Origin of the sequence: Glutamicibacter sp., from assembly GCF_035257265.1 — a bacterium.
GTDB lineage: Bacteria > Actinomycetota > Actinomycetes > Actinomycetales > Micrococcaceae > Glutamicibacter.
This window is the reverse complement of sequence record NZ_DATEXC010000020.1, coordinates 1-41,592: the sequence shown is the minus strand read 5'-3', so window position 1 is coordinate 41,592 and position 41,592 is coordinate 1. Positions and strand designations below refer to the sequence as shown.

The window sequence follows — 41,592 nt, the reverse complement described above, 5'->3', positions numbered from 1 at the left end:
AACGCTGATGCGAACACGGACGCGAATACCGATGCGAATACCGATGTGAACACGACGGATAACGCTGATGCGAACACGGACGCGAATACCGGCGATAATGCTGATGCGAACACGGACGCGAATACCGATGCGAACACCGATGTGAACACCGGAGATAATGCTGATGCGAACACGGATGCGAATACCGATGTGAACACCGGCGATAATGCTGATGCGAACACGGACGCGAACACGGACGCGAATACCGATGTGAACACCGGCGATAACGCTGATGCGAACACGGATGCAAATACCGATGCGAACACCGGCGATAACGCTGATGCGAACACGGATGCAAATACCGATGCGAACACCGGCGATAATGCTGATGCGAACACGGATGCAAATACCGATGCGAATACTTCGGATAATGCTGACGCGAACACTGATGCGAACACCACCGATAATCAGGGCGACAACACCGCGGACAACACTTCGGACAACACCGAGCACCCAGTGCTCAGCGTTGTTCCAGATAGCGTTGAAGAAGGCGACGACGTTACTGTCATCGGCGAGAAATTCACTCCGGATGGAACTGTCGAGTTTGTAGTCCGTAACGTCAACGGTGAAGGCGATCCAGTCCAGGATGTCGAGCTCATTGTTGATAAAGACGGACGATTCACCCACGAATTCAGTACCGATGGACTGCCAGAAGGTATTTACATCGTTGAAGTAACCGATCCAGAAACTGGCAAGGTTTACAACGAGTACTTCCAGGTCAAGCCTTCGGATGACGCAACGCTGATCGTTGATATCGATATCACCCCGAACCGTCTGATCAAGGGTGAATCTGGTGAAGTGACCGGTAAGGAATTCACGCCAGGTGGCGTAGTTGAAATCAAGCAGAGTGCGCTTGGCGAAGCAAACACGGGTATGGCCGATGCTGTAGCTGCCGCACTACCGGCGGATGTCACGGCAAATGAGGCTGGCGATATCAGCTTCATGGTGGACACTTCTGACATTGAACTCGGAAACTACATCTTGCTGCTTACCGATGTGGAATCTGGTTCGTACGGCTTCACTACTTTTACAGTTGTAGCCGCTGAATCAACCGCAGACAACAGCGCTGATAACACCGAAGCAAATACCGATGCGAATACTTCGGATAATGCTGACGCGAACGCTGACGCAAATTCCGGTGCTAACTCCGGCGACAACGACGGAAAGCAGAAGGATAACAACTCCAACAAGGACCGTCTTGCAGATACCGGTTCTAACGGGGCACTGCTAATTGGCGCAGGAGCATTCTTGTTGCTGTTGCTTGGTGTTGGAGCTACTGTGATAGCTCGAAAGCGCAAAGCATAAAGCAGTAATTATGTAGTCCAGAAATAGGAAGGGGCATCAAACGATGCCCCTTCCATTTCGCATTAAGAATTTCATGGAACTGAAATTTATGGGAAGGTCCGAATGGAAGAGAATACCCGGATAAGGCAGCAGAGAACAAAGCCGAAGGTAGCTACACTCGTAGTTCTCCTATTGGCCGGGATTGCTGCCTTGGGCCATATCGGAGCAACCCTGGCCTTTACCGGCCCCTCAACCCCGATTAAGACATCCTTGCAGCCTGAACTAAATCGCTACTTTCTCGGTCCCTTGGATCAGGGGTGGAGCCTATTTGCACCTGGACCCTACTCGCAAGATGAGTACTTCACGATGCGGGCTTGCCTATCTAGTGTGGATATTTGCGCCGGCGGGCAGGAAGCTGGGGCAGAATTTACCGAATGGCGTGACGTGACTTCCGAAGAAATGGTCAAACGCGCAGGAAACATGTTTTCAGATCGTGAAACGAAGCAATCCAAGGTGATTCACGGCCGGTTGTGGGGCGCTGTATCGGACTTGAGCAGCGACGCACGTTCTGAAATTGAGAAGCCTTTCATTCAAGGCACCCCGGTATTTGGATTTGATCTTGGTTCTTCCGCAGCATCCGAGAAATACTCCTCATCGGAACTTTCGAACCTTCGGGCATACAAACGGCTAGAGGACACTGCCGTTGGATTCGCTTCCTTGTATGCGATTGAGCAATGGGGTGGGGCATCGATGGTTGAAATTAAGTTGCGACGTGAGCCTGTGACAACCTTTGCTCAACGACACAGCGAAACTGCTAAAAGTAAACCCATTGAAACCTATATTGGCTGGCGGGATACCAAAGAATTTAGTGAAGCGGCGGTAGCGGTATGGAAATGAAATTAGAACAGCGTCAAACACCGTCCATCCGTAACTGGATCTCGAAGAACAAGGAAGTTCCCGCAGATTTTCTCTCGTGGATCTATCGCTGGTTTGTTAACGAACGTCATGCTTCTTACGGACTGGCGGTCATGCGTATCGCCTCGGGTATTTTCATTTTGGGATGGTTGCTAATTAACGCACCTATCGCATCAAAAATTTGGGGTCCTGGCTCGGAATATCTGGAACCATATCGTTCAGTACTTGGATATAAATGGCCTTTGGATATCCTCCGCGACTCAGGTCTAGGGTTCTTTATCGCCTGGTATATCGTCTCCATTCTCTTAGCGGTAGCCTTCATCGTTGGGTGGAAGACACGGATCGTCACGCCGTTGTTCTTCATTTTCTATACGGCTATTAACGCGCAGAATACCCCGATCTCGGACGGGGGAAATTACTTTATCCGCATCATGCTGATCTATCTGATTTTTGCAGACCTTTCAAAAATGTGGTCACTTGATGCATGGCTAAATAAGCGCAAGGGCAAAACCAAGCGTGAGTTCGAGATTGTGACCGTACTTCACAATCTCTCCTTATGCCTCGTTGTTGCGCAGCTATGTATTGTGTATTTCGAAGCTGGACTGTACAAAGTGCAAGGAAAGCTTTGGCAGAATGGCACCGCTATGTACTACCCGATTAATTCGGAAGCATATGGTGTTTTCCCTTGGCTAAGCGAGCTGCTGTCGTCGAACTCGTGGATAGTCGCTTTGATTACTTACATTACTGTGATTGCACAGATCGCTTTCCCGTTTATGCTTTTCCATAAAATCAGCCGACGCATTGCGCTGATCTCCATTCTCGGCATGCATATCGGTATCGCTGTGGTCATGGGTTTGCCATTTTTCTCGGGGATTATGGCCTCCGCAGATGCTGTTCTGGTTTCAAGCGCAACTTGGCTTACGATTCAATCCTGGCTGGCAGGGTGGTGGCGAAAGATCTTTACTCGTTCTAAGCCCACGCCTTCAGCCGATAAGCCGATAGATTCACCTGTCGATTCGACGGAGCGAATTTCCACCTCAGTGTAGTTAGAAAACCAAAAATTAATGGTGGGCCTCCATTTTGGAGGCCCACCATTTTTCGAGACTATCCGTAGAAGACGGTATCTATTACTCGCCGATGTAGAACAGGCGCTTATTCACGAATTCTTCCATGCCCAGCGGACCAAGCTCGCGTCCGAAGCCCGAGCGTTTCACACCACCGAATGGCATTTCGGCGCCCTCGGCGGCTGGAGAGTTAACATTCGCCATACCCGACTGCAGGCCCATAGCAACCTTGGCCGCACGAGCTTCATCGGTGGAGTGCACCGAACCGCCCAAGCCGTAGATGGTGTCATTGGCTAGTTCCAGTGCCTGCTCGTCGCTGGTGACCTTGTAGACCACGGCGACTGGGCCGAACAGCTCTTCGTAATAAGCGCGCATGTCCTTGGTGACACCGCTGAGCACGGCAGGGGAGTAGTAGGCCGCAGGACCATCTTGCAGTACGCCACCGGCATGGAGCGTGGCGCCCTTAGACACCGCATCCTGTACCTGTGCGTGCAGATCTTCGGCGGCTTTGCGCGAGGACATTGGTGCGAACGTGCCGTCGGCTTCCGCCATTGGATCACCAGGGGTTAGCCCGTCGGCATGCTTAGTTAGCTCTGTAACAAAGTCATCAAAAATATCTTCCATGATGATCATGCGCTTATTGGAGTTGCACGCCTGGCCGGTGTTGTCGATACGGAAGCCCCAAGCCGTTTCGGCAATGCCAGCGATGTCATTTGAATCAAGAACAACAAATGGATCCGAACCGCCAAGTTCGAGTACTGCTTTCTTCAAATTGCGTCCGGCCTGCTCGCCAATGATCGCGCCAGCGCGTTCGGAACCGGTCAGCGAAACACCCTGGATCCGCGGATCGGCAATGATGGTGGAAATTTGATCATGGGTGGCGAAAACATTGTTGTACACGCCGGCAGGAACGCCTGCCTCATCCATGATTTCTTGGATTGCCAGAGCCGAGCGTGGGCAGGACTCAGCATGCTTGAGCACAATGGTGTTGCCCAGCATCAGGTTTGGTGCGGCAAAGCGAGCGACCTGATACAGCGGGAAATTCCACGGCATGATGCCCAGCAGCGGACCGACGGGGCGACGCTGGACGACTGCTTTGCCGCCGGAGAATGACTTGATTTCCTGGTCTGCCGCCAGGGTTGGGCCTTCGGTAGCGAAATATTCAAAGATGTCTTTGCAGTATTCCGCTTCGCCTACTGCCTCGGAAAGTGGCTTGCCCATTTCCAAGGTCATGATTTTGCCTAGTTCATCGGCTTTGTCGGCGAAGAGCTGGGCGATCTTGCTGACGATCTTTGCACGTTCGTTGATGTCAACGTTCTGCCACGTCTCATAAGCGGACTGTGCGGAGGCGAGTGCCTGCTCGACCTGTGCGTCGGTGGCTGCCGGGAATTCTTCAACGATCTGGCCGGTTGCCGGGTTTAGTACCTTGTAGGTCGGGGCGCTCATGATGCTCCTATCTAGTCTGTGCTGAGGTCTGTGTGGGCTTGTGGATTCCACGATACCCATCCTGTCCGTAAAATGAATGTGAATCACTTCACGGCGCGTCTAATTCGAGCATATCCGCAGTTCAGCAAATCGGCCACACTCAGATCCGTTGAATCGTCTGGGATTCAAGACGGATTCCCCACGAATGTCTCTCATCTGCGCTCGAAAGCAAAAAACCCGTGCGGCGCTTGAGAATACGCCACACGGGTGTCTAAAAACTAGGAAGAACCTAGCTGATTGCTGAGGTCTTCCACCAATCAATTCCTGCATCGCCTTGAGCGATCGAAGCAATTTCGTTGAGCTCGGCCTCGGTGAATTCAACGTTCTTCAGCGCGCCGAGGTTTTCGTCCAGCTGCTTGGTTGAGGAAGCGCCGATGAGCACCGAGGTGGCCGCACCATCGCGGAGCAGCCAAGCCAAGGACATTTGTGCCAAAGACTGGCCGCGACGTAGCGCAATGTCGTTGAGCTTGTGGATCTTGTCCAAATTCTCTTCGGTCAGCTGTGCATCCAAGGAACGTCGTCCGCCCTGACGCTGAACATCGGTGCCGTTGAGGTACTTGTCGGTCAGCAGGCCTTGAGCCAAAGGAGTAAAGGCAATAGCTCCCATGTCCTCCTTCTGCAAGGTGGCCAGTAGTCCGTGCTCTACCCATGGGTTCAAGATGTTGTAGGAAGGCTGGTGGATGACCAGTGGGGTTCCTAGCTCGTCTGCGATGGCCTTGGCCTGAGCGGTGCGTTCAGCCGAGTAGGAGGAAATGCCAACATAAATGGCCTTGCCCTGACGGACCAAGGTATCCAAAGCGCCAATGGTTTCTTCCAGGGGAGTCTTCGGGTCATAACGGTGCGAATAGAAGATATCCACGTAGTCCAGGTTCATTGCCTGCAAGGATGCTTCAGCGGAGGCTAGTAAGTATTTGCGTGACCCGAAGCTACCAAATGGTCCGGCCCACATGTCGTAGCCGGCCTTCGAAGAGATCACCAGCTCATTACGGTAAGGCAGGAAGTCTTTGCGCATCATTCGTCCGAAGTTCTCTTCAGCTGAGCCAGCTGGCGGACCATAGTTATTAGCCAGGTCGAAGTGGTTGATGCCGTGGTCAAAAGCGTGACGTAAGACTTCGCGTTGGGTATCAAATGCGCGGTTGTCACCGAAGTTCCACCACAGTCCCAGCGAGAGCGGAGGCAAGACTAAGCCCGAATCTCCGACTCGACGGTAGCCGAATTTCTCGTAACGGTTTTCTGCCGCGACGTACGGACGGTTACTGTCGGGACGCGGGCTGACAAGTTCGTACTCCATGTGGTGCCTCTCCATAGAATGAGTCATTGTTGCTTAAAACAACTGTATGGCAGAACTTACGCAAGAGCATTGAACTATTGAATAAAACTAGTGCTTCGTCTTCGCGGAACCAGACTCGCGATAAATCATGTCAACAGAGAATCTCTAGGCTCGCGATAGAGTGAAGTTTGGACAGCATGCAAATAACTGTGAGGACCGAAGTGATTTCCAAAGCGACAAAATCCCTTGCCGCGCTCTTGATCTGCGGACTGTTGGCCGCCTGCTCCTCGGGCCCAACGACGCAAGAGCCACAGGCCTCAAATTCCGCGACGACGGCGCCGGCAACACCGACCCCCGAACCGCTGCCGGACTTTGTCCAAGATTTTAATAACAAACCCGCAGGCAAGGCAGCTACCTTGAATGTCGGATCCTCAAACCTTGGTACTAGCCTGAGCGATGACAACATCGGAGTGTCCTTTGAAGCTACCGAGCTCAGCGATCCGCGTTGGGACCCAGAAGCCGGCAACCTCGACGAGATGCTCGGTGCGTTGGGGCATCCTGGTCTACGTTTTGGCGGAAACGTCTTGGACCGCGAAACCTTCTGGACTTCAACGGGAGAAGAAGCGCCAAAGGGCAAAACCTTGGTCACGCCCCAAGACCTCGAACGCGTGATGAAAACGGTCAAGAAGATTGATTCTAAGGTCACCATCGGTATTCCGCTGGGCCATTACGATCCGAAGCGCGGAGCCGATATGGCCAAATATGCCGTGAAGACTTTCGGGGATCACCTGATTGGAATCTCTATCGGCAATGAACCCAACGGGTATACCAATGATGCGCGTCCCGGGCTGCAGGTCCGCAAACCTTCGCAATGGAATGAAAAGAAGTATGTCACCCAGGTGCGGGCGTACGTCAAAGCCATCGATGAGGCCACCGGTAAGAAGGTTCCAATTGTAGGACCGGGAGTCTTTGACGGCTCGTGGATGAGCGCGTTTTTGAATGCGCAACTACCTAACACTACGGCTTTGACCCAGCATTACTATGCGACCTATGAATGCTCCTCGGATAAGGTGCCAGGGCGAGGACCTGAATGGCAGAACTTACTAGATCCTGTGGTGAGCAAGAGTGCTGCGAAAATGTTGGGAATTGGATTAGCCAAGGCCAACAAAAAGAAGGTTCCGCTGTGGGTCGAAGAAACCGGGTCAACGAGCTGCCCGGGGACGAATAACACCTCGCGTACTCACGCCACCGCGTTGTGGACCATTGACCATATTTTTGCGTCAGCGCATCTTGGGGTGGAGCGGATGAACATGCATTCCATGCTTGGTGCCTGCCGTGGTGGGGCACCGATGTCGGTGGTCTGTTCCGCGGACGGAACCGGTAGCAACGGTGAAGGCCAAGTGCTGGCCCAACCCAATTACCTGGCTATGCGCCTAGCCAGCTTGAGCATTGGTAGCCAGTTCATGTCTACGAAAATTTCTGGGGACAAAAATATTGCGGCCTATGCTGTTAAGGTTAAAAATGGCAATGTTCTGGTGACCGTGATCAACAAAAACGATGCAGCCAAACAGTCGAAAAACCCGCTGACAGTTAACGTACCTAAGGGATATCGAGCCACCGGGGCAGCACAGATTTATGCACCTGGAAACGGAGCCGTCGAGAAGACCCAGTTGCGTGCCGAGGCCCCGTTTGCTGCCGAGGGCAGCGGCGTGACAAAGAATGCGACCGGCAAACTCCAATTGGATGTGGCCGCGAGCAGCGCTACGACGATCGAATTCACGAAGAAGAAGTAACGAAGAAGCTTAAAGAAAGAATCGATCTGCGGGGGTCAAGGAGGTAACGCCCGCGCAGATCGATTCCTATAAATCACTCGCACCTTGAGAAGGTAATCACCAGTCTAGGACGGGATTCTTATCAATAGCTGAAGATGAGGTCAACGAATCCTCAGTATGTTTGGATTAGTAATTCGAGGGTGGATCAGAGGCTGGGAATGATTCGTCTTCCCATTCCTCCACTAACTCTTCTTCATGATCGTGCTTCACGTGTGCCGTGGCCTGCTCCTGAGTTTCGACTCCAAGTTCGTCCTCTTGACCGTTGCGCATGATGCTCCTTCCCTCGCATGTCTTAGTGTCGCGGCAAAAAGCCATCGACCTCATACTTTTAGTGTCATCCTTTTTCTGACCAAAGTCGATAGAAGCGGGCAATGCTCACCGGGCCGGAGCCCGGCGAATTGCTCGCTGAGACACAAGAGGATTTAATCGGAGGTATGCCGATGATTAATAACCCCGCAGATGGTGCCGAAATCTTCTTTGATGACGACCGAGCTGCCGGTGAGCCAATTCTTTTCCTTCACGGATCGGCACTTTCACGTTCTATCTGGCGTGGGCTGGGATATACCAAAGCCTTAGGCACCAACCATCGCACCATTCGCATGGACCTGCGCGGGCATGGCAAATCGATGAAGTCGCATCAAAGCTCCGATTACACGATGGACAAAATTGCCAGCGATATTTATGCGGTACTAGATCATCTCGGCCTTCCGGCAGCACACGTCATTGGGTACTCTTTCGGCGCACGCAGTGGATTGCATGTGGCCATGGACCGACCTGAACGGGTCCTGAGCCTCACGATGCTCGGGGGAACCTACGAGATTACCGACGGGGAGATTGGCAAACTGTTCTTCCCCGGTTACCTAGAAGTTTTGCGTCAAGGAGATATCGAAGGGTTTGTCACCGGGCAAGAAACCCGCGGCAGGCTAGACCCAGCCACTCGATTAGCTTTCCTCAGCAATGACCCATTGGCCTTAGCCGCCTACTATGACGCAGCCGAAACCGTGCAGAACCTAGAGCTGAGCCAGCTTTCGAGGATCACCACCCCCACACTGTTATTGATTGGTACCCGTGATCAGCCCCGCTTTGATCAAAACAAGATTATGGCCCGCGCCTTGCCGCACGCCCGGTTGGTTGCGCTGCCGGGGCGAACCCACGGCAGTACGCTGTTCCCGATTGAACCAGTGGTCAGTGCGATCCAAGCTTTTTGGGCGGTATAGCACCGATGGATGCCCAAGTCTTTGACCTTGAACGCATCGCCTCAGGTTTGGCCTTCGGACCAAGCCGAAAAGAACTACAAGTTGCGTTGCAAACTCAACCGAGCCGGCCACTAGTCATTCAGGCGCCACCGGGTTCGGGTAAAACCACCATTGTGCCACCCACAGTGGCTGTGGCGCTGGCTGCGCAGGGGCTTACCGGCAAGATCATCGTCACTCAGCCACGCCGTGTAGCGGCCCGCGCCGCAGCGCGACGATTAGCGCAATTAGATGGTTCAAGGCTGGGGGACAAGGTAGGTTTTGCGGTTCGTGGGGAACGTCAAAGCTCGGCAAATACGCAGGTTGAATTTGTGACCGCCGGACTGATGCTGCGCAGGTTATTGGCCGATCCGGATCTAGCCGGAGTCAGCGCGGTGATCATTGATGAGGTCCACGAACGATCTATCGATACTGATCTATTGCTGGCCATGGTGAATCAGGTCAGCGAGCTGCGAGATGATCTCAGCCTGATCGTGATGAGTGCGACCCTGCATTCTCAAGAACTTTCCGAGCTCCTGGCACGTGATGAACCTGCTCGGGTATTGACGGCTAACACCGCACAATTTGAGGTGACCGAACTCTTTGACAGTTTCGCTAAGCAACGGATCACCGAACGTGGAATCAGCCCAGACTATCTATCCCACGTCGCCCAGGTTGCGGTGAAACATTCAAAACTACTGAATCAAAGCTCCACAACCGTGATCGATACCTTGGTTTTCGTTCCAGGAGCCCGCGAAGTAGACCGTGTGTGCGCCCAGATTGCAGCCTCTGGGATGACCGCCTTTGCATTGCACTCTCAAGTCCCCGCAAAGGTTCAAGATCAGATTCTTGCCGAACCGGCGGCTACCGAAGGACCACGAATTATCGTGTCCACCTCGATTGCTGAATCCTCATTGACCGTGCCTCGGGTACGTCTAGTAGTTGACGCTGGTTATGCGCGCGAACCGCGCCGAGACGCCGGACGCGGTATCGCTGGGCTAGTCACGGTGGTGGCAAGCCGTGCGTCAGCTACGCAGCGCGCCGGGCGTGCTGGACGCCTAGGCCCGGGAACGGTGGTGCGCACATTGGATGCGAAAGCCTTTGCGGCGGCGCCAGCCAGTTCTGCCCCAGAAATACGTACCGGAGACCTAGTTCAGGCCGCGCTTTCATTGGCTGCGTGGGGTGCACCGCGCGGAGCGGGGCTCCGGCTCTGGGAAGAGCCACCGGCTAACACGTTGCACACCGACGAGGAGGTGCTGCGTGCGCTGGAGGCGGTAGATGGTGAAGGGAAGATCACCGCGTTGGGTGAGCGCATGGTGAAAATTCCGGCAGATCCCAGGACGGCACGTGCACTGCTGGAAGGCTCCGAACATTTCGGTTCACATCCCACCGCGGAAGCGGTAGCCCTGCTAGCCAGCTCGGAACGAATCGCCAACGCTGATCTGTATGAATTGCTACAGGCAATTCGGCGCCCCACGCATCCTGGTCACCGAGCCTGGGAGCAAGAGACCAAAAGACTTGAAAAACTTACCGGGAATGCGCGGAGCCAAGATGCGTCCAGGGCGCTCGCCGGTGTCTGCGCCTTGGCCTATCCGCAGTGGGTGGCGCATAAGGTCCAAGATCACGACTACCTGCTGGCGTCAGGGACGCGCGCTTCCTTGCCGCGAGGGAGCCACCTGGCGCATTATGAGTTTTTGGCGATTACCGAGGTTACCCGCGCTTCAACAAGTACCGGTGCAATGATTCGCCGCGCGGTGGGTATTGAACTAGAGCAGGTGCTTAGTTTGCTCAGCCAGCTTCATCAAGTCAGCGAAAGCGCAGCGATGGTGGATGGGAAGATTTCGGCTCGCAAGGTTGAGTCGTTGGGCGCCATTGAGCTTGCGTCGCATCCGATTAAGGCCACGAAAGAACTGGGACGCAAGGCGGCCGCAACGGCGCTTCGCGAGCAATCACTAGCGCTTTTTGGTGAACAACAAGCCTTTGAGAATCTACGCCGCCGAATGGGTGTGGCACACCGGCTTTTGGGGGCGCCCTTTGTCCCGGTCGATGAGGCGAGCTTAATTGACGGCGCGTCAGACTGGCTGTCGGCAGGCTTAGAGCATCTGGCTTCAGGGAAACCTGCGTCAAAGATAGACCTGGCAGGATCGTTGCGAACATTGCTGCCGTGGGAGCATGCTCATGAATTTGATTCTTTAGTTCCCGAACGACTACAAGTGCCCTCGGGGTCACGGATCCGTATCGAGTACCCACCGGTGGATTCAACCGGTCCGGCAGTGGTAGCGGTGAAATTGCAGGAATGCTTTGGACTGAAAGATTCTCCACGGTTAGTGCGGGAGAAACTGCCGGTACAGTTCCACCTGCTTTCGCCCAAAGGCAGCCCGCTGGCGGTCACCGAGGACTTACTGAGTTTCTTTAACGGGCCTTACGCACAGGTGCGCTCGGAAATGCGCGGGAAGTACCCGAGACATCCTTGGCCAGAAGATCCGTGGGATCATCAAGCCACCGCATACACGAACAATAGGCTACGCCGGGAAGGCAAAGGCTAAGAAAGTAATACCGTGGCCGAGGCACCAATAAAATGGTGTCTCGACCACGGCATTATTTGTCTTAAATTGTTGGGTTAAGCGAAGGCTGAGATGCCGGTGATGTTGCGGCCCATCAGTAGGGCCTGAACGGTTTCGGTACCTTCATAGGTGTGGATGGCTTCAATATCGGCGAAGTGCCGGGCTACTCGATTGCTGGTCAGGATACCGTTTCCGCCGAGGAGATCACGGGCATTCGCAGCGATCTGGCGTGCGGTGCGTGTTGCGGTGTATTTAGCTAGGGAAGCCTGCGGACCGGTGAGTTCTCCGCGTGCCTCACGCTTGGTGGACTGCACCGCAAGCAGCTGAATGGTCGCCAGTTCGGACTGCATCCGGGCCAGACGTTCCTGCACTATCTGACTTGCTGCCAGCGGCCGGCCAAACTGTGTGCGAGCCTTTGCGTAAAGCACCGCCGATTCGTAGCATGCGGTGGCGTGGCCAACTGCAGACCAAGCGACACCCAAACGGGTGGCAAAAAGAACGCGTGCGGTGTCTTTGAAGCTATGGGAATCCGGGAGCACATCTTCGTCTGGAACAAAGACGTTCTCCATGCGGATATGAGCCTGCCAGATGGCACGCAAGGAAAGCTTATTCTTGATGGTGGTGGCGGTGTAGCCTGCGGATTCCTGATCAACCAAGAAACCACGCACCTTACCGTCCTCATCACGTGCCCAGGTGACGGTGATGCCGCCGATGGAGCCGTTGCCGATCCACTTCTTCTCTCCGTTGACGACGTAGCCACCGTCGACCTTGTGGGCTCGGGTTTCGAGACCTACTGAGTCCGAACCGTGAGTCGGCTCGGTTAGCGCGAAGGAGCCGGCAAGCTCGCCTGCAAGCATCGGGACACCATATTTGGTCTTCTGCTGCGCACTGCCGCAGAACATGACCGAGCGCAGAGCCAAGCCTCCCTGAACGCCAACGATGGTAGCCACCGACCCGTCGCCGCGGGCCAACTCCATGTTGACCAAGCCAGCGGCCATCGGGCTCATTGGTTCATGTCCCTCAAAATCCAACCCGTCACGGAATAATCCGGCATCACCGAGTTTTTTAATCAGGTGAAGTGGGTAGTCTGCCTTGTCCCAGTATTCGTGGATGTCGTCTTTGACTTCGTCCAGGATGAAAGTGCGCGCCTTGTTACGCCACGCGGCATCTAACGGATCGACTTCGGCGAGCACCCCGGTGGGGTCAATGTCTACCCCGTCGGCCCATAGATCGTATTCGGGTTCCACCACGCCGGTGGGAAACTCAAATTCAGTGTGCTGCTGGGTCATTTCGGGTGCTCCTAGGCAGAGAAAGAAAACTGTTCTATATCCAGCCTAATGGAACTCAATGCCATGTCAAGAAACTAAGTGTCAGCCGCGGTGTTCGCGTAGCGCCTTAGATACGGCATCAAGTACCGCTTGTTCATCATCTGCTGCGTCAAGAACGGAAACCACCACGCGCGGCGCCTGAGATGGCTTTGTTTTGTGAGCATGATTGGGATCCAGCAAGTCTGCGAAACGGTCCAAAAATAACGACACGTCTGCAGCCAAATGCTCCCGATCCGTGGCGGATGGGTCACGCAACCACAGGCGCAGGTGGTCATTGTGGATGGCAACCAACCCTGCGCTGATTCCTAGGCTCAGGGCACGGTGTGGTGCCGTGTTGGTTAGTTCCCTGGCGGAGAGGAAATCATAAAAAGCTCGTTCATAACGGTGAGTGGAAACCAGCTCACGTTCGCGCAGCGAAGGCACCGAGGAAAGTAAGCGGTGACGCAACTGGGCGGCCTCAGGGTTCATCGTGTACTGGTCAAAGACCACGTGTGCCGCGTCGATAAGCGTTTGTGTGGCGCTGACGGAGGACGCAGCAAGTGTCGTTTTCACATGAGTGATGATCATTTCCTGATCGGCAAACACCATGTTTTCTTTGGAACCAAAACGGCGGAAGAACGTGGACCGTGACATCCCGGCGGTGGCCGCCAGCTCATCGACGCTGGTGGTGTCGAACCCCTGGGTAATTAAAAGGTCCAGAGCGGCTGAAGGTACGGCGGAGGAAGAGATCATGATTCTTGAATTTAGCATGTTTCGGCTAATTGACTCCGGCTCACGGGACTAAATGATTGTGATCATTCCCCGGGATGACTACGCTGAGGTTCAAGGCAACTCATAATTGCGAGTGCCGCAGTAAAACTACTTAGAAGAGAAGTGAGGGCCCATGGGAATCTCTATCGCAAACGCCGCACTACGTTTGGTCAGTGGCGCATTCATTCTCAACAGCGGAATCAACAAGCTTCGCATTGACGAAGCTAGCGCAGCAGGACTGCAGCAGCTGGCCTCCAACGGCGTGCCGCAGTTGGGGCAGTTGGAACCAGCAGCCTTCGGTAAGGCGGTTTCGGTCTCCGAAATTGCACTGGGTAGCGCTTTGCTCCTGCCTATCATTCCTTCGCGACTTGCAGGTCTCGGCCTCGGAGCATTTTCAGGGGTACTGCTTGCTTCCTACTTGCGCACCCCGGGAATGACCGAATCTGATGGAATCCGCCCTACAAGTGACGGCACCGCTCTAGCCAAGGATGCTTGGCTTGCCGGTATCGCAGTAGCGCTGATCTTTGGTCGTCGCTCGGCGAAGCTGGCGAAGAAAAAGAAATAATTTAGCCTCCACGGTGAGCAAATTTCCAACTGACGCAAGTTTCAGCTGGGACTGCAAGCCTTCAGTAGTCACTTTCAGGTTTCGAACCAAAAGGAGAACCCATGGGTTTCTTGGATAATGCAAAGAAGAAGCTGGGCGAAGCAGTCGAGAACGTCAAGGAATTTGCCGGCGACGCTTCGGAGAACGTTAAAGAGTTCGCTGCTGACGCGTCTGAAAACGTGAAGGAATTCGCGGCCGACGCTTCGGAGAACGTGAAAGAATTTGCCGCCGATGCGCAGGAAAAGATCGGTGAAACCGTAGAGAAGGTCAAGGGCGAAGACAAGCCAGACCAATCTGCATAGTCGATTTTGACTGAGCAAAAACGGGGTAGGTTCCATGTGGAACCTACCCCGTTTTTGCGCTTTTTGAAGCTAAGAGACTTTCTTCTTTTCCGGGACGTTGAGGAAGACCACCACAAGTACCGCGGCAATAGCCACAAACCCAGGTAGCAGCAATGCCTGGCCCAGCCCCACGGCTGTCGCTTCAGGGATAGCCCCAGGACCCTGAGCCTGAACCTTGAGAATCTCAGCGGAAACGCGTGCTTCCATCATGACCGCAATGAGCGCAGAGCCTAGGACCGAACCGATCTGCCTGGTGGTGTTGTAAATACCTGAACCGGCCCCGGCATCCCTTGGAGTGAGATTTTTGGTTGCAGCGAGCGAAAGTGAAGGCCAGATCATTGCCGAACCGATACCTTGCACCGCCGAGGGGATCAGCAAGGTCCACAGGGCAATGTCCGCATGCATCATCAATGCGTAAGCTACGGTCGCGGTGCCGATCAGGAAGAACCCTGGTACCGCGAGGGTCCGAGGATTAAACCTGTTGACCGTTTTTCCCAGCACCGGTGCAATGAATATTGCCACGATGGCCATGGGGGAGATCATCAATGCAGATTGGGTCGGAGTCAGGCCCCGCACATTCTGCAGGAAGAACACCATCGGTAGAGCCATGGTAGAAATGGTCAGGCCCATGCAGGTGATGGCGATATTTGCCAGCGAAAAGTTACGAACCTTAAACAGCCGCAATGGAACCAGCGGTTCCTTGGCTGTCTTGGATTGCCACCAAATAAATACCGCGAAGAGCACCACACCTAGAGCGATTAGGTGCCACGAGCTCAGCGGGCCGATGAATGGCTCCCAATTAGTTGAGTCGCCCTCTTGGATGCCAAAGACCAATGCAAACATTGCCAGGGCGGAAAGCACTACGCCAACCCAGTCGAAGGAATGAGCTTGCGGTGCCAGGCGGGGAACAAATTTCAACAACATGATGAAGCTCAATACGGCGATTGGCAGGTTGATGAAGAAGATCCATTCCCAACCGACCGAGTCGACTAATAGTCCACCGGCAATTGGGCCTAGCAACGCGGCAATACCAGCGACGGCTCCCCAAAGCCCCATCGCGGCACCGCGGTGTTGGTAGGGAAATAGTCTGGTTATCAGCGTCATTGCCTGCGGCGAAATCATTGCCGCGCCGAGCCCTTGGACAGCACGGGCAATGGTGAGCGAAGCCAGCGAGTCCGACAGCCCGCACCACAGCGAAGCCAAAGCAAAGATCAGCAACCCGATGAGGTAAATATTGCGCGGACCAAAACGGTCACCGAGACGCCCGGTGATGAGCAGAGGCACCGCGAAGGTGAGCAGATAAGCACTGTTGATCCAAAGGATCCCAGAGATATCGGCATCCAGGGACTTCATGATGGCGGGCATCGCCGTCGATACAATGGTGGTGTCGAGCAGGATCATGAAGAAACCAATGACCAATGCCCAGAGGGCACGCCAAGCGGTTTTTCGGTCAAAGTCTGGCGGAGAGTTTACGATTTCAGGCACTGACCCAGAGTAATGCTTGCACAGTGAAACTAAAATGCATTATCCGACTTAGTCAGAGATTCAGTCGAAAGTCACAGTTCCTTCAATGCGGGTAGTGACATCCCCACTGACCCAAAGACCACTTTCGCTCGCTTCAATATGCAAGATTGCCTCGCGTCCCACGCGAGTGCCCTGGCGGACGGTGTAACGCTGCGGTGCCAACCCTGCCTTAGTCATCCACACGCCAAAACCGGCGTTGAGTGAACCCGTTGCGGGGTCCTCCTGGATGGCCTCACCAGAGACAAAAGCACGCACCTCAAAGTCTGCCGGTGGCTGAAGTACCACGGCGCCAAAGCGCTCCTCGGAACGAGTTTGATCCGAATAATCTAAGGGACGCAGTTCCTCGCGTGTCCCCGAAATACGCGGTAAGACGCTAGCCTGTGGCTGCCAGACACCTTGGGCCACGCTTGAGGCGGTGTAGGGGCCAATGACTCCGAGTTCCAACCCGTCAAGGGCCGCATAATCAGGCTCAATTCCCAGCACGAGGTCGGCGTCGCGAAGCAACAATCCGGCGTGGTGTGGTCCATTGACCAACCACTGATGGGCAATGACATCTTCTGAGTTAATCCCCAGCCCGGCAATTGCCCACTGCAAAACATCTTGCTCCAGGGGGCCGCTGCGGGTTAACGGTGGGGCAAGGAAGGCGAGGCGGCGCTCATGCTTTTCGCTGGCCTCGCGTTCAATCCGTACCTGAATCAAACCGGCATCACATTGCTGGAGTAGGTGGCCACTGGCTCCAGCCTGGCCTCCAGACTCAAGCCACGCATGCGCAGCACCTAGCGTAGGGTGCCCGGCAAAGGGCAGTTCGGTGGTCGGAGTAAAAATACGAATTGCGTAGTCGGCTTCGGGCTCTGTGGGCGTCACGAAGAAGACAGTCTCCGATAGATTCAGCCACTGGGCGAAGCGTTGCATTTGCATGGAATCGAGATGATCTGCCTCAAAGACAACGCCGAGCCCATTGCCGTTGAAGGCTGTGGGGGCAAAAACGTCAACCTGCTGATAGGCAAATGTGCGATACATATAAGCATCGTGGCACATTCTTCAGCAGGTTGACACGGTGTTACGCGGTGCGTCCGGTCATGACGGCAAGCTCATGGCTTAGGCACAGCTGGTTACCATTTGTGAGCAACATCGATCACCAAACGCGATCCTTGGTCCGGACCAGAAAGGACAAAGGCACGCATTGGCAGTCGTGCCCGAGTGGAGATGCCGATCTTGGTCTGACCTTCAAAACTTCCCAGCCAGAGCTGTTGGCGGAAGGTAGTGTAATTCAGTGTTTTGATGGTGGATCCGGGACGATAGCTGGTGCTGGTTCCGGACTTCAGCAGGATTTCCAGTTTGGCACCACCCGTGGTGGGTACCTCTTTCCCTGACCCGATTCCGGTCAGTGCGCTGACATACTTCACCGAATATCCATCGGGGTTACCGCTGAGATCTATCACCATCCGGTCAAAACAGGTATGGCGTCCGGTACGAATATTAGTCATCGTGGAAGAACTTGAGATGTTGGAGGTCTTGGATAAAGAACCCCAATAAACGGTTGGGCATCCGGCCGCGGCGGTAGCCACCGGAGCGGCCGAGGCTGCAGGGGCTACCGAGAGCATGCTCGCTGCTGCGAGAGCTGCGAGAAGTCCAAGTTTGGTGCGGCGCATATGAACCACCGGCTTTCTATCTGAGTGCGCCCTAGGGTCCGGCACGGACCCGTAAGACTACTAAAACCCGGTTTGCCAGTCGAAACAAGACGCCGGATCCAACTGGAATTGATCTGCTGCGTATCCGTGACGCGGTAGCCGGTGTTCGGGTATATCCAAGGTGTCGCTCAGCGTTCGGCTAGTCTCGTGTGACATGCTTTAACGATGTTGCCAAGCCCGTCTGCACCTATCGATACCACCGTCGACGAATTCGTTGAAGCCTCCGGGTTCCTGCCTCAATCGTTGCAATTTCTGGTTGTTGTCGCTGTTGGATTAATTTTTTCATCCATTCTTGCCTTCCTGATTACTGGCCTGACACATCGTATTTTTCAGCGCACCGGACTCGGTGACGTCAATGTGAAAAACGCGAGAATCCCGATTTTCGGTACCTTCGCATCGATTGTTCTCAAAATTTCGCTGTTGGCCTTCCACCGCGACATCAGCTCGTACAAGTTCTGGCAGTTTGTGCTGCTCATCTGTTTGGTGTTCTTCTTGACCTGGCTCATTATTGTGCTGGTCAAGGTTGTTGAGGAAGTTCTGCTGGCGCGCATCAGAGGCCGCTTTGGTCCGGGCCGCCGATTAGCAAAGGTCCAAACGCAGGTTGGTTTACTGCGCAGGGTACTTATTGCGGTGCTCTGCATCATCGCGGTAGCTGCCGTGCTGTTGACGATTGAACAGGTCAGAGCGCTAGGCGCAGGTCTTCTGGCCTCAGCTGGTCTTGCTTCGGTGGTTGTTGGTTTGGCGGTTCAGTCCTCGTTGGCCAACGTGTTTGCCGGCTTGCAGATTGCCTTTACCGACTCGGTGCGCGTGGATGACATTGTGGTGGTCGAAGCCGAACGCGGCACCGTTGAAGAGATAACTTTGACCTATGTGGTGGTGTTGCTCCTCGACGGACGGCGGATGATTCTGCCTTCCACACACTTCACCACCACGCCATTTGAAAACTGGTCGCGGCGCAGCACCGAGATTAGCGGCAACATCACCTTGCAATTGAAACTCAATGCGCCGATTGAATTCCTGCGTACGCGTACTACCGAATTGCTTGAATCTTCTGACTGGTGGGATGGACGCGATAATAGCCTGCTCGTGACAGACACCTTGGGCGGCTTGCAAACGGTAACCATTTATTTATCTGCCAGAAATCCTGGGGACCTGTGGAACCTGCGCAATATGCTGCGCGAAAAACTGCTGGGTGAACTGGTAGAGAGTTATCCAGAATGTCTGCCAGACCCGCGCACCATCCAGAACCCACCGCTATAGCCTGAAGTGGCGCTTCTGCGCCTTGGATATTTAGAGGCGCAGGGCTGCTGGACCGTAGTCCAGGTATTGCTGTTCGCGGGAAGTTGACTCGCGCAAGGCGGCAATGAGTTGCTCGGCCTTGTCGATGAGGTCTTGGATCATCGAGTCGTCTCGCTCGATCCAAAGAAACTCGGGGACCGCCTGAACCGGCACGAAGTTATAGTGCTGTTCCCAGACGAATAAGGTGCGTTGAGCGCCGATGACATGCTGCTGCCACAGGACCTGGCGAAGATAATTTTTAGGGATCCGCTTGAACGGCTTATTGGTGGTCTTGATTTCCGCCAATACCGGTGCGCCGTCTTGGTCAAAGCCCAAACCATCGGGGGTTGCCAAATGCAGCCGAGAATTTTGCGAGTGGAAAAGTTGTGACGAAGGGAAAATGTTGAAATTTTCCTGCACCCACGCGGCGATGACCGGCTCACGACGTCGACCGTGCTCTGTGTAAGTATTACCGGAGAACCCAGAACCGTAGAGCTTGTCCCAGGCGGCATTCCGAATGGATTTTTCCGTGGACAGCTTAGCTACATCAGTTGCGGTGATACCTTGTGACCGTGCCCGTAACCATTCAATACGGTTAGTGGAATCTGCCAACACTCGTTGGAAGCATTCATGGTCAACATTAGGCACACTAGTCACCTGAGCCATTCTTCCCCATGAAGTGGCTCATCCGGTGCAACATCGTGCTGAAACTTAGGTGAGCCTAGTCGCTGACATGGGCTATGGCAGTTAATAATTGCTGCAATGTTGGGGTGTCGGCGGCCCTGAACTTTTCTTCGCCTTGCACCAGCAATCGAATCACCGGTGTGGAAGTCACCGCCAATTCTTCGCCGCGGGCTACCTGTTCCACCACATCGATCTCCTCGACGCTGAGGAAGGGCAGCAGTTCCTCGGCACGGTGGACTACCTGCCGGGCGCGTACGCAGGGGGCACAAAATGGCTGGGTATAAATTTCGAGCAGCATCACCAACGAGCCTACCTCCAGTCGTTTAGCCAGGAGGAATGTTGGCTCTCCTACCGGAGGATGAGTTCGCCCACGGACAACTCCATCGGTGCTCCGATGTGCCTGGCCTCCGCGATTGGGAACATTAGATTATGCTTCAGAATTCGTATGTATCCAATCCAATTATTTCAGCCCGCCGGTTGCTCAGAAGTTACGGCAGCACCCATGCCCTCAACGGAATTGACGTTGATATCGCGGCCGGGACCGCGGTCGCTATTATGGGTCCTTCCGGCTCAGGCAAGTCCACCTTGCTGCACGCATTGGCGGGCATCGAGTTACCCGATTCGGGCACCGTCACCCTGAACCTGCCGGGCAAAGCGCCGGTTGAGGTTGACGGGCTTGGCGACACCGCAAGAACCAAATTGCGCCGCGAAGCCTTTGGTTTCGTTTTTCAATCCGGACTGTTGATTCCGGAGCTAACAGCCGAAGAAAACGTGGCGATGGCTTTGATGGTCAACGGCGTACCACGCACCGCAGCAATCGCGCGTTCCGTGGATGCCTTGCAGCAATTGGGGTTAGCCGGAATGGAACAGCGCCGCATCGGTCAGCTCTCCGGTGGACAGCAACAGCGTGTAGCAATCGCACGAGCGCAGGTGACTGGCGCGAGCATAGTCTTTGCCGATGAGCCTACGGGCGCCTTGGATTCGGTCACCGGCAGCGAAGTTCTGGATATCTTGATGCAGTGCACCGTGGGGATGGGTAAAAGTCTGGTGATGGTCACCCATGACCGGCAGGTGGCCCAACGCTGCCACCGGATCCTGACGCTGCAAGACGGCAAGATCACCGCGGATGACTCAGTTGTTCAGGGGCCGCGTTCATGAATACCTTGCATATGGCGTGGATGCTCGCGCGCCCGAGTAATTCCGGGCGGATAGTACAACTGCTGACAGTTAGCGCCTACACCATGGTCAGCGCCATGGTGCTGATAGTACTTGGCGGTGCCTGGTCATTTACCAAGCTTGAAAGTGAAGCGCAAGGGTTCTACATTCCTTTAGCCGCGTTTGCGCTGGTGCTGTTGATTGTTCCGTTGCTGGTCTTAGGCTCCTCGGCTGCCAAACTTTCGGCTCGCGCTCAAGACCGTGCCTTATCTTCGTTGCGTCTCTTGGGAGCCACCGGATTCCAGGTCCGTGCGGTTGCGGTGATTCAGGCTGGCGCTACGGCGCTTATTGGCGCAATCTGCGGGGTGGTGCTGTATTTGGCGCTGGCCCCGGCGGTAGCGCGGGTGAAGTTCCAGGGTGAAGCGATTGGCACGGCGATCTTCCTTCCTCCGATGGCAACGGGCGCGGCAGTACTCGCGGTGTTGCTGCTCTCGGTGGTGAGCGCACTGGCCGGTCTGCGCAAGTTGGTCATTACTCCGTTGGCGGTGGCTACCCGGCGTTCGGCACCGATGCCTAGCTGGATGCGCGCGGTTATCGCGATCGGTAGCATCGTGGTGATCTACACGTTGTTCTCCAAGGTCGGTCTGCTGCCGGTGGGCTTAGGCGTCCTGATCGCCATCATCATTTCCGGATTTGGGGTGGGCCTGCTGGCGCTAAACCTGATTGGGCCTTGGCTTGTAGCGAAGGTGGGCAAAGCGAAACTGAAGAAGGCCGAGAATCCCGAACAGCTGCTGGCCGCTCGCATGATTCTGGAGTCGCCCAGTGGCGCTTGGCGTCAGGTATCGGGTGTGGCCATGGCTGCCTTCGTTGCGGTAATCGGTGGTTCCGGGGCGGCGATGTTTGCGTTTTCGGAAAATGATATGGCCAGCTCATGGGAGTTGTACCTGGGCACTGACGTGTTAACCGGAGTGCTGGTGACGCTGAGCATCTCCTTGATATGTGTGGCCATCTCGGCTGCAATTAGCCAATGTGCCGGTACCTTGGATCGTCAAGATCTATATTTGGGGCTTCATCGATTGGGCGTTGATTTAGGCGTAGTCAACAAGGCACGAGTTAAAAGCGTGATGATTCCTGCATTGACGGTGGCCATAGGTTTTACCGTGGCTTCTGCGGTGCTGGTGCTGCCCTTCGCATCGTTGGCACTGCTCCTGAAACCACTGACCGTAGCCACGGTGCTGCTCGTCTTGCTTGCGGGGTTGCTGGTGATCCGGTTGTCACTGAACATCGCTGACCCACGCAGGTTGCTGGCAGATCATTCCGGTCGATAACGGTAGGTGACGTCTGAGGTAAGGGCTAGCTCAGCTGTCCTGGCGGTAAGTAACGTGGATTACATATCCTTGATGTTGCGTATTGAAGTGCGATCGGCGTAAAGTTGCATGCGGTTCACATAGGTTTACCTAACCTAAGTGCCGGTTATTTTATGACAACTCGCAACGTCTGGATTATGACCCATGAAAATTACGCGTCGTGCTGGCCTACTGGCCGCAACCTCCGCAATCTTGGCACTTGGCCTGAGCGCCTGTGGCTCGACCTCAGAGCCTAAGAGTTCGGATTCCGCTGAATCGAGCTTCTCTCCGGTGAGTATCAAAAATATTTACGGCGAAACCCAAATTACCGAGAAGCCTGAGAAGGTAGCGACGATTTCATGGGCCAACGCCGATGCGGTACTAGCTCTGGGAACCGTGCCGGTCGGCATGGACATCGATGCTTACGGGCAGAACGCTAACAACTCGACGGACTGGAAGGATGCCAAGCTAGAAGAGCTTGGTGCTCCTCTCGGCTCGGAGAACGCACCGGTACAGTACAAGATCGGTGACGACCTTGACTACACCGGAATCGCGGCGAGCAAGCCCGACGTCATCTTCGCCCCGTATTCGGGCTTGACGAAGGAACAGTACGAGAAGCTACAGGGAATCGCACCAGTAGTCGGCCCGATTAAGCCGAACTACACCACCAGCTGGGAAGAGACCACCGAAGCCGCCGGCCAGATGCTCGGCAAGGCAGACGAGGCCGACGCGCTGGTCAAGAAAATCGAAGGTGAACTGGCACAGGTTGGCGAGGACAACGAGGCCTTAAAAGACACCACCTTCATCGCTGCGGACCTCTCCGCACCGGACACCGCATACGTGTACTCCGAAGGGGACACCCGTCCACGCTTCCTGTCCGCCTTGGGTATGACGCAGGCAGACTACGTCCAGAAGAACGCCGCGAAGGACACCTTCTTCTTCACCGTGTCCCCTGAAAAGGTCAACGAGTGGGACGCAGATATCGTCTTCGCCTCTGCTCTTGCTGGCAACAGCGTAGATGACATCGTCAAGGCTCAGCCACTGTATGGTCAGATCCCTGCGGTGAAGAATAAGGCAGTGGCTCTCCCGGGAGATGACCAGGCCACCTTGGCCATCTCCGCAGCTTCGCCGCTGTCCATTGAATGGGCGTTGGAGCACGTGGTGCCAAAAATCGTCACGGCTGCCGAAAACGCAGCGGCCGCCAAGTAACGACTAAGGATTTAAGCCTAGATAGTGCAATTGCGCTTCCAAGGAACGGCTAGCTGCGCCCACCAAGCGCGCATCGAGGCCGGGGTAGACAAGTTCCAGCAATTGCGCTGGTGCTACGTCAGCCCCGGCCTTGCCGAGTTTGTCCATGGCCGCACGCACCTGGTCCAACCGCGATTCGCGATGCGTCAGATAATTCTGAAGCAACGGATGGGATACCTCATGTTGCTCACCATGCGCCGGATGCAATGCCATATCCGGCATCGCCAACAGCCGCTGCAGCGAAGCCAAATAATCGGCCAAGGTCCCATCGGGATGTTCCAAAATAGTCGTGCCGCGGCCCAGTACGGTGTCGCCAGTGAACAAATGGGAAGTTTCGCCCCGGCGGATAAAGCACACCGAGTCCGAAGTGTGTCCCGGGGTGAAAACCACCTGAACTTCAATTCCTGCGGCCTCGGTGACTTCCAAGTCTTCAAGGACCTCCGCATCCCGGCAATGCTCTTCGAGGCGGGCGCGCACCGGTGCCCCGGTCAACCTGTGCAAGGTATCAATTCCGCCGGTATGATCCGCATGCCGGTGGGTGATCAGCACCAGCTGGATATCGAAGGCCGCCAAGGCCTGCAAATGGACCTGAAGATCAGGGCCCGGGTCAATGAGAACTGCTGGGGTTCGCACAGTCAGCTCGGTGCAGGTTGGATCAAAGAGCAAATAAGAATTGGTCCCGTCCAACGTCATTTCCGAAGGATTCTCGGCGCGCAGCAGGCCGACGCCAGGGGCGATAATAGTGGGCAAGGGAAGATGAGCCATAGCAACGAGTGTAGGAAGCAATGACCGCGACTAAAAGTATTACGCCCCATGCAGGGCAAGAGAAGTCGCCGAAGGCAGGTAGAAAGCTCACCTCCTTCCTCTTACTTTTCCTCTTTTTAGCTCTGGCGGTCTTCGCCTCGTTGCTTCTGGGAGCCCGGAGCGTCTCGCTGGATACCGTCACCGACGCTATCTGGAATTTTGATCCAACCAATGGGGACCAGGGTGTGGTTGCTTCGCGCTTTGCCCGCACGGTCGGTGCCATTGTGGTCGGTGCAGCGTTGGGATTGGCTGGCGCCGGGCTGCAGGGGCTGACCCGCAACCCACTGGCAGATACCGGGATCCTGGGGTTGAACGCCGGGTCTTCGATGAGTGTGGTGTTAGCGATCGGCTTCCTCGGGGTAAGCTCGCTCGCCGGAATTATGGCCGCCGCTTTTATCGGGGCAGCGGTAGTGATGATCCTGGTTTATCTCGTGGCCAATGTGGGACGCGAGGGAGCCACCCCCATCAAGCTCGCCCTGGGCGGTGCCGCCTTGGCCGTGGGCGTCGGAGCGGTCACCAATGCGATCCTGATGATCTCAGATTCCACCTTGGACCGATTCCGCATGTGGCAGATCGGCTCGCTGTCCACCACCGGAATTGATACCTTCCTCAGCGCCATTCCCGTCGTGGCCATCGGGGCACTGATTGTGCTGTCCACTGCGAAGGTTTCCAACGCCGTTTCCATGGGGGATGACACGGCGACCGCGTTGGGCTTCAACCTGGGCCGTGCCCGGGTGATCGGTTCGGTAGGTGTGGTGGTGCTGGCCGGCACCGCCACCGCGGTAGCAGGCCCGATTGCCTTTGTGGGCCTGATGATTCCCCACGCGGTGCGGCTATTGGTCGGCTCGGATTACCGTTGGCTGATGCCTGCCTGTTTAATTGCCGGACCGATTTTGCTGCTGGTGGCCGATACCGTGGGACGGATCATCGCGCCACCAAGCGAAATTCAGGTGGGCGTCATGTGCGCCATGCTCGGCGGACCGATCTTTATCATCATGATGCGCAGCGGGATGAAGTCGGTGAGCCTGTGAGCTCAAAAGAGATAACCTCAACGGCCAACGGGCTGGACGCAGATAATTCAACGAGAGCCGCTGACAGGTCACGTCGCGTGCGCCGCAGTGCGCTGTGGATGGCACTAGCTATCCTGGCCACCGCATTGGCTTATCTGTTCTGGGGCCGTGACCGGCTCCCTGCGCTGGAAGTGCTTCAGGTACTTGGCGGAGATAAGGTCCCCGGAACAAGCTTCATCATCATGTCCGACCGTCTGCCACGCCTGGCTGTCGGCGCTCTGGCGGGCGCCGGATTGGGTATTTCCGGTGCCCTATTCCAACGCTGGCTGGGCAACCCGTTGGCCAGCCCCGATGTGATCGGTGTGGGCTACGGCGCCTCGGCGGCCGCGGTCTTTGCGATGATTGTCTTGGGCTACAACGACTGGAAGCTCACCGTCTTTGCGCTGGCAGGCGGCCTGCTGGTTGCCGCGCTGATCTATTGGCTTTCGGCCTCGGGAAAACGTACCGGCTCCCGGCTGATCCTTGCCGGTCTGGCCATTGGGTCCATGCTGCAGGCACTGATTCAATATTTGCTGACCCAAGCGCAGCTCAATACCGCAAGCGATGTGATGCACTGGCTGACCGGCTCGCTTTCTTCGAGCAATTGGGACAGTGCACTGCTGCTCTTGGTTCCGCTGGGAATTATTGCAGTCTTCTTACTTCCCTTCGTCTTGCGCCAGCTGAAGATGCTTGAACTGGGGGAGGATACCGCTGCGGCTCTGGGCCTGAATGTGAGTTGGGCTCGGGTGCTATTGGTTTTTGTCGCGGTGGCAATGGGGGCCTTACCCATTGCGGTGACCGGGCCCTTGGCCTTTGTGGCATTTTTGGCGGGACCTATTAGCGCCGCACTATCACGGGGTCCCATCAATATTCCGTTGGCGGCGCTGACCGGAGCAACACTGGTGATCGTTGCCAACTTCTTTGCCGCGAACTTGTTCGCAGATCTTTCATTGCCGGTAGGAGTTATCACCGGCGCATTCGGCGCACCGTTTCTGATTTGGATACTGGTGCGGACAAATTCAACAGGAAGCGGGGGATAACCCATGGCCCAACTTCAGGCAAACGATCTGACCCTGGCCTATGACAAGGTCACTATCGTCGATGAACTGTCCTTGGATATCCCCACCGGGGAAGTGACCATCGTGGTGGGGGCTAACGGCTGTGGCAAGTCCACGCTGCTGCGCGCCCTATCGCGGCTGCTCAAACCTGCCGGTGGCAAGGTACTACTGGACGGCCAAGATATTCATACTAAACCGGCCAAGGAAGTCGCCAAGACGTTGGGCTTGCTGCCGCAGTCACCGACGGCACCGGACGGTATCACCGCCCGTGAGCTGATCAGCCGTGGACGCTACCCGCATCAGGGACTGTTCAAACGTTTCTCCGCCGAGGACGAGGCGTCGGTTAACCGCGCGCTGGAACTGACCGGGACCATGGAGCTGGCGGACCGTGCGGTGGATGAGCTTTCCGGCGGTCAACGTCAACGCGTATGGATTGCAATGGCCCTGGCCCAGGAAACCGAGTTGCTGCTCCTTGATGAACCAACCACATTCTTAGATGTTGCACATCAGCTTGAAGTACTCGATGTGATTAGTGAGCTCAACCGCACCCGCGGAATCACGGTGGTCATTGTGCTCCATGATCTGAACCTCGCTGCACGCTACGCAGATCATTTGGTGGCCTTGCGTGAAGGAAAAATTTACGCCGCCGGCCACCCCAACGAGATAGTCACCGAGCGCACCGTCAAAGACGTCTTTGGCATGCCAAGCCGGGTGATCCCAGACCCGGTCGCCGGCACTCCTTTGGTATTGCCTATCGGACGCCACCGGGTGTTGCGCACCGAAAATGTGCTCGCCGCCCAAGGCATCGTGCGCTCTCCAGAATCTGTTGAACTGACCAAACCGGCAGTCAAGCACGAACCTACGGTAGCCGGCGAACTCCAAACGCCGACCTCAGCTGCGCCGGAAGATGAGTCAGCGCAGCTTCGTCCAGGCGCCGAACACCTTTCCACCCTGGCCTACCAGTGCATGGTGATGCGCACACAGGATCTCACCCCTGCCTTCCGCCGCATCACCGTGGGAGGCACCGATCTATCGCACTTCGGCACCAACAGCCACCCGCTGGATATGCGCATCAAGCTTTTGCTGCCACCTGCCGGTGGATCGGCACTCACCGCGGAGATCGCCGCGTTGCGTCCCGAGGCATTGTCCAGTCCGGCGGGGCAGGAAGGATGGTACCGGCGCTGGCTTTCCATCGATCCGGCTTCCCGTGGGTATATGCGCACGTACACCGTTCGCGCCTTCCGCGAGGTGGGACACCGCGACAACCTCGGCGACACCGCGGAGCTGGATATCGACTTTGTCATGCATGGGCAGGTAGTCAACGGTGCGCTGCAAGGCGGGCCGGCGACCGAATTTGCGGACAGGGCCCAGGTTGGCGATGAACTGCTCTTACTCGGTCCGAACCGGGCCCTGAGTGATGAGACCTATGGGGGTATTGAATTCCGCCCCGGCGGCGCTCGGCGTGTAGTGCTCGCCGGAGATGAAACCGCAGCCCCTGCAATCTGCGCAATTTTGGAAGCATTGCCTGCCAATGTCACCGGGCATGCCCTGATTGAGGTTCCGGATACCGACGATATCCTGGGCGCCTCCACCCGTTCAGGCGTTTCGGTGCAGTGGCTGACGCGCGGAACCAACGAGCATGGGGTGCTGCTTGCCGCAGCGGTGAAAGACGTCGTGGCAATTCCAGCGGCCGGGGCGGTGCACACCGATGCGGATCCAGAAGATATCGATATCGATGAGCAGATCCTCTGGGAGACCGGGGCGGCAGAATCCGCACCGTTCTACGCCTGGATTGCGGGTGAAGCAGGGATGGTCAAGGAACTGCGTCGTTACCTAGTGCGTGAGGCAGGGATAAATCGCAAGCAGGTGGCCTTCATGGGGTACTGGCGCCGGGGTAAAACAGAGAACTAATCCAGACGGAAAATGGGTGGTTCCGCAGGCAACTACATTGCCTGTGGAGCCACCCTTCCGCGGTTTAAATTAGTTATCTAACAGCGTGGGTCACCTGGCGCGTCTGCCACGAGGATGCCCAAGATTCTGCTGAGTTCTGCACGGTCAACTTCGCCGAGGGTGGAGAAAAATTCTTCGTGGCTTTGCTTCCGCTCGCCGTGTAGTTTTTGTAGCAGTTCACGGCCCGAATCGGTCAGCGTGATCAAACTGGCGCGACGATCCGCAGGGTCGGGGGTGCGGGTGGCCAGTTCCTTGGCGACCAGCTGGTCGATGACCTCGGTGGTAGAGCGCGGGGCAATATGCAGCTTTTCGGCGAGTTGCGAGTTGCGCATGCCTTCGGCATCAACGCGTCCTAAAAGCATCATGGTACGAACTTGATGAGGTGTGATGTCGTAAGGGGTCAAGGCGCGGCGCCATTTGCCACGGAGCATACGAGAACTGCGATTGAACAGGTCGACCAAGTCAGGGCCGGACTCTTGGGGAAGCATGTGCTTAAGCATAGGGTGTTTTTCCCAACAATTTCAAGATGGAACCACATAGTGAGGTTACCTCTGCTATTCTTGAGGTAACTAGAACAAGAATCTCGGAGGTGCTCATGGTTGCTATGCCAATGGGTGGACCAGGTGGCGGCGCAGGCGGCGCCCGCGCGGGGAATTCCCAAAAAGATAAAGAATGGTTGCAGGACCATCCCGTCTCACTGCGCCGCATTGCGCACCTTTTCCGTCCACATCTGCGCACGGTAATTTTTGTGATGCTGCTGATTGTCGCATCATCGCTGATTGGCTTGGCGCAGCCTTTCATTATCAGGGAACTGATCGACGTGGCCATCCCAGAGCAAAACGTCAAACTACTGTTGGCGCTGGCCGGCGGGTTGGTACTCATTGCCTTGGTGACCGCGGTGCTCGGAGTGGTGCAAACCTGGCGGGCCACCCTGATGGGCCAAAAGGTCATGCACCGGTTGCGCACGTCACTGTTCACTCACCTGCAAAAACAATCTCTGGGTTTCTTCACCAATGCTCGCTCTGGCGAGGTGCAGTCACGGCTGACCAATGATGTTGGGCAGATGCAATCGGTGATCACCAACTCGGCCACCTCAATCGCTTCCAACCTCACCACCGTGGTTGCTACGGCCTGTGCGATGGTGGCAATTTCCTGGCAGCTGAGTCTGATCTCGCTCGTGGTTTTGCCGCCGGCGATTATCCTGGCCAAGCAAACAGCAAAACTGCGCCGGAAAATCACCGGGGCGCGGCAACGCGAAATGTCCACGCTCACCTCGATAATTGAAGAACGGCTCAGTATCTCCGGGGTTCGTCTCGCCAAGGTAATGGGTACTGGCACCCTGGACGCCGAACAGTTCACCGACTCCAGCTCAAAACTCATTGATCTGGAAATGCGCAGTGCGCTCGCCGGACGCTGGCGGATGGCCGCGATGTCGATTATTTTCTCCGGAGTTCCGGCGATTCTTTATATCGTTGCTGGGCTTCCGGTCACCGGGGACGGCATGAGTATTGGTACCCTCGTTGCTTTCACCGGGCTGCAGGCAGGAATATTCCGGCCGGTGATGGGGCTGATGAGTATTTCTATTCAGTGGGTCTCGGCGCTGGCGCTCTTTAGCCGAGTGTTCGAGTTCCTCGATGCTGATCAGGCGCTACCGGTGCCAAGCCAGCCACGGCGATTGGTTCACGATGCGGTGCGCGGTGAATTGGAATTCAAGGATGTAGATTTCCGGTATCCCGGGGCGCGTGCCGATACCTTGCAGGGAATCAACCTAAAGCTTGAGGCAGGCAGCATGACCGCGGTAGTCGGCGCTACCGGCTCGGGCAAATCAACACTCGGCTCCCTAGTCCCACGGCTACTGGATCCAAGCTCGGGAACCGTGAGCTTAGATGGTGTGCAGCTAACCCAGGTGCAACCGCAGGACATCGCGGAGGTGGTCTCCGTGGTGGCGCAGGAAAGCTATCTGCTGCACGCTAGTGTTCGCGAGAACTTACTGTGGGCTGCCCCGAACGCCGATGAGCAACAATTGTGGAACGCTTTGGAAGCGGCACAAATCGCGGAGCTCATTCGTTCCCTCCCCGACGGGATAGATACCCAGGTCGGGCAGCGTGGTCACCGCTTTTCCGGCGGTGAACAGCAACGCCTGGCCATCGCCCGCACGATGTTGCGTCAGCCAAAGGTGCTGGTTTTGGATGAGGCTACCAGTGCCTTGGATACGGTCACCGAAGCACTGGTCCAACAAGCCTTGGATGAACTGGCTTTGGGGCGAACCACCTTGTTGATTGCTCACCGATTGAGCACCGTGCTGCGCGCCGACAAGATTGTAGTGCTCGACGAGGGACGGATTATTGAGTCCGGAACCTTTGACGAGCTGGTCAAGCTGGACGGTAAATTTGCCCGGCTGGTCAACAAGAGCGAATTGGCGCAGCAGCGCAGCTAGTTCGCTGGATCGCCCGCTGGTTCCCGCGGCGTAATTGCGGCTAAAATCTTAGGCAAGGCAGTTTCCAGCGCCGCGTGCTCCGTAGTAGTCAGCGAATCGAAGAGCGACTGGCGAATGAACTCCACATGTGAGGGCGCGGCTTCGCGAATCGCCTGCCAGCCTTGCTCGGATAATCCGATCTGGTGACCTCGGCGGTCTAGAACATCGGAACATCGAGTGATAAGCCCTTTAGCTTCCATGCGGCGCAAAAGGTGTGAGAGTCTGGAACGGTCCCAGCGCAGCTCGTTGGCTACTTCTGCAGGGCGTAGCGAAGTCTCTTTTGACTCGGAAAGCACTGCGAGGACCGAGTATTCGCCCGATTGCATGGCGGAATCTTGGGTGAGCTGACGATCCATAGCGCTGGGGAACTGCCAGATGAACTCGCGGATGGTTTGCCAGAGTTTCTGCTCGCGCTCGTTGAGCCAGCGAGTTTCTTCGGTTCCCATGTTTTCTTTTCTCCTAATGTGCAGATAGTAGTGAGAGGCACACCCTCAAAGTTGTTGACACATCAATCATCTCGTGTAATGTTGTTTTTAGCAAGACTTGATGACGCGTCAACCATAACGCGGTGGCGCACTACAACGCTAGGGAGCAATAAGATGTTGAAAATCGCTATCATTACCGGATCCACCCGCCCGGGACGTAACAACCACGGCGTCGCTCAGTGGGTATTAGAGCAGGCTCAGCAGCGCGATGACGCCAGCTATGAGCTGGTCGACATTGCCGATTACAACTTGCCGCTGCTAGACGAAGCATTCCCTGCGGCTTACCAGAACTACCAGAACGAAGCCACTAAGCTCTGGTCGGCAAAGATTGCCGAGTTTGACGGGTACATCTTCGTTACCCCTGAATACAACCACTCGATCGCACCGGCACTGGCCAACGCGCTGTCCTACTTGAATGCGGAATTCACCAATAAAGCAGCCGGCATTGTTGGTTACGGCTCGGCCATGGGAGCGCGCGCGGTAGAACACCTACGCGGTATTCTTTCCGAACTGCAGATCGCTCATGTGCAGAAGACCGGCATGTTCTCGCTCTTCAGCGACTTTGAGAACTTCTCAGAATTCAAGCCAACCGAACAGGCCGCCGGATCGGTCCAGCCAATGTTTGACCAGCTGAATTCCTGGGCTACCGCAATGAACACGGTTCGCGCTTCCGCATTGGTCAACGCCTGAACAACCCCCGGATGAACTACGGGAAGTTTGCAAGATAACATCCCGTGCTTTGGGGAACACCGCACTACTTTTTGACCAGCCTCAGCGTTAGCCTGTGAATAAGCAGGTTGCAGAAACCGAGGGCAAATCTTCAGGGGAGATCATGAGCAACGAATTTTCGACTAAGGGCGCATACGTCACCGGTGGTGACTTCACCAGAGACACCAACTACATTCAAGATCGCATCGTGGCAGATCCTCGTCCCGAAGCTTTTGCCGCAGGAGAACCTGCCAGTTCCATCGGCCACCCGCGAGCAGGTCTGGGTGAAGGTGCACAGCTGTGGCCAGTTGAAGCTGGACGATACCGGCTCGTAGCAGCGCGTGCCTGTCCATGGGCCAACCGCACGCTCATCGCGCGCCGGCTGCTCGGGCTGGAGGATGCCATTTCTGTCGCATTGCCAGGTCCCACTCATGATGCGCGCAGCTGGACCTTCGACCTTGATAAGGATGGCAAGGACCCTGTTCTAGGTACCGAACGAGTCCAGGAAAATTACTTCAAGCGGTTCGCAGACTACCCGCGTGGGATCACCGTCCCGGCAATCGTGGATATTCCAACCGGTGCGGTAGTAACCAACGACTACCCGCAAATCACCTGGGACTTCTCCACTCAGTGGAAACAATTCCACCGCGAGGGAGCACCCAATCTGATTCCCGAAGATTCGCTTGAAGAAATGCTGCCACTGATCAAACGCATCTTCACCGAGGTCAATAACGGCGTCTACCGCGCCGGATTCGCCGGCGATCAGCAGTCATATAACGACGCCTATGACAGGCTATTTACCACGCTGGACTACCTGGAGGAGCGGCTTGAAACTCGACGCTTCCTCATGGGAGACCATATTACCGAGGCGGATATCCGGCTGTTCACCACGCTGGCACGCTTCGACCCGGTCTACCACGGTCACTTTAAGGCAAACCGCAATAAACTAACCGACATGCCAAACTTGTGGGGTTATGCAAGGGACCTTTTCCAGACCCCAGGTTTTGGTGACACCACAGACTTTGAACAGATCAAGTCCCACTACTATGTGGTCCACGAGGATATCAACCCTACGCAGATAGTGCCCAAGGGCCCAGATCTGAGTAATTGGCTCGAATCCCATGGACGTGAAGAACTCGCTACCTCCGGTCCTTTCCTCGATGGCACAGCGCCGGACGAGGTACGCCCCGAAGAACGGGTGACCGCCGGACACAACCCGCTATACCCGGCCTAACAATCCGCAGTAAAAACTAAGCAACTGCGAAACATCACGCGGCGTAAGACGAAGTCCCGGCGGACCACCTGAAAAGGGTCCACCGGGACTTCTGCGGGTTAAAAATAGAACATGAGCACGAAGGTCGCCCATAGATGTGGGGTGGACATGGCAGGATTATTAATATGACGATCATTGCGGCAGCTGACGGTTCTGCTCTTGGTAACCCTGGACCTGCGGGGTGGGCCTGGTATATCGATGACAATAACTGGGGCTCCGGCGGCTGGGACCACGGAACCAACAATATGGGTGAACTCCAAGCGGTACTCGAACTCTTCAGAGCTACCGCCACAGAACCCGAAACCGAACTAAAAATCCTGTGCGATTCCCAATACGCGATCAATTGCATCAGTAAATGGATGCCGGGGTGGAAGAAAAAAGGGTGGAAGAAGGCCGACGGCAAGCCGGTACTCAATCAGGAGATACTGCGCGAACTTGATTCCGCGATTACCGGACGTAAATACACCTTTGAATGGGTCAAGGGCCACGCTGGCCATCAACTCAACGAAGAAGCAGATGACCGCGCTCGGGCAGCTGCCACCGCGCATCAAAGCGGTAAAACACCGGATTCAGGACCCGGCTACGTCGGTTCAAGTGCGCCGGCGACAACTAGCGAAGAAGCGCCGCAACCCGAGCCGGACACCGTTGCTGAAGAAAGTACGAGCCTGGACGTCACCGGAACCGTATTCGAGCTGGAACAGGGACTGCTCGACGCACAAGTACGCACGAACTTCTCCGAGGTGAGTGACTTCCTGCATCCTGGCTACCAGGAAATTTGCCGGGACGGTTCACTCTTAGACGTCAGTGCCGTGCGTTCAATCCTCGACGGTGCAGGCGCCTTGCCAGAAACCGGCCCGGTGCAGCTTCTGACCGCCCGCTTACTGGATACGTCATTGGTGCTCATCGCGTATCGGATGAACCCCGCCAACTCACCGGTTCTGGTGTGCTCTTCGTGGTGGCAACAGACAAGCGCTGGCTGGAAACTACGGTTCCGCCAAGAAACAGTAGAAAACCAAGCATAGATTTTTATCAACTGATACTAGTGTTAGTTGATAAGTAACAAGCACTTAAAGGATTTTCATGCATTCGGTCATTTCAGAAGATTTCGCACCACTTGCCGAAGCGCTCGAAGCTCGGGCCGCAGAAGAAGAAGATTACTCGGCCCAATTAGCCATTTACCACCGCGGAGAATTGGTGCTAAGCCACAGTGTCGGCGAACACCTATCCGGTGACGGTCTGACCTGCATCTTCTCTTGCACTAAGGGTTTGAGCGCACTGGTAATCGCGTTGCTGATCCAAGACGGATTGCTTGATCCGACCGCTCCAATAGGTAATTACTGGCCAGAATTTGCTATCGGAGGCAAAGAAAAACTCAGCGTCGGAGAGGTGCTCAGTCACCAAGCCGGGGTGCTCGGCGTTCCCGGAGGGGTCCCCAGCGAGGTGCTGCTGAACTCGGCGGAATACGCTAAGGTCCTCGCCTCGATGCCAAGCATCTGGCCACTGGGCCAGAACATCGTGGGATATCACGCAATCACCATGGGCGTACTGATGGAAGAGCTCGTGCGCCGGGTAACCGGAGAAGAACTCAAAGACGTCTATGAAAAACGTATTCGCGGACCACTAGGCGTGGACGCCTATATCGGGCACGGTGCAGAAATTGAACCGCGCTACCGTGACGTGCTGCCTGCCGCTGATCAAGCCCCTGCCTTCATGGACCCATTCTCACCAACCGGACTATCGGTGAACTCCACCTCAGGTTTCGCCCTGGAATCCGGTCCGGTTTACAACTGGCACGAGCTGGCCAACTCGGCACAGGTACGCCATTTAGGTCCAGCGTCCATGGGTGGGGTGGCCAACGCCGAGGCCCTTGCCGGAGTTTACGCCGCGTCCTTTGGAGCGGTACCGGCTCTTGGCGTGAGCAAGGGATTGCTCAACGCCGATACCTGGGCTCAGGTTTCTACCGAACTTGTGTACGGTCCAGACCGTACCAACGGGCTCTTGCAAGCATTCGCCGTGGGCTTCATGAAGGCCACCGCCCGTAATGATTACGGCTCAATCTTCGCCTACGGCCATGACGGGGCGAACTCATCGCTGGCTTTCGCCGACCCGGCCTACCAGCTTGGCTTTGGATTCATCCCTTCACGCAATGAAGGACCCAAAGACATTTCAACTGGTGTGAAGCTCAGCCAGCTGGCACGCCAGCTGATCTTGGCCAAGGGAGCAAAATGAAATTCCTTGCGCTAGGAGATTCCTTCACCGAAGGCGTCGGAGATCTCAGCATGGTGCGCCCTAACCGCGTGCGCGGTTGGGCCGACCGGGTCGCGGAAGTATTGTGCACCCAAGATGACTGGCAGTACGCGAACCTAGCGATTCGCGGCAAAAAAATTGGTCAGGTCATCAATCAGCAACTCGACGCAGGGTTGGCACTGAAACCGGATCTGGTCACTATCTATGCCGGCGGTAATGACATTTTGCGTCCGAGCGCCGACCTGGATGCGCTGATGCGCGGCTACGAGGGAATGGTGTGTCGCTTTGTTGCGGCAGGCAGTGCCGTGGTGCTCTTTACCGGATTTGATACCGTCGACTCACCGCTCTTTAACAAGACACGGCCACGCACGGCAATCTATAACGAGAAGATCCGCGAAATCGCCGACAACCACGGGGCGATTGTGGCAGATTACTGGCGCTGGCGAGAATTTTCTGACCTGCGCTATTGGGCCGGTGACCGTCTGCATATGAACGAATTTGGTCATACCCTGATGGCCTACAAGGTGCTGGAACTACTTGGCAAACACAACATTGCGGACCCTGAGTGGGTGGAGCAGATCAACCTTCCAGGACTTCCTGAGCTTCCGGTCAATTCCCGCGGTGAACGACTGCGCCAGGATATGGGCTGGGTCAAAGAACATTTGGGTCCTTGGATTAAGCGCCGGCTCACCGGTACATCTTCGGGGGACAGCTTGAGCGCTAGGTACCCTGAGTACGTGAAACTTGCTTAGATGACGTTACTGGCTGCATTTATGAACTGGGCAGATTTTTAAGTCTTGGACTACGCTCACCGATGCAGGTACGATGTAACTGTGTTTTAGATCATTAGATCTTCAATGCAGCCTTCGACGGATGGCGGGAGAGACCCGTTCACACCATGGATGGGCGCCGTAGGAGCAATTCCTCCCCAGGAAACTCTCAGGCCCCCGTACCGCCATCACGAGGCAACTCTGGAAAGAAACCGGCCCGTTCCGGTTCACCGAAGGTGCAAGCAACCGGCTTTGTTGGTCGGATGTGTAAAACTCTCAGGTTATGAAACAGGGATGGGGAGGGACAGAGACCTTCCTTTGGCATGCGCCAAGACAGATCCCCCTGGAGATAACTGCACCATGACTATTACGCAGACCTCGGCATCCACGAGTAGCGAATTCGTGTCACGCCACATTGGCCCACGTCCGGCCGATGTTAACCACATGCTCTCGACGCTGGGTTATTCCAGCCTTGATGAGCTCATCGACACCGCAGTTCCGGCTGATATCCGCCAGGCTTCTGCCTTGGATCTTCCCTCGGCACTGAGCGAAACCGAAGCGCTGGCTCACCTGCGCGGCTTGGCTTCCAAGAACGTGATGAAGACCCAGATGATTGGTCAGGGCTTTTACGACACCATCACCCCACCGGTGATCCGCCGTAACATCGTGGAAAACCCAGCCTGGTACACCGCTTACACCCCGTACCAGCCAGAAATCTCCCAGGGTCGCCTCGAAGCGCTACTGAACTTCCAGACCATGGTCATGGATCTGACCGGCCTTCCTATCGCTAACGCCTCGATGCTTGATGAATCTTCATCGGCAGCCGAAGCGGTGCTGATGATGCGCCGTGTCAACAAGAAAAAGGGCAACGGCAAGACCGTCCTGGATTCAAATATCTTCCCGCAGACCATCAAGGTCATTCAGGGACGCGCGGATGCGCTGGGCTTTGAAGTCGAAGTTGCCGACTTGGCGCAGGGACTGCCTGAAGGCGACATTTCCGGTATCGTGCTGCAGCAGCCGGGCAACGACGGCTCCATTGCCGACCACAAGCAGATCATCGCCGCCGCCAAAGACGCCGGCGCGATGGTCACTGTTATCGCCGACCTGCTCGCGCTGACCATGATCACCCCTCCGGGCGAGCAGGGCGCGGATATCGCGGTGGGCAACACTCAGCGCTTCGGCGTGCCTCTGTTCTTCGGCGGCCCGCACGCAGCCTACTTCGCAGTGGCTGACGGTCTGACCCGCTCCATGCCAGGTCGCCTGGTAGGCGTCTCCAGCGATGACGCCGGCACCCCTGCATACCGTTTGGCACTGCAGACCCGCGAGCAGCACATCCGCCGCGAGAAGGCCACCAGTAACATCTGTACCGCTCAGGCACTCCTGGCAATTTGCGCCTCGATGTACGGCGTGTACCACGGCCCGGCAGGTCTAAAGATGATTGCCAGCCGTACCCATAACCACGCACGCGTCATCGCCAGCTCACTGGTAGCCGGTGGCTTCACTCTGGCCAGCGAATCCTTCTTCGACACCGTAGTAGTGAACGTCGAAGATGCCGCAGCGATGATATCCAAGGCCGCTGAGTCGGGCGTGAACCTGCGTAAGGTTTCCGGAACTCAGGTAGGCATCTCCACCGATGAGGCCACCACCGCGGCGATTGTCCGCTCGCTGGCAGAGGTCTTCGGCGTGGAGCTGTCCGCACCAGAGGGCTTTGACATCCCAGAGTCTCAGGTTCGCACCAGCGAGTTCATGACTCACCCAATCTTCAACACCATTTCCTCGGAAACCCAGATGATGCGTTACCTGCGTCGCCTGGCAGACCGCGACCTGGCGCTGGATCGCACCATGATCCCACTGGGCTCATGCACCATGAAGCTGAACTCGTCCGCCGAGATGGAATCCATCACCTGGCCAGAGTTCGCTTCGATCCACCCATACGCTCCGGCCGAGCAGACCGAGGGCTGGCGCGAGCTGATCACCGACCTTGAAGGCCGGTTGACCACCATTACCGGATACGCTGGCGTTTCGATCCAGCCAAACGCCGGTTCACAGGGCGAATACTCGGGGCTGCTTGCCATCTCCGGTTACCACGCCTCGCGCGGCGAAGGCCAGCGTAACGTCTGCCTGATCCCGGCTTCGGCCCACGGCACCAACGCGGCCTCCGCGGTACTTGCCGGCATGAAGGTTGTTGTGGTGAAGACCGCGGCAGATGGCACCATCGACGCGAACGATCTTGATGCCAAGATCGAGGCGAACAAGGATGTCCTTTCGGCCATCATGATCACCTACCCATCCACCCACGGTGTCTACGACGCGGACGTACGTGAAGTCTGCGACAAGGTCCACGCCGCCGGCGGCCAGGTCTACATCGACGGTGCAAATATGAACGCCCTGGTTGGTCTGGCTCAGCCAGGTCAGTTCGGCGGCGACGTCAGCCACCTGAACCTGCACAAGACCTTCTGCATCCCGCACGGTGGTGGCGGACCAGGTGTTGGCCCCATCGGTGTTGGCGAACACCTCGTGCCATTCCTGCCAGGTGACCCATCGGGTACCTATTCCGAGCGTGACGGTGTGCCGGTAGTGGCTACCGCTTTCGGTTCCGCAGGCGTACTGCCAATCTCCTGGGCTTATATCGCCATGATGGGCGGCGACGGACTGACCGACGCCACCAAGACCGCGATCTTGAGCGCAAACTACATTGCCAAGCGCCTGAACGAGTACTACCCGGTACTGTTCACCGGTAACAAGGAATTGGTAGCCCACGAGTGCATCTTGGATCTTCGCGAACTGACCGCAAAGACCGGAGCTACCGCAGAAGATGTGGCTAAGCGCCTGATCGACTTCGGTTTCCACGCACCAACGCTGTCCTTCCCGGTTGCCGGCACGCTGATGGTTGAGCCGACCGAGTCCGAGGACCTGGCCGAGATCGAACGCTTCATCGAAGCAATGATCACCATCCACCAGGAAATGCAGGAAGTTCTCGCCGGCGTTTACAGCATCGAAGAGTCGCCACTGCGCAACGCTCCGCACAGTGTCTCGGCCGTAGTCAACAGCAGCTGGGATCGTAAGTACTCCGTAGAGCAGGCAGCCTTCCCGGTCGCCAGCCTCAAGCGCGATAAGTACTTCCCTGCCACCGGCCGCATCGATGGTGCAGCTGGTGACCGAAACCTGATCTGCTCCTGCCCACCTCCTGAAGCCTTCGAAGACTAGGACGTCGTGATGACTGACATCAAGCACACAGAGTTGCACGAGAAGCACGCCGAATTAGGCGCTTCGTTCACCGACTTTGGTGGCTGGGATATGCCATTGAAGTACGGTTCGGAACTAGCCGAGCACAAGGCAGTACGTTCCACCGCGGGCCTTTTTGACCTCTCCCACATGGGTGAAGTCTGGCTCACCGGTCCAGAGGCAGGCGTCGCGCTGAACACCGCACTGGCTGGCAACCTCGCGGTCATGAAGGTCGGCAAGGCTAAGTACTCGCTGATCCTCAATGAAGACGGAAAAATCATTGATGACCTGATCGTTTACCGCCTCGGCGAAGAACGCTTCCTGGTTGTTCCCAACGCTGGTAACGCACCGGTAGTCGCCGCCAAGCTGGCAGAACGCGCAGCTGGCTTCGACGTGGTCGTCGATGACGCGTCAGCACGCACCTCGCTGATCGCGGTGCAGGGCCCGAACGCAGAAGCGATTCTGACCGCACTGGCAGCCGATGAGCAGACCGTGAATGCCGTGAAGGAACTGAACTACTACGCGGCAATCGAGGTAGTTCTGGGCGGCATCGACGTACTGTTGGCACGCACCGGCTACACCGGTGAGGACGGCTTCGAGCTGATCATTGCCAACGAAGACGCCACTGCGATCTGGGACAAGGCCGTGGAAGCGGGCAAGGACCACGAGTTAGTTCCTTGTGGCTTGGCCTCGCGTGACTCGCTGCGTTTGGAAGCTGGCATGCCGCTGTATGGCAACGAGCTGTCCGTTGAACGCACCCCATTTGACGCTGGATTTGGTCCGGTAGTTTCCTTCAAGAAGACCGAGAACTTTGTTGGTCGAGAAGCTCTTGAAGCACTGCGCGGACAGACTCCTGCTCGCAAGCTTGTTGGCCTGAAGGGTCTAGGCAAGCGGGCAGGCCGTGGCGGATACGCCATCGTCAAGGATGGGCAGACCATTGGTGAAATCACCTCCGGTCAGCCGTCACCAAGCCTGGGCTACCCGGTAGCCCTAGGTTACGTAGATGTTGCATTTAGTGAAGTTGGAACTGAGCTAGATGTCGACCTTCGTGGCAAGACTTTGCCATTTGTGGTCGTAGAACTGCCGTTCTACACCCGAGCCAAGTAACGTTTAACCTAAGCGGGCGTTGTAAAGACGCCCACCATTTCCCTTGGGAGAGGAATTATCGTGAGTAAAGTTCTTTCATCGTTGCGCTACTCGGCCGAACACGAGTGGATCGATGCAGCATCACCAGCCAAGATTGGCATCACCCAGGTAGCTGCCGACGCACTAGGCGACGTGGTTTACGTTGACCTTCCAGAAGTTGGCGACACCGTCACCGCAGGCGAGACCTGTGGCGAAGTTGAGTCCACGAAGTCGGTTTCCGACCTGTACTCGCCAGTGACCGGCACCATCGTTGAGGTCAACCAGGAAGCCATCGATAACCCGGCAATCCTGAACGAAGACCCGTACGGCAACGGTTGGCTGTTCACCGTTGAGGTCACCGAAGAAGGCCCACTGCTTTCCGCAGGAGATTACGCCAGCGCGAATGGTGGAAACGTCGAGTAATGAGCAACGCAACTTTTGAATCCCTAGCCCCTGCGTCGTTGACGCAGTCGCTAGCGGAGCTGGATCCTGAGATTGCGCAGCGTATCGATGCCGAGTTGGCTCGTCAGCAGCGTGGTTTGGAAATGATCGCTTCGGAGAACCATACGGCGCAGGCAGTAATGCAGGCGCAGGGTTCGGTACTGACTAACAAGTACGCTGAAGGCTACCCGGGCCGCCGTTACTATGGTGGCTGTGAGGAAGTCGACGTGATTGAGACGTTGGCTATTGAGCGTCTGAAGGACTTGTTCGGGGCGAAGTTCGCTAACGTGCAGCCGCATTCTGGTGCCCAGGCGAATGCGTCGGTGTATCACGCGTTGGTGCGTCCA

The 41,592-nt window shown here is 56.2% G+C and carries 37 protein-coding genes, 1 pseudogene and 1 riboswitch; of the genes and pseudogenes, 25 read left to right on the top strand and 13 right to left on the bottom strand.

The window, feature by feature from the left end; all coding sequences use genetic code 11:
* The 3 genes from VJ369_RS04990 to VJ369_RS04980 form a co-directional block, all read left to right on the top strand.
* Positions 1-1,344: hypothetical protein (locus VJ369_RS04990; RefSeq protein WP_324091020.1), on the top strand; the 1,344-nt coding region annotated here is incomplete at its 5' end.
* Between the two features lie 102 nt (positions 1,345-1,446).
* On the top strand, positions 1,447-2,220 hold the full coding sequence (locus VJ369_RS04985; RefSeq protein ID WP_324091019.1) for a DUF5819 family protein: 774 nt from the start codon (positions 1,447-1,449) through the stop codon (positions 2,218-2,220).
* Entirely contained in the window at positions 2,217-3,284 is a 1,068-nt protein-coding gene (locus VJ369_RS04980; protein WP_324091018.1) for an HTTM domain-containing protein, read from the top strand. The genes VJ369_RS04985 and VJ369_RS04980 overlap by 4 nt, the downstream gene beginning before the upstream one ends.
* A gap of 81 nt (positions 3,285-3,365) precedes the next feature.
* On the opposite strand, the gene VJ369_RS04975 is transcribed toward VJ369_RS04980, so the two are convergent.
* Together VJ369_RS04975 and VJ369_RS04970 are read right to left on the bottom strand one after the other, a co-directional pair.
* Positions 3,366-4,748 carry an NAD-dependent succinate-semialdehyde dehydrogenase gene (locus tag VJ369_RS04975; RefSeq protein WP_324091017.1) on the bottom strand — a complete coding sequence of 461 codons (1,383 nt, stop codon included), beginning with the start codon at positions 4,746-4,748 and terminating at the stop codon, positions 3,366-3,368.
* 268 nt (positions 4,749-5,016) lie between these two features.
* Complete coding sequence (locus VJ369_RS04970) at positions 5,017-6,078, bottom strand: aldo/keto reductase (RefSeq protein WP_324091016.1); 1,062 nt, start codon at positions 6,076-6,078, stop codon at positions 5,017-5,019.
* Between the two features lie 200 nt (positions 6,079-6,278).
* Here VJ369_RS04970 and VJ369_RS04965 point away from each other — a divergent pair, with 200 nt between their 5' ends.
* Positions 6,279-7,850, top strand: a complete 1,572-nt coding sequence (locus tag VJ369_RS04965) for a hypothetical protein (RefSeq protein WP_324091015.1) — start codon at positions 6,279-6,281, stop codon at positions 7,848-7,850.
* Positions 7,851-8,015: 165 nt separating this feature from the next.
* On the opposite strand, the gene VJ369_RS04960 is transcribed toward VJ369_RS04965, so the two are convergent.
* The gene (locus tag VJ369_RS04960; protein ID WP_181148035.1) at positions 8,016-8,159 is read right to left on the bottom strand and encodes a hypothetical protein; all 144 of its coding nucleotides are present in this window, start codon (positions 8,157-8,159) and stop codon (positions 8,016-8,018) included.
* A 101-nt stretch (positions 8,160-8,260) separates the two neighbouring features.
* On the opposite strand from VJ369_RS04960, the gene VJ369_RS04955 reads away from it, so the two are divergent.
* Both VJ369_RS04955 and hrpB read left to right on the top strand, forming a co-directional pair.
* Positions 8,261-9,106 (top strand): alpha/beta hydrolase, encoded by an 846-nt coding sequence (locus VJ369_RS04955; protein WP_324091014.1) that lies wholly within the window; start codon positions 8,261-8,263, stop codon positions 9,104-9,106.
* A gap of 5 nt (positions 9,107-9,111) precedes the next feature.
* Positions 9,112-11,667, top strand: coding sequence for an ATP-dependent helicase HrpB (gene hrpB / locus VJ369_RS04950; protein ID WP_324091013.1), 2,556 nt, complete (start codon positions 9,112-9,114; stop codon positions 11,665-11,667).
* Positions 11,668-11,741: 74 nt separating this feature from the next.
* Here hrpB and VJ369_RS04945 read toward each other — a convergent pair whose 3' ends face one another.
* Both VJ369_RS04945 and VJ369_RS04940 read right to left on the bottom strand, forming a co-directional pair.
* Complete coding sequence (locus tag VJ369_RS04945; RefSeq protein WP_324091012.1) at positions 11,742-12,974, bottom strand: acyl-CoA dehydrogenase family protein; 1,233 nt, start codon at positions 12,972-12,974, stop codon at positions 11,742-11,744.
* Between the two features lie 81 nt (positions 12,975-13,055).
* Complete coding sequence (locus tag VJ369_RS04940) at positions 13,056-13,745, bottom strand: TetR/AcrR family transcriptional regulator (protein ID WP_324091011.1); 690 nt, start codon at positions 13,743-13,745, stop codon at positions 13,056-13,058.
* 151 nt (positions 13,746-13,896) lie between these two features.
* On the opposite strand from VJ369_RS04940, the gene VJ369_RS04935 reads away from it, so the two are divergent.
* Positions 13,897-14,328 carry a DoxX family membrane protein gene (locus tag VJ369_RS04935; RefSeq protein WP_096255658.1) on the top strand — a complete coding sequence of 144 codons (432 nt, stop codon included), beginning with the start codon at positions 13,897-13,899 and terminating at the stop codon, positions 14,326-14,328.
* 101 nt (positions 14,329-14,429) lie between these two features.
* Positions 14,430-14,669 carry a hypothetical protein gene (locus VJ369_RS04930; RefSeq protein WP_096255656.1) on the top strand — a complete coding sequence of 80 codons (240 nt, stop codon included), beginning with the start codon at positions 14,430-14,432 and terminating at the stop codon, positions 14,667-14,669.
* A 69-nt stretch (positions 14,670-14,738) separates the two neighbouring features.
* Here the strand turns inward: VJ369_RS04930 and VJ369_RS04925 are convergent, their stop codons facing one another.
* The 3 genes from VJ369_RS04925 to VJ369_RS04915 all read right to left on the bottom strand — a co-directional run bounded on the left by VJ369_RS04925 (position 14,739) and on the right by VJ369_RS04915 (position 17,884).
* Positions 14,739-16,193: a DHA2 family efflux MFS transporter permease subunit gene (locus VJ369_RS04925; protein WP_324091010.1), complete on the bottom strand. Its 1,455-nt coding sequence runs from the start codon at positions 16,191-16,193 to the stop codon at positions 14,739-14,741.
* A 60-nt stretch (positions 16,194-16,253) separates the two neighbouring features.
* Positions 16,254-17,252, bottom strand: a complete 999-nt coding sequence (locus tag VJ369_RS04920) for a PhzF family phenazine biosynthesis protein (RefSeq protein ID WP_324091009.1) — start codon at positions 17,250-17,252, stop codon at positions 16,254-16,256.
* Positions 17,253-17,344: 92 nt separating this feature from the next.
* A complete protein-coding gene (locus tag VJ369_RS04915; RefSeq protein WP_324091008.1) occupies positions 17,345-17,884 on the bottom strand; it encodes an AMIN-like domain-containing (lipo)protein in 540 nt (179 codons plus the stop codon).
* A 204-nt stretch (positions 17,885-18,088) separates the two neighbouring features.
* Here VJ369_RS04915 and VJ369_RS04910 point away from each other — a divergent pair, with 204 nt between their 5' ends.
* Positions 18,089-19,183: a mechanosensitive ion channel family protein gene (locus VJ369_RS04910; RefSeq protein ID WP_324091007.1), complete on the top strand. Its 1,095-nt coding sequence runs from the start codon at positions 18,089-18,091 to the stop codon at positions 19,181-19,183.
* Positions 19,184-19,213: 30 nt separating this feature from the next.
* On the opposite strand, the gene VJ369_RS04905 is transcribed toward VJ369_RS04910, so the two are convergent.
* Both VJ369_RS04905 and VJ369_RS04900 read right to left on the bottom strand, forming a co-directional pair.
* A complete protein-coding gene (locus VJ369_RS04905) occupies positions 19,214-19,858 on the bottom strand; it encodes a YqaJ viral recombinase family protein (protein ID WP_229676922.1) in 645 nt (214 codons plus the stop codon).
* A 64-nt stretch (positions 19,859-19,922) separates the two neighbouring features.
* Positions 19,923-20,183 (bottom strand): thioredoxin, encoded by a 261-nt coding sequence (locus tag VJ369_RS04900; protein WP_324091006.1) that lies wholly within the window; start codon positions 20,181-20,183, stop codon positions 19,923-19,925.
* A gap of 131 nt (positions 20,184-20,314) precedes the next feature.
* Between VJ369_RS04900 and VJ369_RS04895 the strand changes: the two genes are divergently transcribed.
* The 3 genes from VJ369_RS04895 to VJ369_RS04885 all read left to right on the top strand — a co-directional run bounded on the left by VJ369_RS04895 (position 20,315) and on the right by VJ369_RS04885 (position 23,595).
* On the top strand, positions 20,315-21,043 hold the full coding sequence (locus tag VJ369_RS04895; RefSeq protein WP_324091005.1) for an ABC transporter ATP-binding protein: 729 nt from the start codon (positions 20,315-20,317) through the stop codon (positions 21,041-21,043).
* Positions 21,040-22,368 (top strand): FtsX-like permease family protein, encoded by a 1,329-nt coding sequence (locus tag VJ369_RS04890; protein WP_324091004.1) that lies wholly within the window; start codon positions 21,040-21,042, stop codon positions 22,366-22,368. The genes VJ369_RS04895 and VJ369_RS04890 overlap by 4 nt, the downstream gene beginning before the upstream one ends.
* 183 nt (positions 22,369-22,551) lie before the next feature.
* Positions 22,552-23,595, top strand: a complete 1,044-nt coding sequence (locus VJ369_RS04885) for an ABC transporter substrate-binding protein (protein ID WP_324091003.1) — start codon at positions 22,552-22,554, stop codon at positions 23,593-23,595.
* Positions 23,596-23,598: 3 nt separating this feature from the next.
* On the opposite strand, the gene VJ369_RS04880 is transcribed toward VJ369_RS04885, so the two are convergent.
* Positions 23,599-24,384 (bottom strand): MBL fold metallo-hydrolase, encoded by a 786-nt coding sequence (locus tag VJ369_RS04880; protein WP_324091002.1) that lies wholly within the window; start codon positions 24,382-24,384, stop codon positions 23,599-23,601.
* 35 nt (positions 24,385-24,419) lie between these two features.
* On the opposite strand from VJ369_RS04880, the gene VJ369_RS04875 reads away from it, so the two are divergent.
* Genes VJ369_RS04875 through VJ369_RS04865 form a run of 3 tightly spaced genes read left to right on the top strand, consistent with a single transcriptional unit; the run spans position 24,420 to position 28,456 of the window.
* A complete protein-coding gene (locus VJ369_RS04875) occupies positions 24,420-25,469 on the top strand; it encodes a FecCD family ABC transporter permease (protein ID WP_324091001.1) in 1,050 nt (349 codons plus the stop codon).
* Complete coding sequence (locus VJ369_RS04870; protein WP_324091000.1) at positions 25,466-26,527, top strand: iron ABC transporter permease; 1,062 nt, start codon at positions 25,466-25,468, stop codon at positions 26,525-26,527. The genes VJ369_RS04875 and VJ369_RS04870 overlap by 4 nt, the downstream gene beginning before the upstream one ends.
* Positions 26,528-26,530: 3 nt before the next feature.
* A complete protein-coding gene (locus tag VJ369_RS04865) occupies positions 26,531-28,456 on the top strand; it encodes an SIP domain-containing protein (protein WP_324090999.1) in 1,926 nt (641 codons plus the stop codon).
* A 77-nt stretch (positions 28,457-28,533) separates the two neighbouring features.
* On the opposite strand, the gene VJ369_RS04860 is transcribed toward VJ369_RS04865, so the two are convergent.
* Positions 28,534-28,995: a MarR family transcriptional regulator gene (locus VJ369_RS04860; protein WP_324090998.1), complete on the bottom strand. Its 462-nt coding sequence runs from the start codon at positions 28,993-28,995 to the stop codon at positions 28,534-28,536.
* A gap of 95 nt (positions 28,996-29,090) precedes the next feature.
* On the opposite strand from VJ369_RS04860, the gene VJ369_RS04855 reads away from it, so the two are divergent.
* Positions 29,091-30,932: an ABC transporter ATP-binding protein gene (locus tag VJ369_RS04855; RefSeq protein WP_324090997.1), complete on the top strand. Its 1,842-nt coding sequence runs from the start codon at positions 29,091-29,093 to the stop codon at positions 30,930-30,932.
* Here VJ369_RS04855 and VJ369_RS04850 read toward each other — a convergent pair.
* Positions 30,929-31,417, bottom strand: a complete 489-nt coding sequence (locus VJ369_RS04850) for a MarR family winged helix-turn-helix transcriptional regulator (RefSeq protein WP_324090996.1) — start codon at positions 31,415-31,417, stop codon at positions 30,929-30,931. The two genes, VJ369_RS04855 and VJ369_RS04850, sit on opposite strands and share 4 nt — an antisense overlap.
* A gap of 153 nt (positions 31,418-31,570) precedes the next feature.
* On the opposite strand from VJ369_RS04850, the gene VJ369_RS04845 reads away from it, so the two are divergent.
* From VJ369_RS04845 to VJ369_RS04805, 9 genes and pseudogenes are all read left to right on the top strand, one after another.
* A complete protein-coding gene (locus VJ369_RS04845; RefSeq protein WP_324090995.1) occupies positions 31,571-32,146 on the top strand; it encodes an NAD(P)H-dependent oxidoreductase in 576 nt (191 codons plus the stop codon).
* Positions 32,147-32,288: 142 nt separating this feature from the next.
* Entirely contained in the window at positions 32,289-33,398 is a 1,110-nt protein-coding gene (locus VJ369_RS04840) for a glutathione S-transferase C-terminal domain-containing protein (protein ID WP_324090994.1), read from the top strand.
* A 164-nt stretch (positions 33,399-33,562) separates the two neighbouring features.
* A complete protein-coding gene (locus VJ369_RS04835) occupies positions 33,563-34,459 on the top strand; it encodes an RNase H family protein (RefSeq protein WP_324090993.1) in 897 nt (298 codons plus the stop codon).
* Positions 34,460-34,517: 58 nt separating this feature from the next.
* Complete coding sequence (locus VJ369_RS04830; protein WP_324090992.1) at positions 34,518-35,666, top strand: serine hydrolase domain-containing protein; 1,149 nt, start codon at positions 34,518-34,520, stop codon at positions 35,664-35,666.
* Complete coding sequence (locus VJ369_RS04825; RefSeq protein ID WP_324090990.1) at positions 35,663-36,436, top strand: SGNH/GDSL hydrolase family protein; 774 nt, start codon at positions 35,663-35,665, stop codon at positions 36,434-36,436. Before VJ369_RS04830 ends, VJ369_RS04825 begins: the two co-directional genes overlap by 4 nt.
* 115 nt (positions 36,437-36,551) lie before the next feature.
* Positions 36,552-36,649: riboswitch (glycine riboswitch) on the top strand.
* 165 nt (positions 36,650-36,814) lie between these two features.
* Positions 36,815-39,661 (top strand): aminomethyl-transferring glycine dehydrogenase, encoded by a 2,847-nt coding sequence (gene gcvP / locus VJ369_RS04820; RefSeq protein WP_324090989.1) that lies wholly within the window; start codon positions 36,815-36,817, stop codon positions 39,659-39,661.
* Between the two features lie 9 nt (positions 39,662-39,670).
* A complete protein-coding gene (gene gcvT / locus VJ369_RS04815; protein WP_324090988.1) occupies positions 39,671-40,786 on the top strand; it encodes a glycine cleavage system aminomethyltransferase GcvT in 1,116 nt (371 codons plus the stop codon).
* A gap of 60 nt (positions 40,787-40,846) precedes the next feature.
* Positions 40,847-41,227: a glycine cleavage system protein GcvH gene (gene gcvH / locus VJ369_RS04810; RefSeq protein WP_324090987.1), complete on the top strand. Its 381-nt coding sequence runs from the start codon at positions 40,847-40,849 to the stop codon at positions 41,225-41,227.
* Positions 41,227-41,592 (top strand): annotated as a pseudogene (locus VJ369_RS04805) (serine hydroxymethyltransferase); the annotation flags it as partial. The gene gcvH and the pseudogene VJ369_RS04805, both read left to right, overlap by 1 nt.

Coding starts and splice junctions, on each gene's coding strand:
- VJ369_RS04985 (WP_324091019.1), top strand. CDS start 1,447: ATGGAAGAGAATACCCGGATAAGGCAGCAGAGAACAAAGCCGAAGGTA.
- VJ369_RS04980 (WP_324091018.1), top strand. CDS start 2,217: ATGAAATTAGAACAGCGTCAAACACCGTCCATCCGTAACTGGATCTCG.
- VJ369_RS04975 (WP_324091017.1), bottom strand. CDS start 4,748: ATGAGCGCCCCGACCTACAAGGTACTAAACCCGGCAACCGGCCAGATC.
- VJ369_RS04970 (WP_324091016.1), bottom strand. CDS start 6,078: ATGGAGTACGAACTTGTCAGCCCGCGTCCCGACAGTAACCGTCCGTAC.
- VJ369_RS04960 (WP_181148035.1), bottom strand. CDS start 8,159: ATGCGCAACGGTCAAGAGGACGAACTTGGAGTCGAAACTCAGGAGCAG.
- VJ369_RS04955 (WP_324091014.1), top strand. CDS start 8,261: ATGCTCACCGGGCCGGAGCCCGGCGAATTGCTCGCTGAGACACAAGAG.
- hrpB (WP_324091013.1), top strand. CDS start 9,112: ATGGATGCCCAAGTCTTTGACCTTGAACGCATCGCCTCAGGTTTGGCC.
- VJ369_RS04945 (WP_324091012.1), bottom strand. CDS start 12,974: ATGACCCAGCAGCACACTGAATTTGAGTTTCCCACCGGCGTGGTGGAA.
- VJ369_RS04940 (WP_324091011.1), bottom strand. CDS start 13,745: ATGATCTCTTCCTCCGCCGTACCTTCAGCCGCTCTGGACCTTTTAATT.
- VJ369_RS04935 (WP_096255658.1), top strand. CDS start 13,897: ATGGGAATCTCTATCGCAAACGCCGCACTACGTTTGGTCAGTGGCGCA.
- VJ369_RS04930 (WP_096255656.1), top strand. CDS start 14,430: ATGGGTTTCTTGGATAATGCAAAGAAGAAGCTGGGCGAAGCAGTCGAG.
- VJ369_RS04920 (WP_324091009.1), bottom strand. CDS start 17,252: ATGTATCGCACATTTGCCTATCAGCAGGTTGACGTTTTTGCCCCCACA.
- VJ369_RS04915 (WP_324091008.1), bottom strand. CDS start 17,884: ATGCGCCGCACCAAACTTGGACTTCTCGCAGCTCTCGCAGCAGCGAGC.
- VJ369_RS04910 (WP_324091007.1), top strand. CDS start 18,089: ATGTTGCCAAGCCCGTCTGCACCTATCGATACCACCGTCGACGAATTC.
- VJ369_RS04900 (WP_324091006.1), bottom strand. CDS start 20,183: ATGCTGCTCGAAATTTATACCCAGCCATTTTGTGCCCCCTGCGTACGC.
- VJ369_RS04895 (WP_324091005.1), top strand. CDS start 20,315: ATGCTTCAGAATTCGTATGTATCCAATCCAATTATTTCAGCCCGCCGG.
- VJ369_RS04890 (WP_324091004.1), top strand. CDS start 21,040: ATGAATACCTTGCATATGGCGTGGATGCTCGCGCGCCCGAGTAATTCC.
- VJ369_RS04885 (WP_324091003.1), top strand. CDS start 22,552: ATGAAAATTACGCGTCGTGCTGGCCTACTGGCCGCAACCTCCGCAATC.
- VJ369_RS04875 (WP_324091001.1), top strand. CDS start 24,420: ATGACCGCGACTAAAAGTATTACGCCCCATGCAGGGCAAGAGAAGTCG.
- VJ369_RS04865 (WP_324090999.1), top strand. CDS start 26,531: ATGGCCCAACTTCAGGCAAACGATCTGACCCTGGCCTATGACAAGGTC.
- VJ369_RS04860 (WP_324090998.1), bottom strand. CDS start 28,995: ATGCTTAAGCACATGCTTCCCCAAGAGTCCGGCCCTGACTTGGTCGAC.
- VJ369_RS04855 (WP_324090997.1), top strand. CDS start 29,091: ATGGTTGCTATGCCAATGGGTGGACCAGGTGGCGGCGCAGGCGGCGCC.
- VJ369_RS04850 (WP_324090996.1), bottom strand. CDS start 31,417: ATGGGAACCGAAGAAACTCGCTGGCTCAACGAGCGCGAGCAGAAACTC.
- VJ369_RS04845 (WP_324090995.1), top strand. CDS start 31,571: ATGTTGAAAATCGCTATCATTACCGGATCCACCCGCCCGGGACGTAAC.
- VJ369_RS04840 (WP_324090994.1), top strand. CDS start 32,289: ATGAGCAACGAATTTTCGACTAAGGGCGCATACGTCACCGGTGGTGAC.
- VJ369_RS04835 (WP_324090993.1), top strand. CDS start 33,563: ATGACGATCATTGCGGCAGCTGACGGTTCTGCTCTTGGTAACCCTGGA.
- VJ369_RS04830 (WP_324090992.1), top strand. CDS start 34,518: ATGCATTCGGTCATTTCAGAAGATTTCGCACCACTTGCCGAAGCGCTC.
- VJ369_RS04825 (WP_324090990.1), top strand. CDS start 35,663: ATGAAATTCCTTGCGCTAGGAGATTCCTTCACCGAAGGCGTCGGAGAT.
- gcvP (WP_324090989.1), top strand. CDS start 36,815: ATGACTATTACGCAGACCTCGGCATCCACGAGTAGCGAATTCGTGTCA.
- gcvT (WP_324090988.1), top strand. CDS start 39,671: ATGACTGACATCAAGCACACAGAGTTGCACGAGAAGCACGCCGAATTA.